Origin of the sequence: Prosthecobacter sp., from assembly GCF_046154365.1 — a bacterium.
Classification (GTDB): domain Bacteria; phylum Verrucomicrobiota; class Verrucomicrobiia; order Verrucomicrobiales; family Verrucomicrobiaceae; genus Prosthecobacter.
This window is the reverse complement of sequence record NZ_JBJXFV010000110.1, coordinates 1-51,889: the sequence shown is the minus strand read 5'-3', so window position 1 is coordinate 51,889 and position 51,889 is coordinate 1. Positions and strand designations below refer to the sequence as shown.

The window sequence follows — 51,889 nt, the reverse complement described above, 5'->3', positions numbered from 1 at the left end:
CTCTTGCCAACGGCGGAACAGGCAGTGGGATAGGTTCGGCGACCAGTTCGTCGGCCAATCTTGTCTTGAATGGCGGCACGCTGCAATATACGGGAGCAGCAGCCAGCACCGACCGGCTCTTCAGCATTGGGAGCAGTGGCGGCACGTTGAACTCGTCAGGGACAGGTGCAGTGAACTTCACCAACACGGGCAGCATGGGCTTCAACGGCCAGACTGGCGCGCGCACCTTCAGTCTTATCGGCTCCAACACCAGCAGCAACACCATCGCCGCAGTCATTGGTGATAACACCGGTTCGACTTTTCTTGCAAAGTCTGGCACCGGCACCTGGGTGCTGACCGGCAACAACAACTACACCGGCACGACGACGATCAGCGCGGGCACATTGCAGATCGGCAACGGCGGCACCACCGGATCGCTCTCTTCCAGCAGCGCGATCACCAACAACGGCACGTTTGCGGTCAACCGCAGCAATGCGGTGGCACAGGGTGCGGATTTCAGCAGCGCAGGCATCAGCGGAACCGGCGGGTTCACCCAGGCGGGCAGCGGCACCACGACGTTGAATGCGGCCAACACTTACACCGGAGTCACGGCGGTGACCGACGGCGGTTTGACGCTGGCGAGCACCGGATCGCTGGGCAACACGGCGATCACCGTCAGCAATGCGGCCACCGTCTTCTCCGTGCTGACGGGTTCAGGCAGCGTGAATGTCGGTCTCTCGACGGCTGGCTCTGCAGGCGCGAGGTTGACGATGGGATCAGGAACGGTGTTGACGATGCAGGACGGAGCGGTGGGCACGTTCAATCTTCAGCAGCAGTCCAGTTTCGGCGCGGCGGTCACGGCGCTGACGATCAGTGGCGCGACATTGAACTTTGACCTCGGCAGCAGCGGGTCGGACCTTCTCGCGGTGGGCGTGGGCAAGGCGGCCGTCAGCGGCACGAACATCATTGATCTCAATTTGCTGGGTTCGAGCTTGAGCAACGGGACTTACAATCTGATCACGGCGAACCAGGGCCTCACCGGCACGTTCCAGTTCGCCACCGGCCTGACGAAGCAGACGGTGAGCCTCGGCGGTACGGCGTATGCGCTAAGTCTGCTGAACTCCGCCACCGCACAGCAGATCAATGTGAGCACCCCGGTCGCCCTGACCTGGACCGGACAGACTTCCGGAAATGGTGTGGCGGATTCAAGCTGGAACGACAGCGGGTCGAGCAACTGGGCCGACGGCAGCGGCGTGGGCAGCGCGACTAACTACGTGAACGGCGTCGGCGTGACCTTCCAGGACGTCAACGCTGTGACCAGTTCCAATGTGACCAATTTGACCGTGACGATTCAGGCCCCAGGCGTGAGCCCGACCTCGGTGCTCTTCAACAACTCGGCGGTGGATTACATCGTGGCCAACGCGTCCGGCACCATCGGCATCACCGGCACCACCGGCCTGACCAAGCAGGGGACTGGCACCGTCACGCTCAGCAGCGACAACACGTACACTGGAGCCACGACGATCACGGCGGGCACGTTGCAGGTGAATGGCTCGCTGGCGGCCGGCAGCACGGTGGGAGTCGGCACAGCAGGCACTTTGAGCGGTAGTGGTACGATCAATGGCGATGCGACGCTGACCGGAGCGGGCATCATCAATCTGACCAATCCCGGCATTATCGGCGGCGCGCTCGGCGTGACCGGCGGCAACTGGAACGGCGCTGGCAGTGTCACGGGACTCGTCACCTCAAGCAGCGGTGCGTTCACAATTGGGGCCGGGGCCAATCTGACCGCGAACAGCGGCTTGAGCGTGACGGGCGGCAGCATTGCCAGCGGCAGCAGCACGAGCACGATCACCGGTAGTGTGAACTACACGAGTGCTTCAGACAGCACCTTCAGCGGCGTGATTGCCGGCAGTGGCAAGAGTGTGACGATGAACAACAGCGCGGCGACGCTGATCCTCGATGGTGCGAACACCTACACCGGTGCGACGACGATCACGGCGGGAACGTTGCAACTGGGCAGCGGTGGCACGACTGGAACGCTTGCCACCAGCAGCGTGATCACCAACAACGGCACGTTTGAGATCAAGCGCAGCAACGCGGTGGTGCAGGGGACGGACTTCAACGGCGCTGGCATCAGCGGAATGGGCGGGATCACCCAGGCTGGCACAGGCACGACCACCTTGAACGCCACCAACACCTACACCGGAGCGACGCTGGTGAGCGCCGGGACGCTGCAACTGGGTTCGACCGGAGCTCTGGGCGACGTTGGGACTCACACCTCCGAGGTGACAGTGAGCAATGGTGCAACCCTTGACCTCAACGGTGTCACCGCGATGGCAAACACCGTGGACTTGAATCTCAACGGGACTTCCACGGCAACGGCGGGCGCTTTGACCAACAGCAGTGGCACTGCGGCGACCTGGGCGGGCACGGTGACACTTCAAAGCGCGAGCAGCATCGGCAGCAACAACGGCAACATCGTCCTCAGCGGCAATATCAGCGGCGGCTTCGCTTTGACCAAGGTGGGATCCGACAAGCTCACACTCACAGGTGTGAGCAACGGCAGCACCACGACAACGATCAGCGCGGGCACGTTGGAAATCGGCAATGGCGGCACCAGCGGCGTGCTGGGCAGCGGTTTGGTGATCAACAACGGCAACCTGACGATCAATCGCAGCGATGCGTTCACGATCGGGGCGGCCAACGCGATCAGCGGCACGGGTTCCTTCACGCAGGCGGGTGGCGGCACCACGACGATCACCGGAGCCAACAGCTACGCCGGAGCGACGACCATCAACGCGGGCACGCTGGAGATCGCCACAGGCGGTTCGCTGGATGGAACGAGCAGCGTGTCTTTGAACAGCGGCACCCTTCTCATCTCATCCGCGACCAACAATGTAGTGAACTCAGGCACATCGGCAGTATTCACGGTCGGGGCAGGGGGCGGAACGCTGGGCTTCGCGGATGCGCTCTCGGGCAACACGCAGACGTTCGGCGCTATCACGGTCGGAGGGGCCTTCACGGTGAACTTTGGCACTGGCAACACCAACAGCGTGATCTTCGACAGCCTGAACGGTGTTCCCGCAAACACGATCCTGGTGAAGGGCTGGACCGGCACGGTTTACTCAATCACCGACACCATCGACAACGGCAGCCTCACGCAGGATCACCTGGTGTTTAACAATGATCCGGGCTTCGCGGCGAACACAGCGCTGTCAGCCTTCACCTTCACGAATGATGCCGGTGCGTTTGTTGGCAGAGGTCTGCAGGTGGCTTTGGGCGGCCAGTTTGAGATCGTCGCCCTCGCCGATCCGGACGTTTTCTGGAACAGCTCTGTGAACAGTTCCTGGGGTGCAGGCAGCGCCACCACTTCCAACTGGTACACTACCGCCGCAGGCACGACTACGGCAACCCTGCCAGGTTCGGGAACGACCGTCCACATGACGGCGAATTCGGCGAGTTCGCTGACCACCTCGCTGGATGGCAGCTACAGCATTCGCGGTATCATTTTCTCAGGAGCGGGTACGGCCGCAGACAGTGGCAATGTGACCATCGCCAACGGCACCGGAGTGAACGTGCTGACCATCGGCACCAGTGGCATCACCGATTCCAGCGCCAGCGCCGCACACACCATCAGCGCAAACATCGCCCTCAACGGCAGCCAGACCTGGTCCAACGCGAGCAGCGGCGTGCTGACCATCAGCGGTGCCACCGTGACAGGCACCGGCAACCTGATCATCGACGGCGCTGGCAATACGGCCATCAGCGCAGCGATCCAAACGGGCACCGGCACGTTGACCAAGAACGGCACGGGCACGCTGACCTTGAGCGGATTGAACACCTACACCGGGCTGACCACGATCAACGATGGTGAGCTCGATCTCAACACCACCGGTGGTCTCGCCATCCGCGGAGACGTTACCGTGGGGGATTCCATTGGTGCCGCGAGTTCGGCGATTCTGAAACTGCTGCAGAGTGATCAGATCGCCACGACTTCGGCGGTGATCGTGAACTCAGATGGAGAACTCGCCCTCAATGGTTCGAGCAACACGGTGGCGTCTCTTACTTCGAATGGCGGGAGCATTACTTCGGGAGTGCCTGGGGGTAATCTGACGGTGACGGCAGCGCCTGCGTTCTCCGGCACCGGCAACACGATCGGTGCAGGAGCGACGGTGACGAGCAGCGTGACGGCAACGCTCGCCGCGAACGGCACTCTCGCGATCAATGGAACCTTGGCTGATTCACTGACGGTTGCTTCGGGTGCCACGCTGAGCGGCAGCGGTGGAGTGAATGGAACGACTGGAGTCACCAGCGGTACGATCAACGGCACAGGCTTGACGCTGACCGGCCTGACGACCTTCAACGGCGCAGGCAACATCTTCAGCGGTACGGTGACCTCAACCAATGGCGTAACATTGGCGGGTTCGGCCGCTCTGGCGCTGAATGGAGCCTTGACCGGCAACATGACGGTGGGCGCAGGCACCTTGAGCGGCACGGGATCGGTGAGCGGAATGACAGGAGTGACCGGCGGAACGATCAATGGCACAGGATTGACGCTGACGGGTGTGACGACCTTCAATGGCGCAGGTAACATTCTCAGCGGCACGGTGACTTCGACCAATGGCGTGACATTGGCGAGTTCCGCCGCGCTGGCATTGAACGGCGCACTGACCGGTAATATGACAGTGGGGAATGGCACGTTGACTGGCACGGGATCGGTGAGCGGAACGACGGGAGTGACCGGCGGAACGATCAACGGCACTGGGTTGACTCTCACTGGCGTGACTATTTTCAACGGCGCAGGCAACGTGCTCGATGGCACGGTGACTTCCACGAATGGCGTGACGCTGGCGAGTTCTGCCGCGCTGGCGTTGAATGGCGCATTGACCGGCAATCTCACGGTGGGAGATGGCACGCTGACCGGCACAGGCTCCGTGAGCGGCACGACGGGAGTGACCGGCGGAACGATCAACGGTACGGGCTTGACGCTGACCGGTGTGACGACCTTCAACGGCGCTGGAAACATTTTCAGCGGCACGGCGACCTCGACTGATGGCGTGACGCTGGTCAGTTCCGCAGCGTTGGCTCTGAATGGCGCACTGACCGGCAACCTCACCGTGGGCGATGGCACTCTGACGGGAACCGGCGGTTCGATCAGCGGCAATGCGAGCGTGAACGGCGGGATCATCAACCTGACCTCGGGCACCATCGGCACGCTGAGTGTGACAGGCGGCAACTGGAATGGCGCAGGCAGCGTGACCGGCTTGGCGACCTCAAGCAGCGGCACGTTCACGATTGGATCGGGAGCGAACCTGACGGCGAACGGCGGGCTGGACGTGACGGGGGGCAGCATTGCCAGCACGGACGCCACCAGCACGATCACCGGCAGTGTGAACTACACGAGTGCTTCAGACAGCATCTTCAGCGGTGTGATTGCCGGCAGCGGCAAGACGGTGACGCTGAACAATGGGGCGGCGACTTTGACTTTGGACGGCGCGAACACCTACACGGGTACGACGACCATCACCGCAGGCACACTGAGCGCCGCCAGCGGAGCGCTGGCAGGCACCAGTGCCATTAACGTGAACGGCGGGAATTTGAACGCCGTGGATTACAACCCGCTCGCAACGCTCACCCTGAACCCGTCCGGCACCGCATCCATCTCAGGTTCCAACTTGAACCTCGCTGCGGTGAGTAACGCGAACACCGCGCTCAACAGCCTCAATTTCACTGCAGCCACCGGGACCACCACCCTGAGTTCACTGACCGGGGCCGGTCACACCCACGTCACCAATGACCTGACGATCACCGGCGCTTTCGACACGGGAAGCCTGACGGTTGACGGCGTGGCGGCGATTGGAACCCTGAGCAGCGGCACCGCAAACTTCAACGGCGCGACGAGTGCGATCACCACTCTCAACGGTGGAACGGTCAATCTGGCAACGACCGCACTCAGCGTCAGTGATGGCACGACATCGGGTTCGATCACCGGCAGCGGCGGCAGTCTGATCAAGCTCTCGGCGGGAACGCTCACGCTCAATGGAGCCAACAGTTATGCCGGTCTTACAACCGTCAGCGCTGGAACGCTGGCGGTGGGCAGCAGCGGGAGCCTCAACAGCGGCAACGATCTCAACGTCGGAGCCTCGGGCACGGCCACTTTCGCGAACGTTGGCCAGAATCTCGGAACCGTGAGCAACCTGAACACGGCGGCGGACAGTCTTCATTTCACCGCTCTCACCGGCACCATCACGATCGATCAATTGACCGGTGTCGGCAGCACCACCTTTGGCAGTGATGCCACGATCACCACGGGTGGCATCACGGCGGGCACGATCGGGGTTGCAGGACTGCTCACTTCAGACATCTCCGGCGGCACGGTGAATGCGGGATCGCTCACCGCAGGCTCGGTCACCGGCGGCTCCAACACCATCACCGGTGCCGCTGGCATCACCACCGTGAACGGCGGCACGACCACGGTGGGCGGCGTCGCCACCGTTGCGGCACTCACCAGCGGTGTGGTCAATTTCAACGGTGCCACCAGTTCCATTACCACGCTTGACGGCGGCACGGTGAACCTGGGCACCACAGTGCTCACGGTCAGCGGCGGCACGAGCAGCGGCGCCATCACGGGAGCCAATGGCAGCGTGGTCAAGGACACGGCCAACATGCTGACGCTCACTGGCGCGAACACTTACGGCGGCACCACCGACGTCAACGCCGGAGTCCTCGTGGTGAACGGCTCTCTCACCGGTGGTGCCGCATTGACGGTTGCCTCGGGGGCCGCCATTGCGGGTGATGCGGGTTCCGTCACCACCGCCGTCAATGAATCCGTGTTTCTCAACGGCATCCTCAGCGTGGGCGATCCGAATCTCGTTTTGCCGGTGGCCTCGACGTTTTCGGTCAGCACTTCGGGGGCCGGCAGCATCATGATGGGACTCGGCAGTTTCCTCGCCGTGGACGTCTTCACCACAACGGGCATCGCTGACACACTCAATCTCACCGGGACACTGGATGCCACAGCCGGGGGCGCATTGGTGATCGGCAATCCCAATACGATCGTCGTCTCCGGTGGTGATCAATGGCAGGTTGTTAATCTCAATGGCGGTGCGGGAACCATCACCGGCACTCTCGGGCTCGACTCCAGCGCTTTGGCGCTCACGCCCAATCAGGTGGCGAATTTTGACCAGAACTCCGGCCTTCTCAAAGTCATCGATGTCAGCTCCGGCCTGCAGACCTCTGGAGCACAGGATCAGAGTGTGATGAGCGGCGTGCAGGGCCTAATGGGCGACGTCAACGGCCGTCTTTTTAACCTCCGCGCCGGGGGGGGCGAGGAGATGAACGGCGGCATCGGGCAATCACTCGACGAAGGAGTCATTGAAGGCGAAGGCGATGGTCCGGGGGACGGTCCCGTCGCGAAAAAAGTGCTGCGTTCGCGGCAATGGGAGGTCTTCACCACAGTGAACTACGCCAATGTCCAGCTTAACTCCATCGGCACGCAGGCGGGGGTGGAGTCCTATACATGGGCGCCGGGCGTGGGCATCGAACGTCATGTCTCACGCCACGTCGCCGTCGGTCTGGCGATGAGTCTGCATGAGAGCCACCAGACTTATACCGGCAGCCTTGGCACGCTCGACATCGAAGGCGTCGCCGCCTCCGCCTATGCCTCCTATGTGGGCAGGTCATTCTGGGTGGATGTCCTGTACAGTTTGGGCCGTTTTGAGCTCAATTCCGAGCGCAATGCCGTCGGCTTCCCCGTGGCCATGGGCGCCACGACCGCCTGGACCAATGCGGTGCAGATCAACGGCGGCTGGAACTTCCGGTTCCAGGACGACACACTGGTAACCGGTCCGTTTGCCGGGGTGGACTACCTGAATGTCGCGGTGGAAGGTTACAATGAAACCGGTGGTGGCATCGGCGCACTCGCCTATGGCAGCCGCAGCATCGATTCGCTCGTCACCCGCATTGGCTGGAGTGTGAGCAAACGGATTGAAACGGACATTGGCTCGATCACCACGCAGTTGCGTCTGAGCTACGAACGCCAGAACATCAGCAACAACGCCGGCACCAGCGTGAACCTGATCAATCAGCCGTTTTCGGCCACCAGCAACAGCCGGTCTCCCGGTCAGGATTACCTGATGGCCGGTCTGGGTGTGAGCTTCCAGTTTAGTCCGACCCTCAGCATGCAGTTGAACTATCAGGGCCAGTTCTTCCGCCAAAACATGCAGGCGCACTTCGGTGGTTTGCGGATCAGCTACCAGTTCTGAGCCGGCGGCTCTGTGTCAGCAGGTGAGTGCGCGCTCTGCTTCAGAGCAGCCGCTTGCGCTTGAACCAGATGATCGGCAGCACGGCGGAGATGATGAGCAGCAGGATCACGGCGGGGTAGGCCCAGGGCACTTTCAGCTCGGGCATGTGCTCGAAGTTCATGCCGTAGATGCTGGCGATGAGCGTCGGCGGCATGAACAGCACGCTGGCGACGGTGAAGATTTTGATGATCTGGTTCTGCTGGATGTTGATGAGGCCCAGGGTGGACTCGAGCAGGAAGGTCATCTCCTGCATCTGCTGGCCGGTGTATTCGTCCAGGCTCTTGATGTCACGCATGACGCTGCGGAACTGGCTGGCGAGGTCGCCGCGCATCCAGGTGGCGGCGTTGTTGAGGAAGTATTGCAGCATGCGGCTGAGGCTGAGCAGGCTCTCGCGCAGGTTCGCCACGAGGGCGCTGCGGCGGCCGAGCAGCTTCACCACGTCGCTGAGGTCTTTTTCCACGCTGGCGTGCGCTTTGTGCGGATCGAGGCGGAAGATGTCGCGGCAGACTTTTTTCATGTCGCCTTCGACACCCTGAAGCGCATCAGCAATGCGGGCGACGATGAGTTCGAGCAGCAGGAGGAAGACTGCATCGCTGCTGAGCGGCGTGCTGCATTGGCGGCGCGCCTGATCCACGAGCACGCGGAATGCCATCGGGTCCGCATAGCGCACGGTGGTGAGGCAGTCGGGTGCGAGCACGAAGGAAATGGCGGTGCTGTCAGGATCAGGCGTGTCGAGGCCCACTGGCAGCCAGGCGGTCATGTACAACGTGCCTTTTTCCATGTAGAGTCGGCTGGACTCCTCGATCTCCTGCATTTCTTCCCGCGTGGGGAGCTGGTATTCGAGCCACTTTTCCGCTTCGAGTTCCTCGGCGCGGCCGGGATTCAACAGATCGAGGAAAACGAGGTTGTCCGGGAATGGACGCGTCTTTTCATCGTTCCAGTCGATGAGCTGTCCTTGCTGTGTGAGAAGTCGAACCATGCGGGCGGGGGTGGGGGGCGCGAACCGTAGTCATGGGGCATACAAGCGCCAGAACAAACAGGATGGGAGTGGTGGATTGTTGGTGTGGTGGAGTGCTGGAGAAATGCCAGACCGCCCCGCTTCAACAACCCATTACTCCGTTCCTCAATACCGCGGCAGTTCCGGGTCCACCATGTCCGCCCAGGCATCGACGCCGCCGCGCATGCTTTGCGCCTGGGCGAAGCCGTTCTGCCGCAGCCATTGCGCCGCACGCTGGCTGCGCATGCCGTGATGGCAGTAGATGATGAGATGCTCCTGCGTGTTCGTGAACATCTGCGGCGCCAGTTCGCCAAAGCGTGAGAGCGGCACCAGCACCGCATCGGGCAGATGGCAGATGTGCCATTCATCTTCTTCGCGGCAGTCGATGAGGCGGAAGGTGCGCGCGCCGGGCCGCTCCAGCAGGTAGCTGACATCCGTGGGGCCGATTTCGAGCGGTGATTCCGGTGTCATGACATTAACAGAGTGAAAATCAGGGCCGCACGGTGACTGGCGTGCCGGTGGCGACGTTGTGGTAGAAAGTGGCCGCCATGTGGGCCGGCATGCGCACGCAGCCGTGCGAAGCGGCGTAACCCGGCAAAAAGCCTTCGTGCATGCCGATGCCGCCGGTGAAGCGCATGAAGTGGTGCATCTTCGAGCCTTCAAAGCGCGTGCCAGGAGGAGCCTTGTCCTTCGTCACATCAATGTTCGCCATGACCACGTTGCCCGCGCCATCGACGAAGTCACCGTACAGGTTTGATTTATGCCACTGGTCCTTCTGGATGACCTTGAAATTGCCGGTCTTGGTCGCGTGTTTTTCGTCGCCAGTGGAAAGCGCGGAGACGCCGGCCAGCGTGCCGCCTTTGTAGAAGTAGGCCTTCTGGTCGCTGAGGTCGATGGTGATGCTCGGTGAGCCGCCGACGCCGTCGCCATCCCAGTAGGAGACCTGATCGGCATTGTAGAGGGCGGAATGCGGCACACTGGTCGTGGCGAAGGCTTCGAGGTACTGCGTTTGTCCGCGTGAACTGCCGCCCTGGCAGGAGGCCAGCAGGGCGAGTGCGGAGAGCAGAAATAGACGGAGGGCTTGGGGGACTACCAGTTGACTCATGCGTGTGTGGGCGGGCGCGTTTTCGCCGCGATGTATCCGCTGCCACAGGGCATCTGTCCAGCGTCAATCAATGCACGCCGTGGTCCGCGAGATAGCGTTCTGCCTCCAGCGCGGCGGCACAGCCCTGGCCGGCGGCGGTGATGGCCTGGCGATAGACGTGGTCGGCCACGTCACCGGCGGCGAACAGGCCCTCGGTCTTCGTGCGTGTGCCGGTGGTTTGCAGGATGTAGCCGTTCTCATCAGTATCGACGAGATCGCCGAGGAAGCTGCCGTTCGGCACATGGCCGATGGCGACGAAGACGCATTTCAGCTCCAGCTCGCTTTTTTCGCCGGTGACGAGGTTTTGCAGTGTCACGGCACGCATCTCGCCTTTGTCGTCGGTGAGGTAATCGCTGACGGTGGAGTTCCAGACGGGTTTGATCTTCGGATTCGCGAGCGTGCGGTCGGCCATGATCTTCGAGGCGCGCAGACTGTCGCGGCGGTGGATCAAATAGACGGTGCTGGCGAATTTGGTGAGGAATCCGGCCTCCTCGCACGCGCTGTCACCGCCGCCGATGACGCAGACGGGCACATTGCGGTAGAAGGCGCCGTCGCAGGTCGCGCAACTGGTCAAACCGTGGCCGATGAGGGATTTTTCGTTCGGCAGGCCGAGATGCTTGGGTGACGCACCGGTGGCGACGATGACGCTGTGCGTCTCATAGACCGTGCCGCCTTCGGTGGTGACTTCAAAATGGCCTGCGGCGGTTTTTTTGACGCTGCTGACGAGCGAGTACTCGATGCGTGCGCCGAATTTCTCGGCCTGCGTCTGCATGTTCATCATCAGCTCCGGTCCCATGATGCCGTTGGGGAAACCGGGGAAGTTTTCCACCTCGGTGGTCGTGGTGAGCTGACCGCCAGGCATGTTGCCGGAGAGGATCAGAGGCTTCAAATTGGCGCGGCCGGTGTAAATGGCCGCAGTGTAGCCGGCGCAGCCGGTGCCGATGATGATGACGTTTTCCATGTGAGGTCGGGGAGAAAGGTCGCGGAAGATGGAAAGGCTGGCTGAGAGCGCAACCTGCGCTTTTTCCAGTCTCGTTGTTGGAGATTGCGCGAACCCGGTTTATGCCAAAACGATGCTCAACCCAGCCACGGACGCCAAAGCCAGCCGCCGCTCCCTTGCGACGCTGTTTTTCTGCACGGCGATGCCGATGGGCATGTGGGGCGTGCCGTTGGCGAACGTCTTCACTGCGCACGGTCGCGGCCATCTGGTGCCGTGGGTGTTTGCGACGACTTCATTCGCCGCGTTTATCTCGCCTTTGTTTGTGGGGGCGCTGGCGGATCAAAAACACTCGCCCGTGCTGCTGCTGCGCTGGCTCACGGCGCTTACCAGTCTCGCCCTGCTCATCACCTGCGGTTCGCTGGCCTGGGGCTGGAGTGATGCCGCCGTGCTGGCCTGCGCGCAGGTGCAGGCGTTCGTCGCCACACCGGTGTGGAGCGTGACCAGCAGCATCGTGTTTTCGCAATTGCATGATGCCAAGCAGCAGTTCGGTCCGCTGCGGGCCTGGGCCACCACTGGGTGGATGGTCGGCTGCTGGATTGTGAGCTTCGTGCTGCGTGCGGATGCTTCGCTCGTGGCCGGTGTCACCGCCGCAGGCTTGTGGCTCGTGGTGATGACGCTGACCTGGCGGCTGCCGATGATTCCGCCCGGCGAAGTGCTGCAACATCGCACTTGGCGACAGATTCTCGGCCTCGACGCCCTCGAACTGCTCAAGCATCGCGATCATCGTGTGGTGTTCATCACGGCGGCGTTGTTCTGCATTCCGCTTGCCGCCTTTTATCCCTACACCTCGCGTCAGCTGCATGATCTCGGCGTGAAAAACATCTCCGCCGTGCTGTCGCTGGGCCAGACCACGGAAATTCTCGTCATGCTGCTGCTAGCGGGCGTGCTGGCGCGGGTGCGGTTGAAATGGGTGTTCCTCTCCGGCATCGCGATCTGCGTCGTGCGCTACTCATTCAATGCTTTCGGCACGCTGCCATGGCTCATGGCGGGGACGTTGCTGCATGGACTCGCCTTCACGCTCTATTTCATCACCACGCAGATTTACCTCGAAGAACGCATTGATCCGAAATGGCGGGTGCGGGCGCAGGCATTGCTCGCGCTGCTGATGAGTGGCGTGGGCAATCTCCTCGGCTACCTCGGCGGCGGCTGGTGGTATGCGGCCTGCACCAAAAACGACGTGACTGACTGGCCGCGCTTCTGGTGGGGCGAGACGGCGCTCACCGCCGTGGTGTGCGTGTTTTTCGCCGTCGCATATCACGGTCGGGCACGAACCGCCGCATGATCGAGAATCGAGTTGATGAACGGCGGGTTGCGCGGCTTACTCCGGCTATGATCCCGATGCGCGACATCCAGCACTATTGCGACGGCATTGCCGCCGCGTTCAAGCCGCTGAAGATCATCCTGTTCGGCTCCTACGCCTACGGCCAGCCGACCGAGGACTCCGACGTGGACGTGATGGTGGTCATGCCGAAGAAGCGCTACCGGCGTGATCTGGGCTATCGCGTGCGCACAAAGGTGCCGGCCGGCTTCCCCGTGGATATTTTGGTTGAGCCGGATGACAAGCTGGCGCGGCGCATTGCGGACCGTGAGTGTTTCATTCTCGACATCACGGAAAAAGGAAAGGTCATGTATGAAGGCGTCCACGCGTGAATGGGTCAAAAAAGCGGAGTCGGATTATCAACTGGCCGTCTCCCTAGTGCGTAGGCGCAAGGTGCCGGTGAGGGATCACGTCTGTTTTCATTTCCAGCAGGCGGCGGAAAAATATATCAAAGCGCGGCTCGAGGAGGCCAATGTGCGTTTCCCCAAAACTCACGACGTGGAGCTGCTCGTGCAGATCGCCACAGCCATTGAGCCGTTATGGGCGGCGTTGGCCGCGGCTGGCAAACAGCTCAGTGATTATGCTGTCCGCATTCGCTATCCCGGAAATGAAGCGTCGGCTCAAGAAATGAAAACCGCCTACAAGCATGCCAAAGTGATCCGCCATGAGGCGCGTGCATCACTTGGTTTGTAAACCTTCGGCGCTCAAGCCAGTCCCGCACGCACCAGCAGCGCCATCGCATCAGGATCACGGCCCATGAAGTCCTGGAACAGCTTCGCCGGGTCTTCGGAGTTGCCTTTGCTCAGGATGAGATCGCGGAATTCACGACCGACGGCGGGATTGAGCACACCTTCTTTTTGGAAGCGGGTGAACGCATCCGCGTCGAGCACTTCGGCCCATTTGTAGCTGTAATAGCCGGCGGCGTAACCGACCGGGCTGCTGAACAGATGACCAAAACGGCGGGCCATGGTCGGCTGCTCGGTCTTGAGCGGCATGAGGTAGCCGTTGAGAATGGTGCGCGCGAGTTTGTCGAGATCGGCGCCTGCCACGGTGGCGTGGTGCATGTGCAGTTCGAGGTCGAGCTTCGCAAACGCGAGCTGGCGCATGATGTCGCTGGCGCTGCGGTAGTTTTTTGCGGCGAGCATCTTCTTGAAGAGCCGCGCAGGGACCGTTTCACCGGTTTCGTGATGGCGGGCGAAAAGATCGAGGCTCTCACGCTCCCAGCAGAAATTTTCGAGGAGCTGCGAAGGCAGTTCGACGAAATCCCAATAAACGCTGACACCGTTGAGCGCGGGGATTTCAACGTTGCCGCAGAGCTGGTGCAGCAGGTGGCCGAACTCATGAAACACGGTGCAGACCTCGTCATGCGTGAGGAGCGCAGGCTTGCCATCGACCGGCGGGGTCATGTTGCCGCAGATGAGGCCCAGGTGCAGGCGGCGGTCGCGCTCGCCGCTCGGCGGCACGCCCATTTTGATGTAGTTCATCCACGCACCGCCGCGTTTCGAGTCACGCGGATGCCAGTCGGCGTAGAAGGAGCCAATGTGGAGATCCTTCTCATTGCGCACCTCGTAAAATTTCACTTCAGGATGCCAGACTTCGACGGGACCGGCCTGTCCGGCCCGTGTGCTGACGTTTTTAGGCGCATCCTTGCCGGGTTCGACATAAACGACGGGCCGTTCGACGAAGCGCAGATTGAAGACGGTTTCGGCGAGACGGAACATGCCACCGAGCACCTTGTTAAGCGGAAAGTAGGGACGCAGTTCCTCCTCATCGAAGTCGTACTTTGCCTTGCGCTGTTTTTCCGACCAGAAGGCGACTTCCCACGGCTGCAACAAGTCGGCGGACTGATGCGCGTTGTCAGCGCGGTATTCCTGCAGCTCGATGGTTTCGCGCTCAAACGCCTCATGCACGCGTGCATAGAGGTCCTCGATGAAGCGCATGGCGCTCTGGCCCGTTTTCGCCATGCGATGGGCGAGTACATGATCGGCGAAGTTCGCCTTGCCCATGATCTGCGCCTTTTCATGCCGCAGGCGGAGGATGTTCCAGACGAGTTCGGTGTTGTCGTGGTCACCGCCGCGGCCGATGGCGCTGGTGCCTTCCCAGACCTGGCGGCGAATGGCGTCGTCTTCGAGATACTCCATGACTGGAATCATCGAAGGAGCCTTCAAGGTGAAGCGATAGACCGGTTGCTCCGGTGTGCCGAGGCCTTTCGCGACGGCAGCGGCCTGGGCGGCGTCGATGGCGGAGGTCGGCAGGCCTTTGAGGCGAGTCACATCTGCAATGAGCAGCTCCCACTTGTTCGTCGAATCGAGCACGTTCTCGGAATACTTCTGCGTGTACTTCGAGAGTTCGGACTCGATCTCCTCGACGCGCTTTTTCTTTTCCGACGGCAGATCGGCGCCGGCTTGGATGAAACCTTCCATGGCTTCTTCGAGCGCGCGCTTGCGCACTGGTGGGAGCTTTTTGGCCTCCTCTGTCTGATTGTAGGTCACCAGCAGATCCCAGAGATGCTCATTGAGCGGGATCTTGGCGAAGAAGGAACTGACTTCCGCCAGCATCTTGTTGTGCGCCTCGCGCAGGGCAGGGGAGTTGCACAGTGAATCGAGATGCGTGACGAGGCCCCAGGCTTCACTGAGTTCGCGGGTCGTTTCATCAAGGCCCAGCACCACGGTGTCGAAGCTCAGCTTGCTGCGCTCCAACTCGATCAGCGCGTCCAGATTTGCCTGCGCCTTTGCCAAGGCGGCGCGGATGTCGGACTCGATGTGTTCTGGGGTCAGCGTGGACCAGCGGATGTGGAAATCCTGGGTGAGATAGGGGGCTGCCATGGTGGGGTTTTTTGGCGTTCGTGGGGGGCGCGGAGTATGGCGGGATTGCGGAGCGCTGCAATCGACAACCACGGCGCTTTCATTGCTCAATTTGCGGCCAGGTTTGACAACGGTGGCGGGCTTCACAAGATGCGCGGGCTGTGTCCGCCCACGAAAATTTGCGCCAGACCCCTCTGCATGCTGTGCATGTGGCAATGGGTGCGCGCATGGTGCCCTTCGCGGGCTGGGACATGCCGGTGCAGTACACCGGCATCGTGGATGAGCACAAGGCGGTGCGTCAAAGCGTCGGGGTGTTCGATATTTCGCACATGGGGCAGTTCATCGTGAGCGGCAGAGGTGCCGAGGCATTTCTGAACCGCGTTCTGACGAATAACATCACCAAGCTTCAGCCCGGTCAGGGGCAGTACACGTTGCTCCTTAATAACAAGGGCGGCGTGCTCGACGATTTGATCGCCTACCGCACCAGCGAGCGCGAATTTTACCTCGTGGTGAACGCCTCGCGCATTGACGCGGACTGGGCGCACATGGAATCTCAGCTCACGAAAGACGACGACGTGATGATGGCCAATGCGAGTGATTTCACCGCCGGACTGGCCATTCAGGGGCTCAAAGCACGCGCGGTGGCCGCTGCGGTCTTTGGTGATGAAACAGCTTTTCCCGTGCACAACACCATCCGCGTCACCATGACCGACAGCGGGCCGATGTGGCTCTGTGGTACCGGTTATACCGGCGAGGAAGGCTTTGAGTTCTTCATGCCCGCAGAAACCGCCGAGGGCTGGTTCCGCAAGATTGTGGATGCCGTGAAAGCCGAGGGCGGCGTGCCATGCGGACTCGGTGCGCGCGACACACTGCGTCTCGAAATGGGTTATCCGCTTAATGGCAATGATCTTTCTGAAGACCGCACACCGTTGCAGGCCGGGCTTGGGTTCTTTGTCGATCTCGACAAAGGTGATTTCACCGGACGCGAAGCGCTCGTGGCGCAAAAAACCGCCGGATTACCCGACAAACTCGTCGCCTTCCGCATGACGGGTGCCGCACCACCGCCGCGTCCGCATTATCCCGTGGCACATGCAGGTCATATTGTCGGTGAAGTATGCAGCGGCACGCAGTCGCCCAGTCTTGGCGCAGGCATCGGCATGGTCTATGTGCCGCTGAGTGCTACGGCGATTGGCACTACGATCGAAATCGAAATTCGCGGGCGACGTTTCCCTGCGGAAGTGGTGAAAAAGCCGTTTTATCGCAAACTATCCTGTTAAACTCTAACCGGCCTCCTCATGAGCAACATCCCCGACAACCTCCGTTATCGCGACTCCCACGAATGGATCGATCCTATGCAAGACCCGGCTCCCGTCGGCATCACCGATCATGCGCAGGCGGAACTGACGGATGTTGTCTTTGTAGATCTGCCAAAGCTGGGTGCTCAGGTCAGCGCAGGCCAGCAGGTGTGCGTGATCGAGTCCGTGAAAGCGGCCAGTGACATCTACGCGCCGGTTGCCGGTGAAATCGTGGCGATCAATGAAACGCTCAGCAATGATCCGGGCCTCATCAATCGAGATCCGTTCCTCCAGGGTTGGATTTTCAAAATCAAGTCTTCGAACCCGGTCGAGGCCGACGCCTTGATGAATGCTGAGGCGTATCGCAAGCACATCGCCTGATTCCGGCTTCTCCCGACGAGCCGAAGGCTGGATGCACACATTTTGCCTGCTGTTTCTGGCTGCAAAAGGTGACAGATTCGTTACCAATGCGCGCCTCTCGACACCATGCCACCCGAAGCATCTTCTCCTGTTGCCACCACTCCGCCGGGTTTCCAACTCCGGCACATGGACGCTTACCACCGTCGGCATCGCACCTTTCCCGCCAAAGGCCTGTGGGAATACCTCACCAACCGCCTGCAGGACGCCATTGAGGCCGTCATCGCTCATGGCTCGATTCATGCCGACACACCGGTCTATGAATCCAAGCACTTCCCGTGGGTGACGCAGATCGAGGCGGACTGGACTAAGGTGCGTGCCGAACTCGACGCGGTGATGCAATACCGCGACGCGATGCCCAGCTTCCAGGACATCGTGAAGGAGGTCGGCATGATCCAGGGCGATGACCAGTGGAAGACCTTCTTCCTCAAAGGCGTCGGCATGGACTGCAAAGAAAACGCCCGGCACTGTCCTGAAACCATGAAGGTGTTGGACGCGATCCCCGGCTGCACGACCGGCTTTTTCTCGATCCTGTCACCACACAAGCACATCCCGCAGCATCGTGGTCCGTGGGCAGGTGTGCTGCGTTTGCATCTCGGTTTGCAGGTGCCGGCGCCGCGTCACATGTGCCGCATCCGCATCGCGAACGAAGTGTATGCCTGGCAGGAGGGGGAGGTGGTCATTTTTGACGACACCTACAACCACGAGGTGTGGAACGACACTGATGGTTACCGTGTCGTGCTGTTTGTCGATTTCGCCCGCCCGCTGCGCTGGCCGCTGAACCGGCTCAATGAGTGGGTCATGAACCTGGCGGCGCTGGCACCGTTTCTGCGCGAGGCGAAGGGCAGGCAACAGGCCTCGGAGAAAAAATTCTGGGCACTGTTTGGCAAGTGACACCGGCCTCCTGCTAGGTACCTTGGCCGCCGCCGAATCGCCCAGACCTTCGAATGCCCACGAACTTTTCCCGCCGTCACATTGGTCCTTCCACCGCGGAGGCGGAGAGCATGCTGCACACGCTCGGCTTCAAAACGCTCGATCAATTCATCGACCGAGTGGTGCCGGAAGGCATTCGCGTGCGCCAGACGCTGAACCTGCCACCGCCGCTGAGCGAGGAGCAGGCGCTGCGCCGCATGCGTCAGATCATGAGCCGCAACAAGGTGCTGCGCTCGTTCATCGGCCTCGGCTATCACGACACCTTCACGCCGCCGGTCATTCAGCGCAATGTGCTGGAGAATCCCGGCTGGTACACGGCCTACACGCCCTATCAGGCCGAGATCGCTCAAGGCCGCCTCGAAGCATTGATCAATTTTCAAACGATGATTCGCGATCTCACGGCGCTGGATGTCGCGAACGCTTCGCTGCTGGATGAAGGCACTGCTTGTGCCGAGGCGCTGGGGCTTGCCGTGGCGCAGGTCGCCGTCGCTTCACGTGTGTTTGTGTCCGACAAGTGCCATCCGCATTGCATCGAGGTCGTCCACACGCGGATGGATGCGCTCGGTATCCGAGTGGAAGTTGGTGATGTGATGAAATGGCAGCACGATGGCACCAAGGGCCTCGCCGCCGTGCTGGTGCAGTATCCCGACACGCAGGGCCTCATTCATGATTACGCCGAACTGGCCGCAGAAGTGCATGAGGCGGGCGCTTTGCTCATCGTCAGCGCCGATCTGCTCGCGCTCACCGTGCTGCGTCCGCCCGGCGAGTTCGGCGCAGACATCTGCGTTGGCAACAGCCAGCGCTTTGGCGTACCGCTCGGCTTCGGCGGTCCGCACGCGGCGTTCATGGCGGTGAAGGATGCCTTGAAGCGTCGTCTGCCGGGCAGATTGATCGGTGTCTCCAAAGACGCCACCGGCAAGCCTGCGTATCGTCTTTCCCTGCAAACCCGCGAGCAGCACATCCGCCGTGAGAAGGCCACCAGTAACATCTGCACGGCGCAGGTGCTGCTCGCCGTGATGGCGTCGATGTATGCGGTCTTTCACGGTCCGCACGGACTCAAAGCCATCGCACAGCGTGTGCATGGCGCAGCGGTGTGGCTGGCTGGCGAGCTGCTGCGCGCCGGCCTCGACGTGCTCAGCGATGATTTCTTCGACACCATCAGCGTGCGCGTCAGCAATGCCGATGACGTGGTGAAGCGTGCGCTGCTGTTCGGCATGAACCTGCGCAAGATCGACGCCACCACTGTCGGCGTGGCGCTGGATGAGCGCGTGCGCGAGGAGGAGTTGCTCCATTTGCTCGCCGCGTTTGGGGTTTCGAAGCCACAGCACGCGCCGGTGCTCGATGACAGGCATCCCCTGAACTGCTCGTCGCTGCATCAGCGCACTTCAGTGTTTCTCACGCACCCGGTGTTCAACTCGTATCATTCCGAAACGGAAATGATGCGCTACCTGCACCGCCTGGAGTCGAAGGACATTGCGCTCAACCGCAGCATGATCCCGCTCGGCTCCTGCACGATGAAATTGAATGCCGCTGCGGAAATGATGCCGCTGAGCTGGCCGGAGGTGAATGGCGTGCATCCCTTTGTGCCGCATGATCAATCCGAGGGCTACCGCACCCTGTTTGGCGATCTCGAAGCCTGGCTGGCCGAATGCACCGGCTTTGATGCCGTGTCATTGCAGCCCAATGCCGGCTCACAGGGCGAATACGCGGGCCTGCTGGCCATCAAACGCTTCCACGATGCGAACAATGAAGATCATCGGGATGTTTGTTTGATCCCCACCTCCGCGCACGGCACGAATCCCGCCAGCGCCGTCATGTGCGGTTTCAAAGTGGTGCCCGTCACCTGTGACAGCAACGGCAACGTCGCGCTCGACGACCTCAAAACGAAACTCGACGCGAACAAGGGCAAAGTAGCCGCGCTGATGATCACCTATCCTTCCACGCATGGCGTGTTCGAGGAGTCCATCGTCGAAATTTGCCGCCTCGTGCATGATCACGGCGGTCAGGTTTACATGGACGGCGCCAACATGAATGCGCAGGTCGGTTTGACCTCGCCTGGCCGCATCGGGGCCGACGTTTGCCATCTCAACCTGCACAAAACCTTCTGCATCCCCCACGGCGGCGGTGGTCCGGGCATCGGTCCCATCGCCGTGGCCGCGCATCTGCGCCCGCATCTGCCCGGGCATCACACCTGGCGGGCGGATCGTCGCGAAGGCGTCGTCTGCTCCGCGCCATGGGGCAGCGCCAGCATCTGCACCATCTCGTGGATGTACATCGCCATGATGGGGCCGCGTCTGGTCGATGCGACGAAGATAGCCATCCTGAATGCGAACTACGTCGCCAAGCAGCTCGAAACGAACTTCCCCACGCTCTACAAGGGCGCGAATGGCCTCGTCGCGCACGAGTGCATTCTCGACTTCAGCAACTTCCACCGCGTCACCGTCGAAGACGTGGCCAAGCGCCTCATGGACTTCGGTTATCATGCGCCCACGATGAGCTGGCCCGTCGGCGGCACTTTGATGATCGAGCCGACCGAAAGTGAGAGCAAAGCCGAGCTGGACCGTTTCATCGAGGCCATGCAGTGTATCCACGCCGAAATGATCGGCGTTGAAAGCAGCCAGTATCATCCCACCGACAACGCCCTCAAGCAGGCCCCGCACACCGCCGCTTTTCTGCTGCAAGGTGACTGGCCGCATGCCTACACCCGCGAAGCTGCCGCCTTCCCGCTGCCCTGGGTGCAGGACAACAAATACTGGCCGCCCGTCTCCCGCATCGACAACGTCTATGGCGACCGCCATCTCATCTGCACCTGCGTGAGTGTCGAAGAAGCGGCTGCGGGATAAATCAAACCTCCAGCTTGGCAAGCACGCTCTCCGGCACCTTCGCACGAAGCTGCGGATGCGAATCCAGCAACCGTGCAATGTCAGCAAGATCCTTCTGGCGCTTGCTGGCACGGCGTTCAGGCGTGCCATAAGCCTTGATCTTTCCGGCCAGCGTGTCCTCCAGCGCCGCCACGCGCATCAGGATGCCATGCACATCCGCAGGCACCGAACGTACGGTGAACTCTCGATAAAAATCTTCCGTGCTGATCTGCACGCTCACCTTCGAGGTGCCGGTGAGATTGATCGACCAGTCAAAGCGCTTCGATTTGAAGCCGGCCTCGGTCAACGCCTGCACCGCTTCCTCCACACGGTCCGTGGCGATGACGATATCGACATCAGCCGTCGCCATCGGTTCCTCTGCCCAATGATTGACGGCAAGGCCACCAATCATGCACCAGGGTATTTCCAGGCGTTCCAACGCATCGACGAGACGCATCACGTCTCCCGCTCCTCCAGCGGTCTGCCAGTCGTAGTAGTTGCGCATTGTCATGCGGTGAAGTGTAGCCGGAGCTTTTGCCGAAACAACCGTGCAGGAGAAACGTTTCACCGCGCATGAAATGGCTCCTGCCCCTCGTCGTTGCTTTCTCATTGGTTTCCAGCATTCAGGCCGCCGATGAGCCGCGTCCGAACATCCTGTTCATCATCTTAGACGACTGGGGCTGGCAGCATGCGGGCGCGTATGGCTGTGACTGGGTCAAAACGCCGAACTTCGACCGCTTGGCGAAGGAAGGCGTGTTGTTCAAGAATGCCTTCACCTCGAATCCGAAGTGCAGCCCGTGCCGCGCGACGATTCTGACCGGGCGCAACTCCTGGCAACTTGAGGAAGCCGTCTGCCACGGCGGCATCTTCCCGCCGAAGTTCGCCGTGTATCCTGATCTGATTGAGAAAGGCGGCTACGACATCGGTTTGACCGGCAAGGGCTGGGGGCCGGGCGACTTCAAACTCAATGGCCGCACTCGCAATCCTGCGGGCCCGAGTTTTGATGAGGTGAAAGCAGCGCCACCCGCCTCTGGCATCGGCAAGAACGACTACACGGCCAATTTCGCGAAATTTCTGGTGCAGCGCGATGCAAAGAAGCCGTTCTGCTTCTGGATGGGCTTTCAGGAGCCGCATCGCGCCTATGAACTCGATTCCGGTGTGCGCATGGGCAAAAAACTCAGCGATGTGAAGGTGCCCGGTTATCTGCCCGACAATGACACCGTGCGCGGCGATCTCGCCGACTACGCCATCGAAGTCGAGTATGCCGACGCCTACATCGGTCGGGCGATGGACATGCTGGGGCAACAGGGCTTGCTCGAAGACACGCTCATCATCGTGACTTCCGATCACGGCATGCCATTTCCGCGCGTGAAAGGCCAGATTTACGAAGACGGCTATCATCTGCCGCTGGCGATGCGCTGGGGCAAAGGCATCAAGCCGGGCCGCGTCGTCGAAGATTTCATCAACGTGCGCGATCTCGCACCGACTTATCTCGAACTCGCCGGATTGCCCGTTCACGAGCAGATGAGCGGCAAAAGCCTCGTGAACATCCTGCGCAGCGACAAGAGCGGCTTCGTCGAGGACCGCAAAGTCATGCTCGCTGGCAAGGAGCGTCACGACATCGGTCGTCCGAACGACTGGGGCTATCCCGTGCGCGCCATCCGCACACCCGAGTTTTTCTACAGCCACAACTACCACCCCGAGCGCTGGCCCGCGTGCAATCCCGAGACGGGGTTCGGCAACTGCGACGATGGTCCCACGAAATCATGGATCGTCGATCACAAAGGCCCGTTCTTCGATCTCGCCTTCGCCTACCGTGCCGAGGAGGAGCTGTTCGACATCGTCAAAGACCCCGAGTGCCTCAAAAACCTCGCTGCTGATCCCAACTTCGCTGCGAAGAAGCAGGAACTGCGTTCGAAGATGGAGGCGATCTTGAAGGACGAAAAAGATCCGCGTGCGCTCGGCAACGAGGCGATCTTCGACACCTACAAGTACCTCGGCGGCCGCAGCAAGAAAGGCTACGCGGAGTGGGAAGCCGCACAGAAAGGCCAGCCGCTGCCCGAAGAGCCAAAGAAGAAGGGCAAGAAGGCCGCTGATGAGTGAGGCGGTGGACGTAGCGACGCAAGATGGCGGTAATTTCGTTGTGGCCCCTCACCCAGCCTCTCCCCGAAGTGAATCGTGAAGTCATGCTGCCCAGGGCGGGGAGAGGGGCGTGCGTTTTGGCTTCGAATTTACTTTCACGCGGTTCAAAGCGCTCTCCCTCTCCCCGCCCCAGATCCCAACGCGCCAACAGCATCTTCGGGGAACCGGAGCGCAGCGGAGATAGACTGCCGCAGGCAGCCCGCAGGGTGAGCGCAGCGAATCAAAGGGCTGGGGTGAGGGGCCGCTCAAGGTTGGCATTGTCTGAATTCTTGCGGTGCCGTCATGTTTCTTGATCTCGACAATTTCGCCTTTGCGGCGATAACAGGCGCATGCGTGCGATTTCACTCCTTCTGCTGCTCGTTTCCGTCAGTCTAAACCTGTCTGCTGCTGACAAAGTGGCGACACCCGAGGCGCTGGTGGCTGAACTCTATAAAGCGCATGACGCAGAGAAGTCGCCCTTCTTCCAGGACAAGGATCGGGCGCTGGTGGACCGCTACTTCACCAAAGAACTGGCCGATCTGATGTGGAAAGACATCAAAGCCTCGAAGGGTGAGGTCGGCGCGATTGATTTCGACCCGCTTTACAACGCCCAGGACACCGAGATCAAAAACTTCGTCATCAACCCAGCCAAGGTCGATGGCGGCAAGGCCACGGTGGTGATGAATTTCACGAATTTCGATAAGAAGACGCGCATCACCTTCAAACTCGCCCAGCAGGGCGATGCCTGGAAGATCAGTGACATTCAATACCCCGAAGGCCACGCTCTCCTGAAGCTTTACAAAGACGCTGCCGCGAATTGAGGTCGCTTACTTCTTCGCCGCTTCACCCTCTTTGGGCGCTTCCGGCGGACGGCGGAACTTGCTGCCGCTCTCCGTCGATGTGCCGCCGCTGGTGCCGGGAATGCCGCCGGATTTGCCTTTGCGCTCCTGCATGGCCTTCATCGCAGCCTCACGTTCTTCGGGATCAAGGACGCCGTTCTTGTTGGCATCAAATTTTTGCAGCAGGACCGCCTGCATCTTGCCACCCTTGGCCGCATCGGTGCCAGTCGCTCCGGGCGATCCGCCTTTCGGACTGCCGCCCTTGCGCTCCTGATAGGCCTTCATGGCAGCAGCACGTTCGTCGGGGTCGAGGGTGCCGTTCTTGTTGGCATCGAACTTCTGCAGCATCATTTCCCTGATCTTCTCGCCTCCGGCTCCTTTTTTCGGCGCGTCTTCGGCGTGAATCGTGGCAAAGCCGGTGGTGAGAGTGAGGAGAAGGGTAGTGACGAGTTTCATGGGTTGCTGTGGGTTCGATGCGTTCAACACGCCTGCCCGCGTCCAAGTTGCGGAGATTTTCATCGCAAAGGCACCGCTTGCCCTTTCGCCTGATGCCCTTACTCTCGCGGCGGGTCGGCCGGAGTGATCGCTGGGGTTTCGTCGCAAGACGGGATGCCAGAGGAAAGTCCGGACACCATAGGGCAGCATGCCACGTGAAAGCGTGGGGGCTGCGGTGCAAGCCGCGGTCACAGACAGTGTCACAGAAAACAAACCGCCCTCCGTAGCTCGCAAGAGCGAAGGACGGGTAAGGGTGAAACGGCGGGGTAAGAGCCCACCGCCCCAACCGCGAGGAAGGGGGCACGACAAACCTCATGCGGTGCAAGACAGAACAGGAGAAAGGCCCGCCTGGCCGCAAGTCCCGCAAGGGATGGATAACTCCGGGTAATAGTCGCACCACTGCGCAAGCAGGGGCGGGCCGGTCGCTCGGCCTGACAGATAAATGATCACAGCCAGGCGTCGCAAGGCGTCGGGGACACAGAATCCGGCTTATGAGGGCCGATCCACATGAAGGCGTCGGGGGAAACCCCGGCGCCTTCGCCTTGGGTAGCTTCGATTGGCAATCGAAGTCTCCGGGACGTTCGAATTCGAGTGCCACTCGAATCTACGACCAGCCGGCCGCCTGCCGCGAAGACTCACGGGTCCAGCTTGTAGCAGGATGGCAGCTTTCGCTTCACCGCTGCCGCCTGCATGAACTCATCCTTCTTCACCTGGGCGAAGATCAGAAAGAACAAGCCGAAAGGAAGATGAAGGCTGAGGGCAAAGTGTCCGAAGATCAGCAAACAGATATTGAGGCCAATGACAAAAAGGCCGTAGAAGCAGAGAAATTGGAACATCCATCTTGAACGGTAGCCACAGACAGTGATCGCGATGATCATGAGAACAAGACCGATAAACGACAAAGCAATGCCTGTTGCGGTGTAAACGAGCACATCCCCGATTGCAGCGCTCAACTTGGCCGGATCACCAGCACCACTAGCCTCGAGTGTTTTAAAGGCTTTCATCATGCCCGTCACCGTGCCAGCGAGGCCGATGATTTGAGCGAGTTGCAGCCACGCGCCGAGTTTGGCGATGAAGGCTCCGTTGTTCGAGGGTCTCTCATTCATGATTCAGTCCACATACACGAACTCATGCGAGCTCAGCAAGGCCAGACAGCAGTCCGCTAGCGCATCTCGGAGGCTCGGGACCAGCGCGGGTTGCTTTTCTAGAAACTTCCTCCCCGCTTTAATCTCCTGCTTCTTTGCGGCGGGCGCAGCTCATCGGGAGATAACGGATCTCCCCAAAGCGTTGCATGAAACAGGGGCTATTTTGCTCATTTTGTGAGGCGCACACGTCCCGGATATTCATCCCGCGCCATGCGTATGAGGTCACGCTTTCTCAAACACCGGCTTCCCGCCCTTCATCACCGCCGTGATGTGGTCGCCGTCTTTGAAGCCGCCTTCGAGAACCGCCAAGCTCAGCGGATCGAGGAGATGCTTCTGGATGGCACGCTTGAGGGGTCTCGCGCCGAAGACGGGATCGAAGCCGGCGTCGGCGAGGTAGCGGGTGGTGTCGTCGGTGACGCGCTGGAGCTGGATCTTGACGATCTGGTCGAGTTTTCGCCAAATTGGGTCGTTGCGGAACAACGCCATTGGCGTATCTGTCCGCGTCCCGGATGAACCTCACTTTTATCGAGTCTCCCATCTACTCCGATCAGATCGATGACCTTCTCACCACGGATGAGCACAACCTGCTTCAGTTGGCGCTGCTTGAGCGGCCTGAGGCGGGCGATCTTATTCGAGGCTCGGGCGGGCTTCGGAAGTTGCGTTGGTCGGTGGCGGGATCGGGCAAGAGAGGGGGCATCCGGGTGATCTACTATCTCCACCACCGGGACAAGGCCTACCTGCTCTTTGCCTACCGAAAGAATCAGCAGGAGGATTTGAATCCAAGTCAGTTGAAGCTGTTGAAACAACTTATCGAGCACTACACCCATGAAAGATAAAGACTTCCAGAAACTCGTCGAAAGTGTCCATCAAATGGGCGCGATCATGCACGGAGACAAGGTGCCGCACCGTCGCACCACACGCCAGCGGACGGATGTCCGCAGCCTTCGGGAGCGCGTCCACCTCACCCAGTCCGCTTTCGCTCGGATGATCGGTGTCAGCGTGCGCACCTTACAAAACTGGGAACAGGGACGCCGTGAACCCGATGGCCCAGCCAAGGCGCTGCTCACCGTCGTCGAACGCCAGCCAAAGGCGGTACTGGCGGCGCTTCATGCTGCGTGAACCATGTCAGACCACCGAATTCATTTAAACGCAGAGTTGTTATGCCTTGGGCTCTCCATTCCTCAAAACCACAGTTTCATAGGCTTCCTGAAGAAGTTCAGGAGCGAATTGTCTCAGCTTTTGAAAAGGGAGTTATTCCCGATACGGTCGGATTGGAATTGGATCACGAAACGCTCGCACACTGGCACTCAAATCAAGCGATCCTTAAATTTTGGGTGAGACACAAGCACCTTCGATAATCGAAACCCTAGAACTTCACTCGCAAAGCATTCATTATGCCTGAGTCGCTCGATGATGTGTTAAGAGATGGCGGAGTGCTGCGGGCTCGGAGGCTCGCGCTCCGTTATTTCTTCTCAAACACCGGCTTACCGCCCTTCATCACGGCGGTGATGTGATCGCCGTCTTTGAAGCCGCCTTCGAGGACGGCGAGGGACAGCGGATCGAGGAGATGCTTTTGGATGGCGCGTTTGAGGGGTCTCGCGCCGAAGACGGGATCGAAGCCGGCGTCGGCGAGGTAGCGGGTGGTGTCGTCGGTGACGGTGAGGTGGATGTTTTGCTTCGCGAGGCGGTCGATGACGCGCTGGAGCTGGATCTTGACGATCTGGTCGAGCTGCGCGGCGTCGAGGCGGTCGAAGATGACGATCTCGTCGATGCGGTTGAGGAACTCGGGGCGGAAGAATTGTTTGAGGCTGTCGCGCACGAGGGCGTTGCGCTGCTCGGCATTCGATACGTCCTGGATGACGTTGCTGCCGATGTTGCTGGTCATGATGAGGACCGTGTTCTTGAAATCGACCGTGCGGCCCTGGCCGTCGGTGATGCGGCCGTCATCGAGCACCTGGAGCAGTGTATTGAAGACATCCGGGTGCGCTTTTTCGACTTCGTCGAACAAGACGACGCTGTAAGGGCGACGACGCACGGCCTCGCTGAGCTGGCCGCCTTCTTCATAACCGACGTAGCCGGGAGGCGCTCCGATGAGGCGGCTGACGCTGTGCTTCTCCATGTATTCGCTCATGTCGATGCGGGTCATGGCGCTGTCGTCGTCGAAGAGGAACTCGGCGAGCGCTTTGCATAGCTCCGTCTTGCCGACGCCAGTGGGGCCGAGGAAAAGGAAGCTCCCAATCGGGCGATTTTCATCCTGAATGCCCGCACGCGCACGGCGCACGGCATTGCTGACGGCGGTGATGGCGTCCTTTTGGCCGATGACGCGTTTGCCGAGGCGTTCCTCCATCTTCACGAGCTTCGAACGTTCGCCTTCTTGCAGGCGTGAAACGGGAATGCCGGTCCAGTTCGCCACGACGCGGGCGATGTCTTCTTCGGTGACTTCTTCGCGCAGCAAGGTGTGCGCGGCGCGAGGTTCTTTGTTTTCCGTGGACGTGGCGGCGAGTTTCTTTTCGAGATCAGGGATGAGGCCATATTGAATCTCACCGGCACGACCAAAGTCGCCACGACGCTGCGCCTGCTCCTGCTCAGTGCGGAGGCGTTCGAGTTCCTCCTTCATCTTGCGACCGACCTGCACGGATTCCTTTTCCTTCATCCACTGCGCTTTCAGTGCCGAGGAGCTTTCTTTGAGGTCAGCAATCTCTTTATCGAGCTTTTCAATGCGGGCTTTGGAAGCCGCGTCCTTCTCTTTCTTCAAAGCCTGACGCTCCATCTCGCCCATCATGACCTGGCGCTCGATCACGTCGATTTCAGTCGGCATGGAGTCGAGCTCGATCTTGATGCGGCTGGCGGCTTCATCGACGAGGTCGATGGCTTTGTCCGGCAAGAAGCGGTCGGTGATGTAGCGATTGCTCAGCGTGGCGGCGGCAATGATGGCGTTGTCTTGAATGCGCACGCCGTGATGGACTTCGTAACGTTCTTTGAGGCCGCGCAGGATGGCGATGGTGTCCTCCACGCTCGGTTCGCCGACTTTCACCGGTTGGAAGCGACGCTCCAGGGCGGGGTCCTTCTCGATGTGCTTGCGATACTCATCCAGCGTGGTCGCGCCGATGCAGCGCAGTTCGCCACGAGCGAGCTGCGGCTTCAACAGATTGCCCGCATCCATCGCGCCCTCGCCTTTGCCCGCGCCGACGATGGTGTGGAGTTCGTCGATGAAGAGAATGATTTCGCCATCGCTGCTGGTGACTTCTTTGAGGAAGGCCTTGAGCCGCTCCTCGAATTCACCACGAAACTTCGCCCCAGCCATCATGCCGCCGAGGTCCATGCTGATGAGCTTCTTTCCTTTGAGCGAATCCGGCACGTCACCAGCGACGATGCGTCGCGCGAGACCTTCCGCGATGGCCGTCTTGCCCACACCTGGCTCGCCGATGAGCACGGGATTGTTCTTCGTGCGGCGGCTGAGCACCTGCATGACGCGGCGGATTTCCTCATCGCGACCGATGACTGGGTCGATCTTGCCCAACTTCGCGCGGGCGGTGAGATCGGTGCCGTATTTCTCCAGCGTCTGATATTTGCCTTCCGGATCTTGATCGACGACGCGCTGGCTGCCACGCACGGCGGTGAGGCCTTTGGAAACGGTGTCGTAGGTCAGTCCGGCTTGCTTCAGCACCTCGGAAAGCTCCGTCTTCGTCTTGAACAGCGCCAGCAGGATGTGCTCGACGCTGAGGAAGTCGTCCTTGAGCTTCTTCTGCTCGTCCTCGGCCTTCGTCATGAGTTCGCGCATCTCATTCGAGAGGTGCAGACCACTGGTGCCGCCGCTGACCTTCGGCTGACGCTCAAGGTGATTTGAAATTTGAGATTTCAAATTTGAAATGGCGCCAGGGGCGCTGGCCGCCTTTTCAAACAGTGGCGTGGCGATGCCCCCTTCCTGCTCAAGCAGGGCGAGGAGAAGATGCGCGGGCTTCAATTCCTGATGCCCATGCCGCGTGGCGATGGACTGCGAGGCGTTGAAGGCTTCCTGGAGTTTGACGGTGAATTTTTCGGGGGACATGATTGGGGAGGTTGGCTGGTTGGTTGTCCGTTGTCTCGCTCAAAGCATGCCACAGTCCTGCCATGGGCCGCTACGCTTGATTTGTCCAGGCTGGGGCGTGATTTGAAGGCAGCCTCTGCGGCAGGCGCGAAGGGGCGTGATGGCGCAGATGTGTTGGCAGCACTGGGAAGTTGCGTCACTACCGCCGGGGCGTCTCCGTGCTGGCGCCGCCGCCGATCGTTTCGCCCTCGTTCAGATGCAGGTCGTAGCCTGCCATCTCCACCTCGCCATGGCGCACTTTCTTCTTCGCCATCGCCACAGAGATCCATTGGAACTCGGCGCTGTTGTCGAGCAAGACCTTGAGCACCATCGTCAGCGGCACGGCCAGGAACATGCCCAGCGGCCCCCACAGCCAGCCCCAGAAGATGACGGAGAGAATGACGACCAGTGGCGAGATGCCGAAGCGATTGCCGAGCATGGTGGGCTGCACGAAGTTATCGAGGCAGAAATTGATGCCGCCATAGCCGATGGCGACGAAGATCGCGGTTCCGGGTCCGTGCTGCACTAGCGCCTCCACAATGGCGGGCACGGACGCCGCCGTGCTGCCGATGGCAGGGATGAAATTGAAGAGAAAGGCCACCAGCGCCCACAGCAGCGGGTAGTGCAGATCGAAAAACCAGCACCAGAAGCCGGCCAGCAGTCCGGTGAGGGCACTGATGAGGGTTTTGACGCCGAGATACTTCTGGATGTCATCCGCGCTGCGCAGCAGGCCGCTGAAATCCGGTCCGCCGGAGAGATTCACGGCATGGAGGCGGCTCTGCGTGCCATGCGCCTCCATGAGGATGAACATCATCAGAATCAGCACCATCACGAGGCTGGCAAACAACGTGGCCAGTGTGCCGAAGGTGCTGCCCACCAGGCCGCCGAGGTTGCTCATCACGTCCTGCTGCGTGGCATAACCAACCAGCGTGTTCCAGTCGAACATGCCGCCCAACATCTCCTTAGCACCTTCGACTCCCTTCAGCTCCAGCCAGGCGCCGACATCGTTCGAGTACTTTTCCAGACCGCGCAGGTAGCGTGGCAGATCGGCCCAGAAACTGATCAGCAAACGCACGCCCACGGTGATCAATCCCGCCAGCACGCCCAAATTCATCAGCATCGTGATGCCCAGCGCCAGACCGGCGGGCACGCGGTGCCGCCGCATCCAGCGTACCAGCGGATAACTCAGCACCGCGAGAAAAAACGCATACACCACCGGCACCAGCACTCCGGCGGCGACCTTCATGCCCGTGAGAATGATGAACAGACATGCCAGCGTCATGACCGCCTGCGAGCCTTTGCGACCCCAGTCCACCGTGTGATCATGCTCTTGAAACATCGACATGGTCTGCAATGCCGCAAAATACCCGCTGGCTCAAGATTTTTTCATGCGGTATAAGCCGAGCCATGATTCCAACGCTGCAACGTCTTCTCCGTGCCGGAAACGCCTCCATGTATGGTGATTCGCGTGGCCGCCGCGGATGCGCCCTCAATCCGCGCGTAATCATCGCGCTGCTCATCATTGGCGGCACGCTCGTGTATCACTGGCTGGGCACGACGACTTATCAGAACGAGTTCACCGGACGCGAGCAGACGCTCGCACTGGCGACGCCGCAGGAGGAGATCGCGCTCGGTTTGCAATCCGCACCGCAGATGATTCACGAGATGGGCGGTCTTTCCACCGATGCGAACGGACGTGCGCTGGTTGAGACAGTTGGCAGACGTTTGATCGCCTCCACGGCGGCGCAGCAGACCCCGTATCAGTTCAAATTTCACCTGTTGGCCGATGCGCAGACCGTGAACGCCTTCGCGCTGCCCGGCGGGCAGATTTTCATCACCGAGGCACTGTTTCGTCGTTTGAAATCGGAGGATCAGCTCGCCGGTGTGCTCGGTCATGAGATGGGGCACGTCGTGGGCCGCCATTCCAACGAGCAGATGGCCAATTCACGCCTGTGGAGCGGTCTGGCGCAGGGCTTCGGCGTGTTGCTGTCCGACGGGCACAACAACACCGGTGCCCAGGTCGCCAACATGGTCGCGCAATGGCGGGTGATGACCTTCAGCCGCGAAGACGAACTCGAATCCGACGCGCTCGGCGTGCGTTTCATGCTCCAGGCCGGCTACAACCCCGAAGCGCTCATCGGTGTCATGGAAATCCTCGCCGAGGCCAGCGGTGGCAGCCGCGGTTCCGATTTCATGAGTTCGCATCCCGCCCCCGAAAACCGCATCGAGAAGATCCGCGAGGCCATCGCTCGCGAAAGAAAGTAGTCCCGAGCTTCAGCTCGTTCTGGCTCACGGTGCCATCCCCAGCGGCCGGTTCTCCGTCCCTTTGACTTTCATCAAGTCATCTCCCAACTCTTTGCGCAGCGGCTCCGCCAGCTTGCGCAGCCGCTCTACGATCTCCGGCTGCTCCTTCGCCACATCGCGCGTTTCACCCGGATCATCCTTCAAATTGAACAACGACAAACTGATCTTCTCCACCCGATAGCCATGTCGTGACGCGATGCCTTCGATGCCGCTTTGCGTGATCGCCTTTGGTTTCATCTGCCCAAAGCGCGCCGGTTTGCCATCGCGGCCCGGTTCACCATCGACCGTGATGTAAGGATGCGGGAAATGCAGCTTCCACTCGCCACTGCGTACGGCCTGCAACTCGCTGCCGCCATAAAACACCAGCGCTTCATGCGGTGACTTCACGCCTGCCTTGCCTTCGAGCAGAGGCAGGATGCTCAAGCCGTCGATCTTCTTCTCCGGCAGCTTCGCGCCGGTCAGACTCGCCAAAGTGGGCAGCAAATCGAATTCCATGACTGGCTCATCACACACACCACCCTTCGGCACACGTCCCGGCCAACGGGCGATGAACGGAACACGCACACCGCCCTCGAACGTCGTCAGCTTGCCCTCGCGCAGCGGCTTCGCACTGCCGGCGTGATTGCCGTAGCTGAGGAAGGGGCCGTTGTCGGAAAAGAAGATCACCAGCGTCTCGCGCTCGATGTCGCAGCGTTTGAGCGTGTCGAGAATCTGGCCCACCGACCAGTCGAGTTCCTCCACGACATCGCCATACAATCCGGCGGCTGATTTGCCGCGAAACGCGTCAGAGGCAAAGATCGGCACATGCGGCATGACGTGCGGCAGGTAGAGGAAGAACGGGCGGCTCTTGTTGCGCTCGATGAAGGTCGTCGCGCGTTCGGTGAAACGGCGTGTGAACTGACTTTGATCGGGATCCGTCTCGATGACCTTCAATCCATCGTAAAACGGCAGCGGCGGCATCTCTTTGGCCAGCGAGGGGTGGAACTTGCTGTTGTCGTTCGAATACGGGATGCCGAGGAATTCATCGAAGCCATGCCGCAGCGGGTTGAACATCAGATCGGTGCCGAGATGCCATTTGCCGCAGGCAGCGGTGGCATAACCGACGCTTTTGCACAGCTCCGGCAGCAGCAGTTCATCGGGGTGAATGCCTTCCTTGCTCGTATGATTCAACGCGCCCTGCATGCCGACGCGATTCGCATAGCAGCCAGTCATCAGCGCCGCCCGCGAAGCGCTGCACACCGCCTGCGCCACGTAAAAACTCGTGAACTTCGTCCCCTCCGCCGCCATGCGGTCGATGTGCGGTGTCTTGATCTTTTTAGCACCAAAGAGGCCGAGATCGGCATAACCGAGGTCATCGGCGAGAATGATCACGACGTTCGGCAGCCGTGGTTCGGCGGCGGAAAGGACGAGAGTTGAGAAAAGCAGGGCAAACAGCAGGCGCATAAGCCCATCGTGGCAAAGCGAGCGCATGCTGGCGAGAAAGTTTTGCGCCGAAATGCCGCCGTGCTTGCCACGACCGGCGTTTCCTGACACAAATCCTGCCATGATCTGGCGTGTGGCGGCAATTCTGGCGGTGCTTTTCTGGGCGGTGATGTCCGGGTTGCTGGTGCGTGACGTTTATTTCCCGGAAGCCTCGCGGTTTGCCATCGTGCCGCCGCGTGTGGTGCTGGAGCTGTTTTTGCGCCATTCGGAATCCTTCGGCAGCACGCTGCATCTGTATCATCACCGTGAAAAAATCGGCCACGCGAGTTTTCAGATCAGCCGCCGCATCAAACCGAACCACCAGACGGTCTATGACGTGCTCGCGCGTGGCGTTTTGGAAGAGCCGGTTCCGGGCAAGGAAGCGCGTCGCATCGGTGCAACGTGGAACGTGGCCTGCATCCTCGCCGATGCCGAACGCTGGCAGCATGTGACGCTGTCTGCCGATTTTCCGAACCGTGACGCGAGCCTGAAGATTTCCTGGGATGACAAACAAACCACCCCGGAAGTCCTCGTGAAGCAGGGCGGACGTGTGGTGATGAATTCGCAGGACGTGCAGAAAGTCATGGGCTTCGGCTCCGAGGGGGCACTGTCGATGCTCTCCATGCTCGGCGGCATGCCCAAAGGCCAGGCAGCGCCGGTGTTACAGGCGCGGGAAGGCGTGATGACGCTCGCCGGCCGGGAGCGGAAGTGTTTTGTGCTCACGCTGCCGATCTTGGGCACCCATGAGGTGAAGATGATTTTTACCGAGGCAGGCGAACTCGCCCGTATCGACCTCCCGGAGGGTTATGCGCTGCTGGAACCGATGATTTACGGTTTGCAGGACGGCAACCACTGAACCAAAGCCCTGTCACATGATCGAGATCGAGAACCTCACGATGAACTACGGCGACCTGCGGGCGCTCGACGGTTTGAATCTCACCATCCAGCCCGGTGAGCTGTTTGCCTTTCTTGGCCCAAACGGCGCTGGCAAGACCACGGCGATGAAGCTGCTCACCGGCTTGATGAAGCCCGACGCCGGTCGCGTGCGGCTCTGCGGACATGACATCCAGCAGGAGCCACTGCTGGCGAAGGCACTGCTCGGCTACGTGCCGGATGTGGCGGTGTTTTATGAGAAGCTGATGCCCGTCGAGTTCATGGAGTTCATCGCCGAGCTGTTTGAAATGGACCGCGCGCATGCTGCATCGCAGACCAACGAGCTGTTTACCAAGTTCGCGCTGCACGACTGCACGCGGCAGCGCATCGAGAACCTCAGCCACGGCACACGGCAGCGTCTCGCCATCGCCAGTGCGCTGCTGCATGACCCGAAGGTCTTCGTGATCGACGAACCCATGGTCGGCCTCGATCCCATCCACGCCCGCACGGTGAAGCGCGAGATCAAGGAGCGCAGCCAGCGTGGCACGACGGTGCTCATGAGCACACACCTGCTCAACATCGCCGAGGAACTCGCCGACCGTATCGGCATCATCCATCACGGCAAACTCATCGCCCTCGGCACGCTGGCGGAACTGCGGGCGCAGCATGAACAACGCGGCCAACGACTGGAGGACATCTTCCTGAGCATGGTGGAAGAATGATCAGCCTACGGAACACACGGAATTCACGGAAAGGGAACTCCCAAACTCTGGATTCCGTGTTTTTCGTGCATTCCGTAGGCTGTCTGTTCCGTATCTCTGCGCCACCATGAAACACCTCCTCCTTTCCCTCCTCATGACCTCTATTGCTCTCGCCGCTGATTCCAATGTGCATGACATCGCCGTCAAAGACATCGATGGCAAAGACACCAGGCTCAAAGCCTACGCGGGCAAGGTCGTGCTCATCGTCAATGTCGCCTCCGAGTGCGGTTACACCCCGCAGTATGCCGGACTTCAAGCGTTGCATGACAAACTTAGTGGCAAGGGCTTCGCGGTGCTCGGCTTCCCCTGCAATGACTTCGGCGGCCAGGAGCCGGGCAGCGAGGCGGCCATCAAGGCCTTCTGCACCGAGAACTACAAGGTGACCTTCCCGATGTTTGCCAAAGTCGCGATCAAAGGCGATGCCAAGCACCCGCTTTATGCCGCCCTGCAGTCCGCCGCCGGTGCCGAAGTCGGCTGGAACTTTGAAAAGTTCCTCGTCGGCAAGGATGGCAAGGTCTTGAAGCGCTTCGGTTCCGATGTGGAGCCGGAATCGCCGGAGTTGCTCGCGGCGATTGAAGCGGCATTGAAGTAGCCACGCTCATCAGAGCGTGGCCGGTTACGCAAAACCCTTCTGGCGCTTCGCATGCACGGCGGCGGAGTATTCGGCGCTGTTGAAATCGACGTATTCTTCGGACAGGTCGCTCGTATAGACGGTGTAGCCGCTGGTGCCGAGGTTGAGGTCGATGGTGACGGTGAACTTCGGTTCCTTCACGACCTTTTCCATTTCGGTGACGGGTGTTTTCGTCACGAGACCGCCTTTGCAGGCCAGCAGGCCGCCGAAGTAGATGTCGATGAGTTCTTCACGAATGCGTGCACCGGAATAACCGACGGCGTGAATGATGCGGCCCCAGTTGGGATCGCAGCCGTGGAAGGAGCACTTCACCAGCAGTGATTTCGCCACCGCTTCGGCGGCTTTGCGCGCGTCGCCGAGCGTGCGGGCATTACGCACGCGGATTTCGACGAACTTGGTCACGCGTTCGCCATCGCAGACGATCATCTTGGCGAGTTCGAGCATCACCTTGTGGAGGGCGCAGCGGAACAGTTCGGCTTCAGGCGTGTTCTTTTTGATCAAGGGCACGCCGCTTTCGCCATTGCTCATCACGATGACCGTGTCGTTCGTGCTCGTGTCACCGTCGATGGTGATGCAGTTGAAGGATTTCTCCACGGCGTAGCGCATGGCGCGGCGCATCTCATCCTTGGCGACTTTGGCATCGGTGGTGATGAAGCAGAGCATCGTCGCCATGTTCGGGCAGATCATGCCGGCCCCTTTGGCAATGCCGCCGATGCGGAAGCTGCCTTTGCCGCATGGCACTTCGACCGCGAAGGTCTTTGGCTGCGTGTCGCTCGTCATGATCGCACGCATGGCGTCTTCCGAGCCTTTGGGATTCAGTTTGGCCACCACATCGGGTACTTTGACGATGACGCGCTCAATGGGCATCGGCATGCCGATGATGCCGGTGGAGCAGACGAGCACCTGACGCATTTTCACGCCGAGTTCTTCGGCCACAGCCTTCGTCATTGCCTTGGCATCCTGAATACCTTTGACGCCGGTGCAGGCGTTGGCGTTGCCGCTGTTGGCGATGATCGCACGCGTGTCGCTGTCCTTGATGTGCTGCTGGCTCACGCGCACACAGGCGGCGCGGACTTTGTTCGTCGTGAAGACGGCATCCGTGACTGTGGGTGTGTCCGAAACGATGAGCGCGAGGTCGAGGCGTGTGGCCTCGGGATTCTTGATGCCACAGGTCACGGCACCGGCACGAAAGCCCTTTGCAGCGGTGACGCCACCTTGGACGATTTTGAATGGAACGCGGCATTCGCGTTCGTCATGAGCTTTGACGGCCATGTCAGATGTTGAGAAGGCCTGCGGTGGCCTCGAAGCCGCAGATGAGGTTCATGTTTTGCACGGCCTGGCCCGAGGCGCCTTTGCCGAGGTTGTCTTCCGTGCTCATTAAAATGAGTTGCCCCGCGCGGGCATCGTAGGACCAGCCGATGTCCACGAAATTCGTGCCGGTGACGTTCTTCGTGTCGGGAGACTGGTTCACACCGAGCAAACGCACGAACGGCTGCGTGTCATACGCGGCATGCAAAGCCGCGCCGATTTGGTCAATCGTCGCACCGGGCTGTAATTGGGCGAAGATCGTGGTGCAGATGCCGGAATGCGTCGGCATGAGATGCGGCACGAAAGAGAGCTTCACCTCGCGCCCGGCGGCGATGGCGAGTTCCTGGCCGATCTCGCTCAAATGGCGATGCAGCGGCACGCTGTAGCTGCGCACGCTGTTTTGCACCTCGCAGAACAGCAGTGGGATGCTTTCTTTCCGGCCCGCACCGCTCGCGCCACTCATGCTCGACACCGCCAGTGGTGATTCGGCCAGCAGTCCGGCTTTGAGCAGCGGAATCAGCGGCAGCAAGATGCTGGTGGGATAACAACCAGGACACGCGATGAGCCGTGCAGACTTGATTTGCTCTGCACGCACCTCTGGCAGCGCGTAAACGGCTTCATCGAGCAATTCAGGTGCGGGGTGCGCATGGCCGTAGAATTCCTCATACAGCGCGGCACTGCGCAGGCGGAAGTCGGCGCTCAAGTCGATGACCTTCAAGCCGAGTTCGAGCAAGGGCTTCGCGTATTCAGAAGCGACGCCATGCGGCACAGCAAGAAATGCGATCTCAGCGCCTGTGGCTTTCAGAGCGGCGGCATCAGGTGCAGTGAAGGTCAGCGAATCGGCGACACCCACGCCACGGAAACGCGGAAACTCTTTGGCGAGCGCCTTGCCTGCCAGAGAACGCGATGTCACTGCCACCAGCTCTGCATTCGGATGCCGCAGCAGCAGGCGCAGCAGTTCCGCTCCAGAGTAACCACTGGCTCCAACGACGGCGACTTTGACTTGGGCGGACATATTGCGGGGGGCGGAGTATGGGATGTCGCAAGTTCTGTGCAACCCTGAAAAAGGTCATTTCTGCGCCGCCAGAAGCACGCATCGTGCCGCTTGTCAGCGGGCCTTGCCTCGCGCACACTCAGCGCCCCACATGAGCGACTCCACGCCAGAAACCCCTGAGATCGAAAAACCCACAGCACCCGGCAGTCCGGAGGAGATCACACGCAAGCTGGAGGACTTCATCAAGAATACGCTCGGCGGCCAGGTGCTGTTCACGCGGGTGGAAGGACATGGCGCTCGGCCTTCAGCCGATGGTGACGACAAAGCGGACGAGGAGGCGAAGGAAGACGCTGGCGCGGCCTTCGAGTTCAATTACAAGCCTGCGGACATCAAGGCGCACCTCGACCGTTTCGTGATTCGCCAGGATGAAGCCAAGAAAGTGCTCGCCACGGCGGTGTGTGATCATTACCACCATGCGCAGATGCTGCGTGAGGACCGTGAGTCGGATTCGACCGGGCCACGGCTCGAATTCTCGAAGCAGAACGTCATCATCATCGGCCCCACCGGCGTCGGGAAGACGTATCTCGTCAAACACATCGCTGATCTCATCGGCGTGCCGTTTGTGAAGGCGGATGCGACGAAATTCAGCGAGACCGGCTACGTCGGTGCGGATGTGGATGATCTGGTGCGCGATCTCGTGGCGAAAGCGAATGGTGACATCGACCTTGCCGAGCACGGCATCATCTATCTGGATGAAATCGACAAGCTCAGCAGCGGACCGGAACGTGGCGGGCGTGATGTCAGCGGCCGCGGCGTGCAGACCACACTGCTGAAGCTCATGGAAGAAACCGAGGTGCCGCTCTACGCGCCCAACGACATGCGCAGCCAGATGCAGATGATGTTCGACACCCGCAAAGGCCGCACGGGCCGCGAAGTGGTCAATACGCGCAACATCCTGTTCATCGTCAGCGGTGCGTTCGGCGGCTTGGAAAAACTCATCGAGAAGCGCACGAATCGCAAAGCCATCGGTTTTGTCTCCAGCGACTCGAAAGGTACCGCCGCCGAGCATCTGTTCCGCGAAGCCCGCACCAAGGACTTCATCGACTACGGCTTCGAGGCCGAGTTCATCGGCCGTCTGCCCGTGCGTGTCGTGTGCGATCCGCTCAGCGCGGACGACATGTTCCAGATCATGAAAAACTCCGAGGGCAGCCTCATCCGTCAGTATGAGCGCGAGTTTGCCGCCTACGGCGTGAAGGCCACCTTTGCAGACGATGCGCTGCGTGAGATCGCCAGCCGTGCTGAGGAGGAAAAAACCGGCGCGCGCGGTCTCGTCACCGCTTGGGAGCGGGTGCTGCGCGACTTCAAATTTGAAATGCCCAGCCTCGGCCTGCCGGAACTGCGCATCGACGGCGCACTGGTCAGAAATCCCGAGCAAACGCTCGTCCTATGCCGCACCGCCGCCGCCAGCATGGTGATGGAACTCGGCGCCGCCCATGCCGATGAGGTGCGGGCCTTCGCCGAACGTTTTCAGCGTGAGCACGGCTTCACGCTCGACTTTGACAGCGACGCCATCGCCGCAGTGGCCGCCAGAGCCCAGCGTGAAGGCATGCATGTGGAAGCCATGTGCATGAAGCTGTTCAAGGATTACCCCTTCGGCCTCAAACTCGTCACCCGCAGCACAAACGAGACCCGTTTCGTCATCACGCCCGACGCGGTTGCCAATCCTGACAAGTTCGTCAGTGAACTCGTCGTCAGCGCCTGCCGCAGCCAGCCGGACTCTACCATCACCGACATCATCCCCGACGTTCCCGCCCATGAATCGTAATCACGCCGCCGCCATGTTCATTGGCGTGCTCGTCTGCATCCCGTTGTTGGCACTGTATCACTTCGGCTTTTTCAAAGGTACTGCCGACTGGTTTGCGACGCTGTTTGCCAGGGGTTTTGTCCTGCCGCCTGGTGGTTTGAAGCAACTGGTCTGGCTGCAATACGGTTATTACACCCTCATGGCCTTCACCAGCGCGTGGGTGTGCATCGAGATGCTGTCGCAATGGCGGCGGCTGGCATTCCTGCTGGGCGGAACCTTTCTCACCGTCACTTTTTCCTGCGTCATGGCGATGAGCGGGATCTTGTTCGAGCCGGTGTCAGGATCGCTCGCGCTGTGGTTTGCCGGGATCGCCGGCATCGCCATCGGCGGCACGGTGGACGGCTACCGCCGCCACGTCATGCGCGAGTATTTCGTCGGCAGGCTGTCAGCGCGGTTGTTTGAGGAGCTGGCAGATCAAAACCATCCCGCCAAGATGACGGAGCGCCGCGAGATCACCGTGCTCACCTGCCGCCTGCTCAATCATGCCGAACTCAGCACCGGCATCGAGGCCCCGCAGTTCGAGGAGCTGGCCACACACTTTCAGCGCAGCGTCACCGAGTTCCTCATCGCCCGCGGCGCTTATCTGGATGACTGCGATGCGCGGCAAGTTCGCGTGTTCTTCGGCTTTCCGCTCACGGATGAGCATCATGCACTCCATGCTGTGCAAGTGGCGGCGGTGCTGCGCACGCAGTTGGCCGTGGTCATGCGTGAGATCGAGCAGCGTTTTGGCAAGAAGGCGCAGATCGGCGTGGCTTTCAGCACCGGGCCGGCGGTTTGCGGGCTGTTTGGCGTCAGTCACTTCGAAAGCTTCAGCGCCATTGGCGATGTGATCGATTTCTCCGCGCAGCTCTGCGGTTTGAATGCCGAATACGGCAGCAAGGTGCTCATCAGCGCCCGCACCTTCGCGCTGGTGAAAGACAACGCCGAGGTGCGGCCGATGGAGATGGTCTGTGCGCCCGGTTCCAGCCAGATGAGCGAAGTTTATGAGCTGCTTGCCGAAAAAGGCACGCTGCATGAGCAGGAGGCCCGCGCGCGCGATGCGTTCTGGCAGGGCGTGGTGCAGTATCGCAAAGGCGATCTCAAACAGGCGCTCGAAAGCTTCAAGAACGCCACCATCGAAGGCCGCGACGATGCGCCGCTGAAATACTTCACGGATCGCGTGGAAGCCGCCCTCAAAGAAAAAACCGTTCCTGAGAAGGAAACGCCGAAGCACTCGCGCAAACTCGCGGCCACCTGATTGCCACAGTCATTTGAGTTTAACCACAGAGACACGATGAACACAGAGTTCAGAATGCAAAAACTCTGTGTCCATCGTGCCTCTGTGGTGCAAATCCGACCTGTCTGACCTCTTTTAATCGTGCGCATCGACTATCCACCCGCCATCCAGCGTCTCGTCGCCCAGCTCAAGTCGCTGCCCGGCCTCGGTCCGCGCAGTGCGGAGCGTCTGATGCTCTGGCTGTTGCAATCCAGCAACGAGCGCATCACCTCGCTCGCCCATTCACTCAACGAAGCCAAGGAGCGCATCGTCCCATGCTCCGACTGCGGCTTCTTCATTGAATCCGATGGCGAATGCCTGCTCTGCCGCGATCCACGCCGCCAGCAGCGCCTGCTTTGCGTGGTCGAGCAGGCTGCCGATGTGCTGCGTCTGGAGCGCAGCGGGGCGTTTCAAGGTCTGTATCACGTTCTCGGCGGCAGGCTCTCACCGCTCGACAACGTGACGCCCGAAGACTTGCGCATGGAGTCGCTCGTGCATCGCGTGCGCGATCTGCACACCGAGGAAGTCATCATCGCCCTCGGTTCCGATGTCGAAGGCGAGGCTACTGCCAGCTACATCGCAGATCTGTTGCGTCCTGCGGGCATTGCCGTCACCAGACTCGCCCAAGGCATGCCCGCTGGTGGAAATCTCGACCACGTTGATGAACTCACGCTCTACCAGGCACTGCATGGGCGCAGGCAGATGGGGTGAAGATTTTTTCTCGACAGCGGCTGGCGGAGCAGTCACCCGCCTGCCTCAAGGCCGCCGCCTTCTCAACAAGGTCAGCCCGCCGGTCAGTGCGACGAGCAGGGCGCTGCCGGGTTCGGGTATCGGGGTGATGTGGGTCTGGAGGTCCAGGGTGCCAGGATTGACGCTGTAGTCACCGGGGCCCTGCGTGTCGTTGATGGCACCGAAGGGCGTGAAGGTGGCTTCGGTGAGACGCCAGTCGAGCGGCAGGCCGGTCTGATCCGAGGTCGAGGGAAAGAGCCAGTCGTCGGCGGCATTGCCGTCGAAGCCGTTGGTGAACAGTGCCCACTCCGTGGTGAAGGGGGCGAGCGTCTGGGTGTTGTAGGCCCAGATGAAGCCCTGCTCGTTGGCGGCAAAGAGATGGCTGGGCAATGACCAGGTGCCGACTTCGCTGGAGGTGCCGTCGGTGAGCAGCGTGGCGCTGGAGGTGAAGTAGCCTACACCCGAGTTCCAGCCGTTAGCGGCTGGTGCGGTGGCGCGGTCAAATGCCTTCCAGTTGGTGAGCCAGTCGGTCATGTTAAACTCGGTGGGCACAAAGCTGCCGAAGGTGCCCAGTTCAAAGCTGTAGCTGTCGTCGAGCGCCGCCCCAGTGCTGTCATAGAGGGAGGAGCTGACGGCGCTGCCCCAGTTGATGGTGCGGGCGGAAACCAGCGATGACGCGGTCAGGCTGAGGGTGAGGATGAGGTAGAGTAGTTTCATGGCTTGGGTCTGTTGGTTGTCAGTTGTCAGCGCTCCCATCACGGCGTCCAGGGGTTCGGGATCAGGTAGTTCGGACGCGCACTGCGCGGCTGGGCAAAGTGCGCCCGCAGCGCTTGGAACAGGCCCGTGCTGTTCTCATTGACCACGCTGGCATCCGCTGTGCGGCTCCACTGCTGCAGGGCGCCGGCATTGAGCAGAAAGTGCCCGGTGTAGCCTGATGCGGATGGGTCATCATCCTGATTCCAGAACTGCACACGATCCGCCACGTTGGAGCTGTTGCCTCCGGTGAAGCCGTCGGTGGGCAGCAGTTTGCGCGTGGTCGGATTCATGACCAGCGGCCAGCCGTTGCCCAGCAGGTTCGCCCCGGCCACCAGCGGGCAGGCCATGGCGTTGCTGCGCACATAGCCGCTGAGGACGAGGGTGACAGGGTGGCCTTTGGGATGCACAAACAGCCCTTCGCACACATCCACCACGCGGCTGCCAGCATCCAGCAGGGCGGCGTCGCCCGTGTCCACCCACTGCGGGCTGCCGGGGGCGTTGGTGTACAACCAGTACACTTGGAACGCGCCGGTGAGCTTGTTGTGGAAGAGCAGGCGGTCGGTGGTGGCCGGGCTGTTGGTGTGCGTGAAGTCCGCCGGGGCAAACAGCTCCTGCAACCGCTGATGCTCGCGCACCACGATGCGGTCTCCGGCCAGCGTGGTGGGAATGGTGGTGCCGAGCGTGTTGCGCGGGCTGTTGGTGTCGATGGCGACACTGGTGGCCGTGCAGGTGGCCTCGTTGATCTCGAAGCGCTGGCCAGCGTGGTCGCCGGCGACCACTTCCACATAGTACTCGCGCTCGGCGGTGAATTGCGCGGCCAGATCGCCGCCGGCACCCGCCGAGGTGGTCAAATTCAGGCTGCTGCCCAGCACACCATCGACCGCGCCGGCGAAGACTTCACATTTCAGGAACGGCACATTGCAGGTCTGGCAGCCGGTGGTCAGGGAGCGCGTCGCCCAGCCTGCGACCTCGCTGCGTGCGGTCGTGGCGCCGCCACTGACTTTGATGCGCACGAAGCCCTGGCCCAATGACAGCGCTGGCACGCTGGCGAGATTGGCATAGGTGGCGGTTTCAGTGCCGCCGGGGCCGGGAGTGATGGTCGGCGTGAGGGTGGTCAGGGTGGTCCAGCCGGCGCCGTTGGCACCGCTGTTGGCGAGATCGGCGAGGTATTCGAGCTGGTAGGTGATACCGCTGAGGTTGGTGACGCGGCGCACCTCGGCATCAATGGTGCCGTCGAGGTTGCGCACCAGCTCCAGCGGACAGCCGCCGTTGAGGCCGGAATCCGGCTGGTAGCAGAACGCGAATTCTTCGAGGTTGGTCACGCCGTCGCCATCCGGGTCCTGGGTGGGGCCGTTTTGGCCGTCCAGGGGATTCTGCTGCTGCCAGCCGGCGAAGGTGGTGGCCTTGCCGCCGATAAAGCCGAAGTCCACCGTGAGGTCGGTGAGATTATCGCCCGCGCCGTCGTCGCTGCTGCCGCCGAGTCCTGATTCGCTGCTGGTGGGCTCGATGTCGCCGAGGGTGATGATACCTGAAGTCACGCCAGTGGACCACGGGGCGGTGGCATCGGTGCCATTCTCGTCACTCGCATCATCGACACCGTTGTCGCTGCCGGTGCCGGGCAGCGAGAGGATGCCCTCGAGGTCACCACCGGTTTGGAACTCAGCCGCCGGGATGAACACGGTGTAGGAGCCAGCGGGCAGGCTGCTGAAGAGATAGAAGCCGCCGCCTGCGGTGGTGGTGGTGGTGGGCTGCACGCCTGCGGCACCGCTGTTACTGTCGATGTCGTTGCCCAGATTGTCCTTGAGGGTGACGGTGACGCCGTCCTTACCTTCGCCTGCGTCGGCGATGCCGTTGTGGTTTTGGTCGATGAAGACGAGGTTGCCGATGCCGAACTCGGCGGGTGGTGGTGGGTAGAAGCCGAAGTCGATGGTGAGTTCCGCGCTGGTGCTGCCGGCGGTGCCGGGTTCGCTGCCGTCGATGAGGTCAAAGGCGAAGCTGGTGCTGGCGGTGCCACTACCGCCGGGTTGGCTGCCGTCGTTGTTATTGTTGGTGCCGTCATCATTGCCAGCGCTGGGGCTGGCCAGCGGGTAAGTGGGGCTGGGGGTCACACGGACCTTGTAGGTGCCTGCGGCGAGGTTGCTAAAGAGGTAGGCACCGGCGCTGTTGGTGGTGGTGTTGGCGATGATGGCATGGGTGTTGCCATCGAGCAATTCCACGGTGACGCCGCTAATGCCGGTGTCCGTGCCGCTGTCATAGGTGCTGTTGCCGTTGAGGTCATAGAACACCAGGTTCCCAATGCTGAGCGTTGAGGCAGCGGAGCAACTGCGGAACAGGATGTCCCGGTAGCGGGTGTTGTTATCGGCGGGTTGGAAGCGCGAGAGGGCGGCACCGGACAGGCCGCTGAATCGCAGCACGGAGCGCTCGCCCGCGTCCAGCGCATACAAATCGCCATCTGGCCCGAAGCGGATGGAGGTGATCGCGCGGCTGGAGCCGCTGGTGAAGGCGCTGGCGTTGGCGAACACGCTGAGCGCGCTGGTGGTGGTGTCGAACCGGATCACCCGTGCGGAGGAATAGTCCGAGATATAGAGCGCGCCGTCCGGGCCAAACGCCAGATCCTGGGTGCTGAGGAAGTAGTTCCCTGGCGTGTCGTTGATCGCGATGCTCACGAATGCGCCCGTGGCACCGTTGTATTGATAGACCTGCCGGGAAGAGTTGGCGACGTAGAGCGCGGTGCCGTCCGGTGAGAAGGCCAGGCCCTGGGCGTTGGTGAGGCCGCCGGAGCTGGCAGTGACGAAGTCGCCAATGATCGCGCCGGTGGTGCCGTTGACCTTCACCACTTTGGCCCCGCTGCGCAGGGTGACGTAGAAGTGGTTGTCCGGCCCGAGCACCAGGTCATAGCAGTCTGGCAGCCCGGTGGTGAAGGCTCCCAGATAAGCGCCGGTGGTGACGTTGAAGCGTTCGATTGCGCCGTCCGTGTTATCGAGAGCATAGACATGACCGTCAGGTCCGAACGCCATCCCGCGCACGCCGGAGGCGGACAGCCCGGTGCTGATGAAGGTGGTGAGGCCGCCGCCTTGCGCGGTGGTAGAAATCACCTGGCTGGAGGGGTCGATGGCGTTTGCCAGCAGCACGTCATAGCAGGCGGTGGGCACAAAGCCGAAGTCGATGGTGAGGTCGCCGTTGCTGTCGTCGAAGTCATTGTCCTGGGTCTTGCCGGTGCCGGTTTCTGTGCTGTTATCCGTGGGCTCCGCGCCCGCCGTGAGGGTGACGACCGGGCTGAAAACCTCGCCACCCTGCTCTGCCTGGGTGCCGTTGTCATTGTCATCCACCTGATTGTCCACGGTGCTGGTGGTGCCGCTGGAGAGCAGTGCAAAAGAGGGCGGAGAGGGAATGCGGATGAAGTATTTGCCCGGCATCAGGTCGTGGAAGTTGTAGAAGCCCAGGCCGTCCGTGGTGGTGCTGGCGATCAGGTAATCATCGCCGCCGCCGATGGCGTTGTTGGCACCAGGCGACCAGAGTTGCACGCCCACGCTGTGGATGCCGAACTCATTGCCGCCATTAATGGAGCCGTTGCCATCCACATCCCGCCACACCTGATTGCCGATGGAGAGGGAGCCGCAGGTGCGGAAGAGCAAATCGCCCAACTGGTGGAAGGGATAGGAGCCGACCTGGTCATCAATCACCAGGGTCCAGCCAGAGCCGTTCCACTTCCATAGCTGATGCTGCGACTGGCTCACGGCATACAGCACGCAGTCCGGGCCGAAGCGGATGATTTCCCAACCCGTGACACCGGCAGCCGCACCGGCAAAATACTCAATGACGCCGGTGTTCACGTCGCCCCGGAGAATCGAGGCACCAAAATGGTCGATGTAAAGATAGCCGTCCGAGCCGAAGGCGAGTGTGCCCGGATTGTCGAGCATGACGCTGGGGCTGGCCTGGGTCTGGAAGGCGATGTCCACAAACGCCCCGGTGGTCGCGTTGTAACGCAGCACCCGGTCATTGAGATTGCTGGCCACATACAGGTAGCAGGCATCGGGCGAGAACAGCAGATCCTGCGGCCCATCGAGCGAGCCGGAGCCAGCGGTCACGAAGTCGCCAATCACCGCCCCAGTGCTGGCATTGATCTTCACGATCTTGTCGGCTTGGAACAGGGACGCATACAGATGGCCGTCTGGGCCGAAGCTCAGGAACCGCGCCGGTGTGGGCAGCACGCCGGCGGCGACCACCGTGGCCAGCCGCTCGCCGTTGTAGGCGCTATGGCGGTAGATCGCGCCGCTATTGGTGTCCGTCACATAAATCTGCCCGTCCGGGCCCCAGGCCATGCCGCCCAGTGTCTCACCAGCGAACAGGGTGCCGTCAAAGATACTGGTGGGCACCACGGGTGTGCCGCCCTCGCGCAGCAGCCACTTCATGTCATTGGTCACGGAGCCGGTGGCCAGCACGTCATAGCAGGTGCTGGCCGCAAAGCCGAAGTCGATCGTCAGATCGCACTCGCCGCTGCTGATGGTGATCCTCGGGCTGACGACCGCCGTGCAGTCTCCGCCGAGCTGCATGCCGTTGTCGTCATTGTTCACGCCGTTGTCGGCATAAGTCGTGACTAGGCTGGACTTGCGGTAGCTCGCCAGCGGCTGGCCTGTGGCAAAGTTGCTCTGCGGGATGAACACCCAGTAGGTGCCCGTCGGCAGGTTGTTGAACTGATACAAGCCGCCGCCCGCAGTCACTTGCGAGGTGTAGGGAGTCTTCTCCGCCGCATCCAGATAGCCATTGCCGTTCGCATCGCGCAGCAGTTGCACGGTCACGCCGTTGACACCGGATTCGCCGGGCTCGAAGCGCCCGTTGTTGTTCGCATCCACGAACACCAGGTTGCCAATGCAGACGTTGGCCGAGACATTGATCGTGTAGGCAAGCGAGCCTTGGCAGCCGTCTGCCCCAGTCGCCGTCACCGTGAAGGTGGCGCTCTCCAACGTCGTCGGCGTGCCGGTGATCACGCCGGTGTCTGCGTCAAGCGTCAGCCCCTCGGGCAGCAGCCCATCCACAGCCCAGGTGTAGGGACCGGTGCCGCCGGAGGCCGAGAACGTCAGCACGCTCATCTCTCCGCCCTGTGTCAGCGTCAGGGTTGCGGGCGTGTCAGGCTCGACCGTAATCGTGGCGCAGGGGCAGAAGCCGAAGTCGATGGTGTTGTCCACATTGGTGGCTCCGCCGCTGCCGGGCTCGTCATTCACGGTGAGAGTGATGACCGGGCTGATCGCCGACTGGCCGGACACGGATTGAGTGCCGTTGCTGTCGTTGTCGATGCCGTTGTCCAGGTTCACCGCCGTGGTGGCCAGCGGGTAAGGGGCATTGGGCGTCACGCGGACCTTGTAGCTGCCTGCGGCGAGGCCGCTGAAGCTGTAGGAACCATCACCCTGCGTGGTGGTGGTGCTGATCACGGCATGGGTGCCGCCGTTGAGCAATTCCACAGTCAGGCCGTTGATGCCGCTCTCCGTGGCGCTGTCATACACGCCGTTGCTGTTGAGGTCGGTGAACACCAGGTTGCCGATGCTCAGTTCAGTGGCAAAGGCGCTGGAGCCTGTCGCCAACAGTGCAATCACGGCCAATCGGAGCGTCCAAGCCATGAAGCCGTGCAGTCGGCATCTGCCCAGCGCCGCATTGTCGGCTTGTGATGACCGTTCTGGCACAAGCCGAAAAGCGCGTTGGCGCGTGCTTGTAAATACAATCGAATTCATGGTTATTACGGTAATTATAACAAACCATACTGTCAAAAAGTAAATTATTATGGTATTCCAACTATAAGGCTTCAAGTCGTTACGGCATTCATGCCAACGGCTGCCTATATCTCGGCAGGCCGTGCTGGCGAGGCCACCGCCAGCGACATCGCCGCTCTGCTGCGTCCTGCGGGCATTTGCCGTCACCCGACTCGCTCAAGGCATGCCCGTGCCGGTGGCAAACTTGACCACGTCGATGAACTCACTCTCTACCGGGTGCTGCATGGGCGAAGAAACATGGCCTGAAAGCGCTCACGCCAGTCCCAGCGCTGCGACCTGATCTTCATCGAGTCCAAGGTAATGGCCCAGCTCGTGCAGGAACGTGATGCGCACCTCGCTGCGGTAGGTTGCCAGCTCCCCGTTGCAGTCATCCCAGAGGTTGTCGAGAAACAGCCGGATGCGCGGCATTTCATCGGGTGCCTCGGGCAGGGGATCGCAGCGGGCGTTGCCTTCAAACAGGCCGAGCAGATCAGGATCGAGATCCTCGTCGATGTCGATCAGCGCATCCATCTCGCAGAATTCGATACGGCAGTCGGTTGCCTCCCGGCGAATTTCGGGTGGCAGCGAGAGCAGCGTGGACTTCACCACGCTGGTGGCGATGTCTTGGAGACGTTGAAAACGCATGCGGGCTATTTTTTCGCGGTTTGCGGTTTCTTTTTCATCGCTTCGATCTCCTTCTGCTGCTCCTCGGCCTTCTTTTGGAGCTGCTGCACACGGTCCCACAGGTTTTTCAGCTCGGCGGGGCCTTCCAGGCCGGCGCGGATGTCCTGCGCGGATTTGGCGGCGGCTTCGCGTGCGGGATCGATGCGGTCGCCGCTGCTGATGGCGAGCAGCAAATCGAGCAGGCCGAGCGCTTTCGGATCGCGCAGCGTGCCGAGCGCCTTCACAGCGGCCACCCGCCAGTCATGGCGCGGATCGCTGAGCTTGGCGGCCAGGAAATCGCGCACGGCATCGCGGTTCGTGTTCGTCGGACGACGGGCGAGGAAGGCCAGGGCGTCGAACGCGGCACCGGCATCACGGCCGCGCAGCTCATGTGGTGCCTGGAGGCGTGCGAGCACGTCTGCAATGGCTGATTCGTCATCCTGCGCACGCAGGGACTTGATGGCGGCCAGTTCGATGACGCTGTTAAAGCTGCTGCCGCGCAGGTGCGTGCGCAGTGTTGCGGCGATCTGCGGTTCACCGGGACGTGCGCCCCAGGTTTCGATGATGGCGGCGAGGATTTCGGGGTTCTTCTCGCTTTGCGCCATCTGCCACAACATCTCGCGTGATTCGGCGGTGTTCAGCGCGGCGAGCGCCTGCACGACGGCCTTGCGAGTTTGCGCCTGCGGCTGATTCGAGCTGCCAGCGATCAACGCCGCGCGCGCTGCGGGCTCGGCGATTTTCGCGAGTGCTTTGGCCGCCTCGGAACGCACGGCATGAAAGGTGTCTTCGCGCAGGATTTTGGCGAGTTTGTCGATGCTCTTGTCATTGAGCGTGCGCACGGCCAGCAGGCGGCCGATCACGTCGGATTGAAGCTGTTTGTCGAGCATCGGTCCGGCTGGTGTGAAGTTCACTTTGGCCAGCACGGTGAAATCCGGGTCGATGCGCACGAGTTCCGGCTGTGTAGGCACGACGAAGTGAAAATCTTCGACCTCCTTGCTCACATCCATCGTGAAACGCAGTGGTTCCCTCTGTCCGGCGACGGCGAAACTCACTGGCAACGGCACGCGGAACAGCCGCACCTGCTCGCTGAGCTTCTGGGTCTGCCGCACAGTGATTTTGGCCTGCTTGGCGGCAGAATCCCAGGCGTAGTCGATCTTCAGCTCCGGCACGCCCCCGTGGTGCAGCCATTGATCGAAGAACTGATCGAACGACAACCCGCTGACCTCCTCCACGACATCCTGCAGGTCATCCGTGCTCACAATGCCGCTGCGGTGACGTTCGAGATAAGTCTTGATGCACTGGCGATACAAATCCGGCCCGAGCTGGCTGCGCAGCATGTGCAACACCCACGCGCCCTTCGGATACGCCCGCGAGTCGAACTGCTGCATCGGATCGCCGTAATCACGCCAGACGATGGGTCGCGTGTCGTTCGCCCCGAAAACTTCCTGCGCCTCCAGCCAGAGCGAGTACTTCATCGCGTCCGTGCCGAGTTTCTGCTCCTCGTAAAGAATGGTGTAGTAGCTGGCGAAGCCTTCGTTGAGCCACAGGTGCGCCCAATCGCGGCAGGTGACGAGATCGCCGAACCACTGGTGCGCGGTCTCATGCGCATCGAGCCGGTGCAGCGTGCGCAGATCCTCCGTGTCCGCATTGAACAGCATCCCGGCGGCTTCAAACGTGCAGCTCGTGTTCTCCATGCCGCCGGCGATGAAGTCGAGGCAATAGACTTGGTAGTACTTGTCCCACGCGAACGGCACGCCGATTTCCTGCTGGTAGAACTCTATGATCTTCCGCGTGTCCGCAAAGGCACTCGCTGCCTGCGCTGTGTGGGAAGGCGGCACCAGCAGCGCCAGCGGCAGCTTGCCCGCTTTGTCTTCCAGCTTGTGAAACTGACCGCAGGCCAGCGCGATGAGGTAGTTTACATGCGGTTTGTCCTGCAACCAATGCCAGGCCACCAAACCGTCGGCTTCGGGCTTCTGACTCAGCAACGTCCCATTGGAAACGACCTCCATCCCTTTCGGTGCATGACAGATCACCTCGCTGGTGAAGCGCTCGTTCGGATAATCGTAGCTCGGAAACCAGAAACGATGCAGCTCCGCCTCCCCCTGGCTCCACACCTGCGTATCGCCCGGTTTGTAGCCCATCTCCGGCGTGCGGAAGTACAGCCCATGCTCCGGCTGCGCCGAATACTTCACCGTGATCGTCGCCTCCGCACCTGGAGCAATCGCCGCCGCAAACGTGATGACCAGCTTTTCATTCGTCACCTCATGCTCGGCCACCTTCGCCCCTTCCGCCGTGATTTGAGCGATCTGCAAATCCACCGCATCGAGTTCCAGCTTCGTCAGCGGCAATGCGATCGGCTTGAACCGCATCGTCGCCGTGCCCGCGACCGTGCGCTTCGCAAAATCCGGTGTCACATCCAGTTTCAGATGCAGCACATCCACCCGCCGGTCCCGCGCATACTTGCGGCCTGGAATGAGCTTGATCGGCTGCGGCAGCAGTTGCTTGTCACAGTGACGACAGTCGAAGGAGTCGGCGGAAACGTCGTTCGACAGCACTGCGGCGACGAGGAGGAGATGGTGAAGGCGCATGGCGGCGAGGATTGAAGCGTGCGGCCCCACCTGCAAGGTATTCTTGCCGTCCGCCTGCGCATGAGTCAGACGAAATTCCGCTGGATGCGCGGCTCCTCAATCAAGGCCTTGCTGAGCCGTAACGATGCAGTCAAAGGCAGTGGACGAAGACAGACTCAAACACCCGCAGGTGAAGGCTCGCGGCAGCGTCCTGGAGTGCGCCAGTCCTCTGGCGCTTTCGAGCGTCCCCGGGCCTGCG

39 protein-coding genes and 1 other RNA gene are annotated in these 51,889 nt (G+C 61.0%); 21 read left to right on the top strand and 19 right to left on the bottom strand.

The genetic code is table 11. The features are described 5' to 3' along the window. The coding region (locus ACKVY0_RS14445) for a hypothetical protein (RefSeq protein WP_409215536.1) at positions 1 to 196 on the bottom strand (196 nt) is incomplete at its 3' end. On the opposite strand from ACKVY0_RS14445, the gene ACKVY0_RS14440 reads away from it, so the two are divergent. Further along, on the top strand, positions 171 to 8,246 hold the full coding sequence (locus ACKVY0_RS14440; protein ID WP_409215535.1) for an autotransporter-associated beta strand repeat-containing protein: 8,076 nt from the start codon (positions 171 to 173) through the stop codon (positions 8,244 to 8,246). The genes ACKVY0_RS14445 and ACKVY0_RS14440 overlap by 26 nt on opposite strands. A 40-nt stretch (positions 8,247 to 8,286) precedes the next feature. On the opposite strand, the gene ACKVY0_RS14435 is transcribed toward ACKVY0_RS14440, so the two are convergent. From ACKVY0_RS14435 to trxB, 4 genes are all read right to left on the bottom strand, one after another. Further along, positions 8,287 to 9,264 (bottom strand): magnesium transporter CorA family protein, encoded by a 978-nt coding sequence (locus ACKVY0_RS14435; RefSeq protein ID WP_409215534.1) that lies wholly within the window; start codon positions 9,262 to 9,264, stop codon positions 8,287 to 8,289. 144 nt (positions 9,265 to 9,408) lie between these two features. After that, a complete protein-coding gene (locus ACKVY0_RS14430; protein ID WP_409215533.1) occupies positions 9,409 to 9,753 on the bottom strand; it encodes a rhodanese-like domain-containing protein in 345 nt (114 codons plus the stop codon). A gap of 19 nt (positions 9,754 to 9,772) precedes the next feature. Continuing rightward, a complete protein-coding gene (locus ACKVY0_RS14425) occupies positions 9,773 to 10,387 on the bottom strand; it encodes a L,D-transpeptidase family protein (protein ID WP_409215532.1) in 615 nt (204 codons plus the stop codon). Between the two features lie 67 nt (positions 10,388 to 10,454). After that, a complete protein-coding gene (trxB, locus tag ACKVY0_RS14420; RefSeq protein ID WP_409215531.1) occupies positions 10,455 to 11,387 on the bottom strand; it encodes a thioredoxin-disulfide reductase in 933 nt (310 codons plus the stop codon). A gap of 112 nt (positions 11,388 to 11,499) precedes the next feature. On the opposite strand from trxB, the gene ACKVY0_RS14415 reads away from it, so the two are divergent. The 3 genes from ACKVY0_RS14415 to ACKVY0_RS14405 are packed head-to-tail and all read left to right on the top strand — an operon-like array spanning position 11,500 to position 13,437. Next, a complete protein-coding gene (locus ACKVY0_RS14415) occupies positions 11,500 to 12,708 on the top strand; it encodes an MFS transporter (protein WP_409215530.1) in 1,209 nt (402 codons plus the stop codon). Between the two features lie 56 nt (positions 12,709 to 12,764). Beyond that, positions 12,765 to 13,076: a nucleotidyltransferase domain-containing protein gene (locus ACKVY0_RS14410; RefSeq protein ID WP_409215529.1), complete on the top strand. Its 312-nt coding sequence runs from the start codon at positions 12,765 to 12,767 to the stop codon at positions 13,074 to 13,076. Continuing rightward, complete coding sequence (locus ACKVY0_RS14405; RefSeq protein WP_409215528.1) at positions 13,057 to 13,437, top strand: HEPN domain-containing protein; 381 nt, start codon at positions 13,057 to 13,059, stop codon at positions 13,435 to 13,437. Before ACKVY0_RS14410 ends, ACKVY0_RS14405 begins: the two co-directional genes overlap by 20 nt. Positions 13,438 to 13,448: 11 nt before the next feature. On the opposite strand, the gene ACKVY0_RS14400 is transcribed toward ACKVY0_RS14405, so the two are convergent. After that, on the bottom strand, positions 13,449 to 15,569 hold the full coding sequence (locus ACKVY0_RS14400) for a M3 family metallopeptidase (RefSeq protein ID WP_409215527.1): 2,121 nt from the start codon (positions 15,567 to 15,569) through the stop codon (positions 13,449 to 13,451). 158 nt (positions 15,570 to 15,727) lie between these two features. Between ACKVY0_RS14400 and gcvT the strand changes: the two genes are divergently transcribed. From gcvT to gcvP, 4 genes are all read left to right on the top strand, one after another. Further along, entirely contained in the window at positions 15,728 to 16,825 is a 1,098-nt protein-coding gene (gene gcvT / locus ACKVY0_RS14395; RefSeq protein WP_409215526.1) for a glycine cleavage system aminomethyltransferase GcvT, read from the top strand. Positions 16,826 to 16,843: 18 nt separating this feature from the next. Then, positions 16,844 to 17,224, top strand: a complete 381-nt coding sequence (gene gcvH, locus ACKVY0_RS14390; RefSeq protein ID WP_409215525.1) for a glycine cleavage system protein GcvH — start codon at positions 16,844 to 16,846, stop codon at positions 17,222 to 17,224. 165 nt (positions 17,225 to 17,389) lie between these two features. Continuing rightward, the gene (locus ACKVY0_RS14385) at positions 17,390 to 18,154 is read left to right on the top strand and encodes an aspartyl/asparaginyl beta-hydroxylase domain-containing protein (RefSeq protein ID WP_409215524.1); all 765 of its coding nucleotides are present in this window, start codon (positions 17,390 to 17,392) and stop codon (positions 18,152 to 18,154) included. 53 nt (positions 18,155 to 18,207) lie between these two features. Next, positions 18,208 to 21,036, top strand: a complete 2,829-nt coding sequence (gene gcvP, locus ACKVY0_RS14380; protein WP_409215523.1) for an aminomethyl-transferring glycine dehydrogenase — start codon at positions 18,208 to 18,210, stop codon at positions 21,034 to 21,036. 1 nt (position 21,037) lies between these two features. Here the strand turns inward: gcvP and ACKVY0_RS14375 are convergent, their stop codons facing one another. Continuing rightward, positions 21,038 to 21,565 (bottom strand): nucleotidyl transferase AbiEii/AbiGii toxin family protein, encoded by a 528-nt coding sequence (locus tag ACKVY0_RS14375; RefSeq protein ID WP_409215522.1) that lies wholly within the window; start codon positions 21,563 to 21,565, stop codon positions 21,038 to 21,040. A 62-nt stretch (positions 21,566 to 21,627) separates the two neighbouring features. Between ACKVY0_RS14375 and ACKVY0_RS14370 the strand changes: the two genes are divergently transcribed. Then, entirely contained in the window at positions 21,628 to 23,157 is a 1,530-nt protein-coding gene (locus ACKVY0_RS14370; RefSeq protein WP_409215521.1) for a sulfatase, read from the top strand. A gap of 368 nt (positions 23,158 to 23,525) precedes the next feature. Then, positions 23,526 to 23,996, top strand: coding sequence for a DUF3828 domain-containing protein (locus tag ACKVY0_RS14365; RefSeq protein ID WP_409215520.1), 471 nt, complete (start codon positions 23,526 to 23,528; stop codon positions 23,994 to 23,996). 6 nt (positions 23,997 to 24,002) lie between these two features. Here ACKVY0_RS14365 and ACKVY0_RS14360 read toward each other — a convergent pair whose 3' ends face one another. Then, positions 24,003 to 24,470, bottom strand: a complete 468-nt coding sequence (locus ACKVY0_RS14360) for a hypothetical protein (RefSeq protein ID WP_409215519.1) — start codon at positions 24,468 to 24,470, stop codon at positions 24,003 to 24,005. 111 nt (positions 24,471 to 24,581) lie between these two features. Between ACKVY0_RS14360 and rnpB the strand changes: the two genes are divergently transcribed. Beyond that, an RNA gene (rnpB, locus tag ACKVY0_RS14355) (RNase P RNA component class A) lies at positions 24,582 to 25,018 on the top strand. Between the two features lie 126 nt (positions 25,019 to 25,144). On the opposite strand, the gene ACKVY0_RS14350 is transcribed toward rnpB, so the two are convergent. Then, complete coding sequence (locus tag ACKVY0_RS14350) at positions 25,145 to 25,615, bottom strand: MotA/TolQ/ExbB proton channel family protein (protein WP_409215518.1); 471 nt, start codon at positions 25,613 to 25,615, stop codon at positions 25,145 to 25,147. 261 nt (positions 25,616 to 25,876) lie between these two features. Further along, positions 25,877 to 26,140 (bottom strand): hypothetical protein, encoded by a 264-nt coding sequence (locus ACKVY0_RS14345; RefSeq protein ID WP_409215517.1) that lies wholly within the window; start codon positions 26,138 to 26,140, stop codon positions 25,877 to 25,879. A gap of 23 nt (positions 26,141 to 26,163) precedes the next feature. On the opposite strand from ACKVY0_RS14345, the gene ACKVY0_RS14340 reads away from it, so the two are divergent. Continuing rightward, a complete protein-coding gene (locus ACKVY0_RS14340) occupies positions 26,164 to 26,490 on the top strand; it encodes a type II toxin-antitoxin system RelE/ParE family toxin (RefSeq protein ID WP_409215516.1) in 327 nt (108 codons plus the stop codon). Continuing rightward, complete coding sequence (locus ACKVY0_RS14335) at positions 26,480 to 26,773, top strand: helix-turn-helix domain-containing protein (protein ID WP_409215515.1); 294 nt, start codon at positions 26,480 to 26,482, stop codon at positions 26,771 to 26,773. The genes ACKVY0_RS14340 and ACKVY0_RS14335 overlap by 11 nt, the downstream gene beginning before the upstream one ends. A gap of 343 nt (positions 26,774 to 27,116) precedes the next feature. Here ACKVY0_RS14335 and clpB read toward each other — a convergent pair whose 3' ends face one another. Then, positions 27,117 to 29,702, bottom strand: coding sequence for an ATP-dependent chaperone ClpB (gene clpB, locus ACKVY0_RS14330; RefSeq protein WP_409215514.1), 2,586 nt, complete (start codon positions 29,700 to 29,702; stop codon positions 27,117 to 27,119). A gap of 178 nt (positions 29,703 to 29,880) precedes the next feature. Continuing rightward, positions 29,881 to 31,065: an AI-2E family transporter gene (locus tag ACKVY0_RS14325; protein WP_409215513.1), complete on the bottom strand. Its 1,185-nt coding sequence runs from the start codon at positions 31,063 to 31,065 to the stop codon at positions 29,881 to 29,883. 62 nt (positions 31,066 to 31,127) lie between these two features. Here ACKVY0_RS14325 and ACKVY0_RS14320 point away from each other — a divergent pair, with 62 nt between their 5' ends. Further along, positions 31,128 to 31,985 carry a M48 family metallopeptidase gene (locus ACKVY0_RS14320; RefSeq protein WP_409215512.1) on the top strand — a complete coding sequence of 286 codons (858 nt, stop codon included), beginning with the start codon at positions 31,128 to 31,130 and terminating at the stop codon, positions 31,983 to 31,985. 24 nt (positions 31,986 to 32,009) lie between these two features. On the opposite strand, the gene ACKVY0_RS14315 is transcribed toward ACKVY0_RS14320, so the two are convergent. Further along, entirely contained in the window at positions 32,010 to 33,569 is a 1,560-nt protein-coding gene (locus tag ACKVY0_RS14315; RefSeq protein WP_409215511.1) for a sulfatase, read from the bottom strand. On the opposite strand from ACKVY0_RS14315, the gene ACKVY0_RS14310 reads away from it, so the two are divergent. The 3 genes from ACKVY0_RS14310 (at position 33,568) to ACKVY0_RS14300 (ending at position 35,711) form a co-directional block, all read left to right on the top strand. Beyond that, the gene (locus tag ACKVY0_RS14310) at positions 33,568 to 34,341 is read left to right on the top strand and encodes a hypothetical protein (RefSeq protein ID WP_409215510.1); all 774 of its coding nucleotides are present in this window, start codon (positions 33,568 to 33,570) and stop codon (positions 34,339 to 34,341) included. The two genes, ACKVY0_RS14315 and ACKVY0_RS14310, sit on opposite strands and share 2 nt — an antisense overlap. Before the next feature lie 16 nt (positions 34,342 to 34,357). Further along, the gene (locus ACKVY0_RS14305) at positions 34,358 to 35,080 is read left to right on the top strand and encodes an ABC transporter ATP-binding protein (protein ID WP_409215509.1); all 723 of its coding nucleotides are present in this window, start codon (positions 34,358 to 34,360) and stop codon (positions 35,078 to 35,080) included. 106 nt (positions 35,081 to 35,186) lie between these two features. Next, positions 35,187 to 35,711 carry a glutathione peroxidase gene (locus tag ACKVY0_RS14300; RefSeq protein WP_409215508.1) on the top strand — a complete coding sequence of 175 codons (525 nt, stop codon included), beginning with the start codon at positions 35,187 to 35,189 and terminating at the stop codon, positions 35,709 to 35,711. 24 nt (positions 35,712 to 35,735) lie between these two features. Here ACKVY0_RS14300 and argJ read toward each other — a convergent pair whose 3' ends face one another. Both argJ and argC read right to left on the bottom strand, forming a co-directional pair. Continuing rightward, positions 35,736 to 37,022 (bottom strand): bifunctional glutamate N-acetyltransferase/amino-acid acetyltransferase ArgJ, encoded by a 1,287-nt coding sequence (argJ, locus tag ACKVY0_RS14295; protein ID WP_409215507.1) that lies wholly within the window; start codon positions 37,020 to 37,022, stop codon positions 35,736 to 35,738. Between the two features lies 1 nt (position 37,023). Next, positions 37,024 to 38,073, bottom strand: coding sequence for an N-acetyl-gamma-glutamyl-phosphate reductase (gene argC, locus ACKVY0_RS14290; protein WP_409215506.1), 1,050 nt, complete (start codon positions 38,071 to 38,073; stop codon positions 37,024 to 37,026). Between the two features lie 130 nt (positions 38,074 to 38,203). On the opposite strand from argC, the gene ACKVY0_RS14285 reads away from it, so the two are divergent. The 3 genes from ACKVY0_RS14285 (at position 38,204) to recR (ending at position 41,882) form a co-directional block, all read left to right on the top strand. Continuing rightward, positions 38,204 to 39,877, top strand: coding sequence for an AAA family ATPase (locus tag ACKVY0_RS14285; protein ID WP_409215505.1), 1,674 nt, complete (start codon positions 38,204 to 38,206; stop codon positions 39,875 to 39,877). After that, on the top strand, positions 39,867 to 41,153 hold the full coding sequence (locus ACKVY0_RS14280) for an adenylate/guanylate cyclase domain-containing protein (RefSeq protein ID WP_409215504.1): 1,287 nt from the start codon (positions 39,867 to 39,869) through the stop codon (positions 41,151 to 41,153). The genes ACKVY0_RS14285 and ACKVY0_RS14280 overlap by 11 nt, the downstream gene beginning before the upstream one ends. A gap of 120 nt (positions 41,154 to 41,273) precedes the next feature. After that, the gene (gene recR, locus ACKVY0_RS14275; protein ID WP_409215503.1) at positions 41,274 to 41,882 is read left to right on the top strand and encodes a recombination mediator RecR; all 609 of its coding nucleotides are present in this window, start codon (positions 41,274 to 41,276) and stop codon (positions 41,880 to 41,882) included. Positions 41,883 to 41,927: 45 nt separating this feature from the next. On the opposite strand, the gene ACKVY0_RS14270 is transcribed toward recR, so the two are convergent. Together ACKVY0_RS14270 and ACKVY0_RS14265 are read right to left on the bottom strand one after the other, a co-directional pair. Further along, entirely contained in the window at positions 41,928 to 42,617 is a 690-nt protein-coding gene (locus tag ACKVY0_RS14270; RefSeq protein WP_409215502.1) for a PEP-CTERM sorting domain-containing protein, read from the bottom strand. 38 nt (positions 42,618 to 42,655) lie between these two features. Beyond that, positions 42,656 to 48,247, bottom strand: a complete 5,592-nt coding sequence (locus ACKVY0_RS14265; RefSeq protein ID WP_409215501.1) for an SdrD B-like domain-containing protein — start codon at positions 48,245 to 48,247, stop codon at positions 42,656 to 42,658. A gap of 225 nt (positions 48,248 to 48,472) precedes the next feature. Here ACKVY0_RS14265 and ACKVY0_RS14260 point away from each other — a divergent pair, with 225 nt between their 5' ends. Beyond that, entirely contained in the window at positions 48,473 to 48,667 is a 195-nt protein-coding gene (locus tag ACKVY0_RS14260) for a hypothetical protein (protein WP_409215500.1), read from the top strand. A 6-nt stretch (positions 48,668 to 48,673) separates the two neighbouring features. Here the strand turns inward: ACKVY0_RS14260 and ACKVY0_RS14255 are convergent, their stop codons facing one another. Together ACKVY0_RS14255 and ACKVY0_RS14250 are read right to left on the bottom strand one after the other, a co-directional pair. Beyond that, on the bottom strand, positions 48,674 to 49,045 hold the full coding sequence (locus ACKVY0_RS14255) for a metallopeptidase family protein (RefSeq protein ID WP_409215499.1): 372 nt from the start codon (positions 49,043 to 49,045) through the stop codon (positions 48,674 to 48,676). A 5-nt stretch (positions 49,046 to 49,050) separates the two neighbouring features. Beyond that, complete coding sequence (locus tag ACKVY0_RS14250; RefSeq protein WP_409215498.1) at positions 49,051 to 51,651, bottom strand: M1 family aminopeptidase; 2,601 nt, start codon at positions 51,649 to 51,651, stop codon at positions 49,051 to 49,053. Between the last annotated feature and the right edge of the window lie 238 nt (positions 51,652 to 51,889).

Coding starts and splice junctions, on each gene's coding strand:
- ACKVY0_RS14435 (WP_409215534.1), bottom strand. CDS start 9,264: ATGGTTCGACTTCTCACACAGCAAGGACAGCTCATCGACTGGAACGAT.
- ACKVY0_RS14430 (WP_409215533.1), bottom strand. CDS start 9,753: ATGACACCGGAATCACCGCTCGAAATCGGCCCCACGGATGTCAGCTAC.
- ACKVY0_RS14425 (WP_409215532.1), bottom strand. CDS start 10,387: ATGAGTCAACTGGTAGTCCCCCAAGCCCTCCGTCTATTTCTGCTCTCC.
- trxB (WP_409215531.1), bottom strand. CDS start 11,387: ATGGAAAACGTCATCATCATCGGCACCGGCTGCGCCGGCTACACTGCG.
- ACKVY0_RS14415 (WP_409215530.1), top strand. CDS start 11,500: ATGCTCAACCCAGCCACGGACGCCAAAGCCAGCCGCCGCTCCCTTGCG.
- ACKVY0_RS14410 (WP_409215529.1), top strand. CDS start 12,765: ATGCGCGACATCCAGCACTATTGCGACGGCATTGCCGCCGCGTTCAAG.
- ACKVY0_RS14405 (WP_409215528.1), top strand. CDS start 13,057: ATGAAGGCGTCCACGCGTGAATGGGTCAAAAAAGCGGAGTCGGATTAT.
- ACKVY0_RS14400 (WP_409215527.1), bottom strand. CDS start 15,569: ATGGCAGCCCCCTATCTCACCCAGGATTTCCACATCCGCTGGTCCACG.
- gcvH (WP_409215525.1), top strand. CDS start 16,844: ATGAGCAACATCCCCGACAACCTCCGTTATCGCGACTCCCACGAATGG.
- ACKVY0_RS14385 (WP_409215524.1), top strand. CDS start 17,390: ATGGACGCTTACCACCGTCGGCATCGCACCTTTCCCGCCAAAGGCCTG.
- gcvP (WP_409215523.1), top strand. CDS start 18,208: ATGCCCACGAACTTTTCCCGCCGTCACATTGGTCCTTCCACCGCGGAG.
- ACKVY0_RS14375 (WP_409215522.1), bottom strand. CDS start 21,565: ATGACAATGCGCAACTACTACGACTGGCAGACCGCTGGAGGAGCGGGA.
- ACKVY0_RS14370 (WP_409215521.1), top strand. CDS start 21,628: ATGAAATGGCTCCTGCCCCTCGTCGTTGCTTTCTCATTGGTTTCCAGC.
- ACKVY0_RS14365 (WP_409215520.1), top strand. CDS start 23,526: ATGCGTGCGATTTCACTCCTTCTGCTGCTCGTTTCCGTCAGTCTAAAC.
- ACKVY0_RS14360 (WP_409215519.1), bottom strand. CDS start 24,470: ATGAAACTCGTCACTACCCTTCTCCTCACTCTCACCACCGGCTTTGCC.
- ACKVY0_RS14350 (WP_409215518.1), bottom strand. CDS start 25,615: ATGAATGAGAGACCCTCGAACAACGGAGCCTTCATCGCCAAACTCGGC.
- ACKVY0_RS14345 (WP_409215517.1), bottom strand. CDS start 26,140: ATGGCGTTGTTCCGCAACGACCCAATTTGGCGAAAACTCGACCAGATC.
- ACKVY0_RS14340 (WP_409215516.1), top strand. CDS start 26,164: ATGAACCTCACTTTTATCGAGTCTCCCATCTACTCCGATCAGATCGAT.
- ACKVY0_RS14335 (WP_409215515.1), top strand. CDS start 26,480: ATGAAAGATAAAGACTTCCAGAAACTCGTCGAAAGTGTCCATCAAATG.
- clpB (WP_409215514.1), bottom strand. CDS start 29,702: ATGTCCCCCGAAAAATTCACCGTCAAACTCCAGGAAGCCTTCAACGCC.
- ACKVY0_RS14325 (WP_409215513.1), bottom strand. CDS start 31,065: ATGTCGATGTTTCAAGAGCATGATCACACGGTGGACTGGGGTCGCAAA.
- ACKVY0_RS14320 (WP_409215512.1), top strand. CDS start 31,128: ATGATTCCAACGCTGCAACGTCTTCTCCGTGCCGGAAACGCCTCCATG.
- ACKVY0_RS14310 (WP_409215510.1), top strand. CDS start 33,568: ATGATCTGGCGTGTGGCGGCAATTCTGGCGGTGCTTTTCTGGGCGGTG.
- ACKVY0_RS14315 (WP_409215511.1), bottom strand. CDS start 33,569: ATGGCAGGATTTGTGTCAGGAAACGCCGGTCGTGGCAAGCACGGCGGC.
- ACKVY0_RS14305 (WP_409215509.1), top strand. CDS start 34,358: ATGATCGAGATCGAGAACCTCACGATGAACTACGGCGACCTGCGGGCG.
- ACKVY0_RS14300 (WP_409215508.1), top strand. CDS start 35,187: ATGAAACACCTCCTCCTTTCCCTCCTCATGACCTCTATTGCTCTCGCC.
- argJ (WP_409215507.1), bottom strand. CDS start 37,022: ATGGCCGTCAAAGCTCATGACGAACGCGAATGCCGCGTTCCATTCAAA.
- argC (WP_409215506.1), bottom strand. CDS start 38,073: ATGTCCGCCCAAGTCAAAGTCGCCGTCGTTGGAGCCAGTGGTTACTCT.
- ACKVY0_RS14285 (WP_409215505.1), top strand. CDS start 38,204: ATGAGCGACTCCACGCCAGAAACCCCTGAGATCGAAAAACCCACAGCA.
- ACKVY0_RS14280 (WP_409215504.1), top strand. CDS start 39,867: ATGAATCGTAATCACGCCGCCGCCATGTTCATTGGCGTGCTCGTCTGC.
- ACKVY0_RS14270 (WP_409215502.1), bottom strand. CDS start 42,617: ATGAAACTACTCTACCTCATCCTCACCCTCAGCCTGACCGCGTCATCG.
- ACKVY0_RS14260 (WP_409215500.1), top strand. CDS start 48,473: ATGCCAACGGCTGCCTATATCTCGGCAGGCCGTGCTGGCGAGGCCACC.
- ACKVY0_RS14255 (WP_409215499.1), bottom strand. CDS start 49,045: ATGCGTTTTCAACGTCTCCAAGACATCGCCACCAGCGTGGTGAAGTCC.
- ACKVY0_RS14250 (WP_409215498.1), bottom strand. CDS start 51,651: ATGCGCCTTCACCATCTCCTCCTCGTCGCCGCAGTGCTGTCGAACGAC.